Origin of the sequence: Okeania sp. KiyG1 (assembly GCF_014132355.1) — a bacterium.
Classification (GTDB): domain Bacteria; phylum Cyanobacteriota; class Cyanobacteriia; order Cyanobacteriales; family Microcoleaceae; genus Okeania.
The window spans coordinates 1-57,671 of the sequence record NZ_BLZO01000187.1; the positions used below are offsets into that span (position 1 = coordinate 1).

Genomic DNA, 57,671 nt, shown 5'->3' on the forward strand with positions numbered 1-57,671 from the left:
GAGATTAAATATTAAAGTAATTATAGAATTATCAACATATACTATATAACCGGAATAATATCAAATCCGGTTAAACAGCCATAGAATGGTTAACTCTTTAGGAGTCAGGAGTCAGGAGGAGAAAGAATTACAAACATGAGCATAGTTATGACGATTGAAGAATTTTTTTATGTCTAATTAAACGGATTTGATATAACACCAAATCTTCACAAGCAAAACTTTGTAAGGACCTTCCATGGAGCGTTTCTATTGTGGTCTACCCAAATGGAAACTGCTGTAAAATTAAGACAACGCAATATTCTTACTCCTTTCTTTTTCCTTCTTCCTTCTTCCCTCTTCCTTCTGCTATTACAAAACCACCCCCAATCAATGGAGGTGGCTCAAACACAATACACACTATTTACACAAACAAAATGGAGAGGGGTAATTCTCAAATTATCCCCCATCTCAAAAAACCTAGTAATCGAAATCGCCGCCGCCCATACCAGCGCCAGCAGGAGCACCTTCCTTAGGTTCAGGTTTGTCAACAACAATACACTCAGTTGTCAACACCATACCAGCAATAGAAGCAGCGTTTTGTAGAGCAGAACGAGTTACCTTAGCAGGATCAACAATACCAGCTTCAAATAAATCCATAAACTCGTTACTAGCAGCATTGTAACCAGTATTGAAATCCTTCTCTTTCACGCGCTCGCCAATTACAGCGCCGTTCTGACCAGCATTTTCAGCAATGCGCTTCAGTGGAGCTAACAAAGCACGACTAACAATTAAAGCACCAGTTAACTCTTCAGCTTGCAAATTCTCATTTGCCCAACTTTCTAGATCGGGAGCTAAATGAGCTAGAGTTGTACCACCACCAGGAACAATACCTTCTTCCACAGCAGCTTTAGTTGCGTTGATAGCATCTTCCAAGCGTAACTTGCGGTCCTTCATTTCTGTTTCAGTAGCAGCACCAACTTTGATTACAGCTACCCCACCAGCTAACTTAGCTAGACGCTCTTGTAACTTCTCCTTGTCGTAGGAAGAATCAGTTTCTTCCATTTGACGGCGAATTTGTTCGCAACGAGCTTTAACTTCTTTTTCGTTACCTTCAGCAACGATAGTAGTGTTGTCCTTAGTAATGTTGATGCGACGAGCTTTACCAAGCATATCTAGCTTGGCGCTTTCTAGTTTCAAACCAGCATCTTCAGTAATAACTTGACCACCAGTTAATACAGCAATATCTTCTAACATTGCTTTACGGCGATCGCCAAAACCAGGAGCTTTCACTGCAGCTACATTCAACACACCCCGCAAACGGTTAACAACCAGAGTAGCTAAAGCTTCTTTCTCAATATCTTCAGCCAAAATTAATAAAGGTTTGCCAGAACGAGCTACTTGTTCTAATACTGGTACTAAATCTTGTACTAGAGCAATTTTCTTATCAGTAATTAGAATCATCGGTTCTTCGAGTACAGCTTCCATCCGCTCCATATCTGTTGCGAAGTAGGGAGAGATGTAGCCTTTGTCGAAACGCATACCTTCAGTAATTTCTAGTTCGGTCTGCATTGACTTCCCTTCTTCTAGGGAAATTACGCCTTCTTTGCCCACTTTATCCATTGCTTGGGCAATCATATTACCCACTTCTTCGTCATTACCAGCAGAGATAGAACCTACTTGAGCGATCGCCTTAGAATCTTCAATTTGACGAGCGTGAGATGCAATTTTTTCTACCAAGAAACCTGCAGCTTTGTCAACACCACGCTTGATAGCAATAGGGTTAGCACCTGCAGCTACGTTTCGTAGACCTTCTTTTACCATTGCGTGAGCTAAAACGGTAGCTGTAGTAGTACCATCACCTGCTGCGTCATTGGTTTTAGAAGCTGCTTGACGAATTAGGGCAACTCCTGTATTTTCAATATGGTCTTCTAGTTCAATTTCTTTAGCGATGGTGACACCATCATTAACGATTTGAGGAGCGCCAAATTTTTTCTCTAGAACTACATTCCTACCTTTTGGACCGAGTGTTACTGCTACAGACTCGGCTAGAATATCCATACCTTTTTCGAGGGCGCGACGAGCATTTTCGTTGTAGATTATACGTTTAGCCATAGTTGTAATTTTTATTGATTAGTAATTGTGGATGCTTGTTTGTGATTTGTTGATAATTAGTTGTTTTAGCACTTTAGCAAACATCAAATGAGTCGATAAAGTTTGCTAGTGCTATAGCAAAGAACGAGTTGGTTAGGATATAGACTGCTGATGAACCTTAGACAGAGAAATGCTTTTGCTACTGTTCCCTGTTCCCTGTTCCCTGTTCCCTGCTATATGAAACAACTTGATAAATCTTAGTTAACAATTGCGAGAATATCTTTTTCTGCCAGTAGAACATACTCATCACCACCGAGTTTGATATCTGTTCCAGCGTATTTTGAGTACAGCACTTTGTCTCCGACTTTAACTTCCATTTCTGCACGGGAACCGTCGTCATTACGCTTACCAGGACCAGCAGCAGCAACTTCTCCTACTTGGGGTTTTTCTTTTGCATTGTCAGGTAGAAGAATACCACCTGCTGTTTTTTCTTCAGCTGCACTGACTTTGACAAATACGCGATCGCCTAAAGGCTTAACAGTAGAAACACTCAGTGTTACGGCTGCCATGGTTTTCCCTCCAGATATATTTTAACTATTGCTGAGAGGCTAGAATCTGAAGCTCAATTATTGGCTTCGTTTGATTTTTTAGCACTCTCACTATCTGAGTGCTAATTTAGCTGAATAAGAGTTGCCATTGCAACTGATGAAACTGTACGGGTTCCCGAACTGAGAGATTTGGTTTTTTTGTCAAAAGTTAAAATAAAATGGCCAAAATTTAGAGTAATCTCGATTGAATTAAGCTTTTTAAATTAGGACAGTAGAAGGACAGTAGAATAAAATTATCTGAGCAGATCGAGAATTTTACCGTCAAAGTCATTTATGATTTAGAATAGGATATTTTACCGAAATATTGTGGTTTAAAGCCTCCCCTTTTAAGGGGATAATAAATAAAAATTTTCCTGTTCGTCAATCCTCTTCTTTCAAGGAGAGGTAATTCTAAATTCTAAATTCTAAATTCTAAATTCTTGAACAAAAGACAATATCCCTAGAAGTTCGTTGAAAGGTGTGTCGAAAATTTTATGACAGATAATATATCATCTCAAAGAACCGATAAATCTGATGGGACTAACTTCCAGAGCGCCGAATCCCAGGAAAATCCTCGACAGGACGATATTGACCAAGATATTTGTCAGGAATCTCTTGGTGTTTGTATCCAATCTCTGGGACTAAATAAAATTCAGCGACATATTTTTATTTGTGCTGACCAAACAAAGCCTAAATGTTGCTCGACAGAGGCTGGTTTAGAGGCATGGAATTATCTCAAAAAACGGCTCCAAGAGTTAAAAATAGACCGAGTTAACCCTGATTTACCTGGCTGTATATTTCGTACTAAAGCTAACTGTTTACGAGTTTGTTGTCAAGGTCCAATCATGGTTGTTTATCCTGAAGGAGTATGGTACCATTCCGCAACTCCTCCTGTAATTGAAAGAATTATTCAAGAGCATATAATGGGGAATCGAGTTGTAGAGGAATATGTTTTTCTCACTCATCCTTTGCCGGAATCAATGATTATTTCATCAAATAGCCTTAGTTGATTCATTAACTGATACTCATAAATTGTGGACATTTACTTGACTGGGAAACTCAAAAGTTCAAAGTTAACAATTAGTAACTAATAGTTATCAATATAAATTCTGATAACATTAGTAACCAATACTGTCAAATTTTCATATATTATTAAAAGTAGTGGAAGTTATTTTTCACAATACAAAACTATTATCTAGTTATACTTATATATCTATATCTAACTAAATAGGGTTTGCGCTCATAGAGTCTTTTTGCTGGGGTAGGAGACAACCCACCCCTCGCCCCTCCCTCCCAGGAGGGGAGGGGAAGACAGGAGGAACGGGGAATGTAGAGGAGGTAGGAGCGGGCGTTTTGTCTCTCAATTTTTCTGCCATAATCGTCCCAAAATACTAGCTTTTTGCAGCTCTTGCCACCGAAAAGCTGGTACTTTTTTCAACTCTAAAATGCTAAAACCAATATCTGTCAATACTTTTAGAATTAATCAGCAAGCCCTAAATAGTGTAGAAGTATTGATTGAGTCTAAAATCTATAATCAAAAATAGACAGGGGCATGATTTCTTTAGACCCCTAGATGCAGTCCCAGTCCTTTGGGTAAGGATATATATTAATCTAAAATAAAGTAGCAAACTCGCCCTACTTCTTTAATCTTTTATGAAAGATGCGGTTTATACCCGTCTTTGAAGTTAATGTTTGCGGGAATTAAACAAAGTGAGTTCTTCATTATGAAGGAAATTAATACTACAGACCAAAGACGGTTAATGTTAGTTGATGATGACCCTAATTTAATTTTATTAGTCAAGGATTATTTAGAATTTCGTGGGTATCAGGTAACAACAGCAGAAAATGGCCGAGAAGCACTAGAAAAGCTGGAAAATGAAATTCCTGAGCTAATTATATGTGATGTGATGATGCCAGAAATGGATGGCTATACCCTTGTGCAACACATCAGAGAAAACCCAGCTACAGAATGGATTCCAGTTCTATTTCTATCTGCCAAGGGTCAAAGTCAAGACCGAGTCAAAGGTTTAAATACTGGAGCTGATGTCTACATTGTCAAACCATTTGAGCCAGAAGAACTTGTAGCTCAAGTAGAATCTTCCCTGAAGCAAGCTTCTCGTCTAATTAAACATCAAAATTCTGGCGTGCCTAGTAGTAATGGGCCAAAAATTAAGGTGCGCCGAAATGTAGAATTAACTCCCACAGAATTAAAGGTAGTCCAACTTGTAGCCCAGGGGATGGCAAATCGTGACATTGCAGAAATGATGGAAGTTAGTCAAAGAACCATTGAGAGTCATGTCAGTAATATGCTTGGCAAAACTGGTCTACACAATCGGACAGAATTAGCCCGTTGGGCTATAGAAAGTAAAAAGGCGTAGGTATAATTACTCAAGAATCCATCGGGGTGTAAATTTTTAATCTTTAATATAATTTGTATATTTGAGGGCTGTAATTTTGTACTGCCCCGGTTTTTCTATATTCCAAATTTTATATACATAGTTTTTATTAAGTCAATTGTTTTTGATTTGACTGAATTATTAGAAGATTGGATGAATCCAATCTTCAAAGTATGGCCTTAATGAAAAATTATTGTCTGATATTGAAGATATGGAAGGGGATCGATTAATTTAATAAGCAGAAAAAGTATTTTTTACAGAAAAAGACTAAAATAGATAGTATATAACTACTAAAATTATTAAAATTATGAGAAGAGAAAAATATTATCGATTTACGATATAAAGGTAATTTTTTGCAGTTTAAATCTGAAATATGTAAGTAACAATGTTAGTTTATCTAAATTAAAAATAATGTAAGCATTTCCTGCGGAATACTGCCCTTGCCAGTCATCAGCTATTAGCTAGCCTCATAAGGTCGGAACTGCGGACTTCAGCAATTAATTTTGAGGAATTTCAATAATTGATAATTGATAATTACCTCTTCCTTTTAGGGAGAGAATTGAATAAAAGGAAAATTCATTCATTGTTTCTCCTTTAAAGGAGAGGATTTTTACCTTAATTATTCGGTAAAAGCAACTTTTGAAATTGAGAAAGAATAAAAAGTTACTGCCAAAGTCCTCTTCCCAAACCTGAGAAGTAATTATCTTTTTTTGCGGGTTTAATACCCCACCGTCTAAACGGTGCTTAAAATTGCTTGGGGTTATAAGACACGAAGTGGCGTGTCGAAGACTATCTATAAGGTAAGCATTTCCTGCGGAATGCTGCCCTTGCCAGCCGTCAGCTAGGCTCATAAGGTCCTAACTGCAGACTTCAGCGCTTCCCTGCGGGATGTGCTTGCATTCAGCTATTGCTTTTAGTTTTAGATAAAAGCTTTACTAATTGAGGTAGGATTAAATCTTACTTATAAAAGCTGGCTTTAAATCCTATATTCATTTAAACCCCCTCCTTTTACTGAGAGCTGACAGCTAATAGCTGAATGCTTACTCCATAAGTAATTTTCCCTTCTGCCTTCTGCTTTCTTCAATAATTACTAATAGCTGAACGCTTACAAAATAATTGCATTGATGATAGGAATATTACTAAAGTAATAGATTTAGACTGAATTATCTAAAATCAATATTAAATTTAAGTTTCTATGAATAATCTTAAGAACCGTCTTTCTATATTTGTGGACGGGAATAATATGTTCTACGCTCAACAAAAAAATGGTTGGTTTTTTGACCCAAGAAGAGTATTAGAACATTTCAACAAACCAGAAGTCAGACTAATAAATGCTTTTTGGTACACAGGCTTAAAAGACCCACAAGATCAAAGAGGATTCCGAGATGCTTTGATTAGTTTGGGTTATACAGTACGCACTAAAATTCTTAAAGAATATTATGATGATGTTTCGGGTCGCTATTCTCAAAAAGCTAATTTAGATATTGAAATTGTAGTAGATATGTTTAATACAGTAGACCAATATGACCAAGTAGTTTTGTTTAGTGGAGATGGGGATTTTGAAAGAGCTATTGAGCTACTTCGTTCTAAAAATACTCATATAACAGTTGTATCAACAGAAGGAATGATTGCTAGAGAATTACGAAATGTCACAGACCAATATGTAGACTTAAATGATATTCGCGACCAAATAGAAAAGGCAGAATATTAATTAAGAAGGAAGAAGGAAGAAGGAAGAAGGAAGAAGTTAAGAAGGAAGAAGGAGGAAGGAGGAAGGAAGAAGAAAAAAAATCTCAATTTCTTTCAGAATGTACTAAGTTAGAAGGCAGGAAGTATCAAAGAAAAAATCTCTGCTTGAAGACTCACAGCGTATTTCATATTAGTGAGGTACACCAGTCGCGGGCAAGATGCCCGCACTTGCATTCACCTTACCATTTATATTTGTACCTAATGTATCTGCAATCTGCTGTAAATATCTTCCTAGAAAACTCAAAAAAATTAGACTAATTTAGGTTTAATTTAAAGTATATTCACTATCTTGTAAAACAAGTTCAACAATTAATAATTAATAATTAATAATTAACAATTACCTCTCCTTGAAAACGGGTAGGATTGACTCAAAGGAAAATTTTTTCTTGTTTTTCCTTTAAAGGAGAGGCTTTAAACCTTAAATTATTCGGTAAGATCGAAAAAAGCTCAAGACTAACTTCTGTAAACTATAAGGTAAAAATAATGACAAGTAATCAAGACCGAATTATTATTTTTGATACGACTCTCCGGGATGGGGAACAATCTCCTGGGGCGGCTCTCAATATAGATGAAAAATTGACTATTGCTCGGCAACTATCTCGCCTGGGAGTAGATGTGATTGAAGCGGGTTTTCCCTACTCTAGTCCTGGAGATTTTGAAGCAGTACAAAAAATTGCTGAGACAGTGGGTGTAGAAGGAGGCCCAACAATCTGTGGTTTGGCAAGAACGACCCGTGCAGATATTGAAGCAGCAGGTAAAGCTCTTAAACCCGCAGTTAATGCTCGTATTCATACTTTTATTGCTACTTCCGATATTCACTTAGCTTATAAACTGAAGAAAACTAGGGAAGAAGTATTGGCGATCGCTCCTGAAATGGTGGCCTATGCTAAAACCTTTGTAGATGATGTAGAATTTTCTCCCGAAGATGCAGGTCGCTCTGACCCAGAATTTCTCTATCAAGTATTGGAGGCGGCGATCGCTGCTGGAGCGACTACGGTGAATATTCCTGATACTGTTGGTTATACGACACCTGCTGAATTTGGAGCGCTCATCCGAGGTATTAAGGAAAATGTTCCTAATATTGACCAAGCTATTATTTCTGTTCACGGTCACAATGACTTGGGTTTAGCTGTCGCCAACTTCCTCGAAGCTGTGAAAAACGGCGCTCGTCAACTGGAATGCACTATTAATGGTATCGGTGAGCGAGCTGGTAATGCTGCTTTGGAAGAGTTAGTTATGGCATTGCACGTCCGGCGACAATATTTCAATCCTTTCCTTGGTCGCGCACCAGAGTCAGAAGCACCACTTACTAATATTGATACTCGCCATATTTATAAAACATCTCGTCTGGTTTCTAACTTGACAGGAATGTTTGTGCAACCAAACAAAGCTATTGTCGGCGCTAATGCTTTTGCTCATGAGTCAGGTATTCATCAAGATGGGGTACTGAAGAATAAGCTTACTTATGAAATCATGGATGCTGAGTCCATCGGATTGACAGATAATCAAATAGTCTTGGGTAAACTTTCTGGTCGTCATGCTTTCCAAACTCGTCTCAAAGAACTTGGGTTTGATATTTCTGATGAAGAGGTGAATAAAGCTTTCCTCAGATTTAAAAATTTGGCAGACAAAAAGAAAGAAATTACAGATTGGGATTTAGAATCTATTGTTAACAGTGAGATTCAACAACCACCAGAACTCTTCCGTTTAGAGTTGGTACAGGTTTCCTGTGGCGATCGCTCTCGTCCCACAGCTACAGTTAGTATCCGGACTCCTAATGGGGAGGAATTGACTGATGCTGCTATTGGTACTGGTCCTGTGGATGCTGTATACAGGGCAATTAACCGAGTGGTGAATGTGCCTAATGATTTAATTGAGTTTTCTGTGCAGTCGGTAACTGCTGGTATTGATGCTATTGGGGAGGTGACTATTCGTTTGCGCCATGAAGGACGGGTGTATTCTGGTCATGCTGCTAATACTGATATTATTGTGGCATCAGCTCAAGCTTATATAAATGCTTTAAATCGTTTGTATGCAGCTTTGCAAAGTGATGTGAAGAAAATACATCCGCAAAAGAGCGATCGAGCTGTGGAAGTAGTATAGCGCAAGTCAGAATTTAGAATTTAGAATTTAGAATTTAGAATTCAGGGGAGTATGGGGAGTGTGGGGAGATGGAGAGATTAACAAGGAACGAGTTGCTGTTTGACTTATGTTGATGATGAACCGTAAGACGCCAGAAATACTGTTCCCTGCTTTAACGAAGTCAAAAGTCAGAATTCAGAAGTCAAAAGTTAACCCACCCTCGCCCCTCCCCTCCCTGGAGGGGAAGTAGGGGATTTGAGCAACTCTCCAAAAACACGATCACCAGTCAAGGTGGGGTTGCGCGACCCATATTATTTTGATCAAGAAAGATTTGGCAATGGCGCTTAGATGGAACATTTAGTTGCGATCGAGAAAGTGTGGGAATGGTTATTTCAGTTATCAGTTATCAGTACCTCTGCAATAAGAAGGTTTGACATAAGGAACATTCTCTTTTCTCTTGGTCTCATATCATGTCCGGTAGCATCGGTATTGTATAGCAAAGGTAGGGAATAGGGAATAGGGAATAGGGAATAGACAGAAAAACTTCACAAAGAGCAAGAAAAAAACTTAAATTCCCTGTAGATATTTACGCTAACTTTTACACAAACGATTGCGTTCGGACATGATATCATGGATATGGCGAAAAGACCTCATTATTGTCCTGAATGTCAACAAACTTTTCCTGCGGAATACTGCGCTAACACCGATACTTTTAATACTCTGTACTATGGTAGACAAGTGCCTCCTGCGGAGGAGCTGCGCTAACAACCCGAACAAATGCCCATGGTTCTATAGGATCGCGTTGAGGGCAGTAGTTTAAGAGGAATTATACCAATTTTAAAAAAGAATGTTACGAATAGTAAGAGCGATAAAAATAATTTATAGTAGATTTATATTTGAGAGAAAAAGATAATTTAAGCCCTAAAAAATCGTATTAAAGCTATTCCCATACGACTCCTGACTCCTGACTTCCCTCCTCCTGGGAGGGGCTAGGGTGGGTTGGGAGGGGTTAGGGGTGGGTTAACTCCTAAGAAATACCCTAGATATTTGTAGCAAACATTTATCAATTTGGTATTAGCTGAGAGCGTGAAGATCGCCTCTAACACAGTCTGTAAAAAATGGCGTACCGATGATTGGGGTGGATATGAACGGGTTCTTCCCCTAGATGATTTTACTTATTTATGAAAATTTAATGAAGTTGGTAGGTTACTCTTGACACCTAGGATAAAGGTGAATTATGATGTAACCGTAATATTTACATAGAACTAGGTCAAGCCTTACCAACAAGTGAGGTATAGCCCTTTTTAAGGGGATGAAAAAATGGAATATTTCTTATTTCAAACCTCCTTATTGTAGAGGTACTGATAACTGATAACTGAAATGACCCAGGGTATTTCAATACCTCCTAAACAATTTTGCTCATAGAAGCAGGGAATTTTAACCCAGAGCTGATAAAAGCTGATAGCTAGTTAATCAATATCGGACCACGATCGCGCTCAAGAAAAGCCTACAGGCTTTAGGAGTGCCCTGTTTTGTGGCACGATTTATACTGAATTCAGTAGCTTTAAAAGTGTATTCTTTGGGAACAAGGTGAGCGTTGTTCAACAATGAATAATGAATAATGAATAATGAATAATTACCTCTCCTTGAAAGAAGAGGATTGACAAAGAGAAGAAAATTTTTCTTCTCTTGGTCGATTGGATATGGCGAGGAGACCCGTTCTTGCAGACCCGCTCCGCTGTTAGCGTTTGCGGTAGCATTCCGGAACGGAAAGCTTTGCGGTAGCAAACGCCATCCCACCCTACGGGAAGCTACGCTAACGACCGCTTATTATCCCCTTAAAAGGGGAGGCGCATACCCACAATTTTTCGGTAAATCAAGAGATGAAAGTTTAAGAATAATCTATTTCTGATACCTCATTCAAAACTCAAAATTTACCCTAGACTGAGTTTGAGTATTTATAAAGATCCTAACTTTTGCTTCGACTGCTATAACTTGAAAATATCAAAACTTTTTTAAATAAGAGGAATTAATTAATCATGGCTGAAATAAACGGTACTCCTGGTGACGATACTCTAAACGGTACTAACGATCAAGATACCATCACTGGTCGTGGCGGTGACGATACCATCGATGGTGGTGGCGGTCGCGATACCATCAATGGTAATGGCGGTGACGATATCATCGATGGTGGTGGTGGTCGCGATAGCATCAATGGTGGTGGCGGTGACGATAGCATTGATGGTGGGAACCGTGGCGATAGCATCAATGGTGGTGGCGGTGACGACACCATCGATGGTGGTAGCGGTCGCGATGCCATCAATGGTAATGGCGGTGACGATATCATCGATGGTGGTGGTGGTCGCGATAGCATCAATGGTGGTGGCGGTGACGATAGCATTGATGGTGGGAACCGTGGCGATACTATCAATGGTAATAGTGGTAACGATATCATTGATGGTAGTGGTGGTAATGATATAATTGATGGTAATGGCGGTGACGATACCATCGATGGTGGTAGGGGTAATGATATAATTGATGGTAGTGGCGGTGATGATAGCATTGATGGTAGTGGTGGTGACGATACCATAGATGGCAATGGCGGTAACGATATCATTGATGGTGGTGGCGGTGACGATAGCATTGATGGTAGTGGCGGTGACGATAGCATTGATGGTAGTGGCGGTGACGATACCATCAATGGTAATGGCGGTAACGACATCATTGATGGTGGTGACGGTGACGATAATATCACTGGTGGTCCTGGAAATGATTTTCTTGTAGGAACCGATCCTTCTTCGAGTGATGTAGATACCTTCTATGGTAACGGAGGTGCGGACACTTTCGTCGGGGGAGAAGGAGAGGTCTATTACATTGGGGATGGCAATGAAGACAAGGGTATTATTAAGGATTTTGGTAATGGAGATCAAATTCAGTTATTTGGATCTCCTGATGATTATACAATTACTTCTTCTTCGGGAGATACATCCATTTTCTTCAATGATGGCACTGCGGATGGCGACCTCGTATTTGAAATTGAAGGCGTTGAACTATCAGACTTGACGGACACGAATATATTTACCTATATTCCTCCCAATACCCTAGAATCTGACTACACCATTTTTAGTGGCAATGTTGGTGATACAGAGTACACTGTTGAATTTGCTGACTCCCAAGTTGTTTACAAAATTGACGATATTGCAACTGATGGGTCTCTCAACGACTTCCTGACCGAAGCAGTATTGGAGCTTGGCGGAACAGTTGCCAGGAATGGCACTATCAAGGCGAGTTCCCTCGAACATTTTGGTGGCAACCATAATCCATCTATCAGAGAAAACAAGTCTACTGATGATGTGATCATCAGGATTGCTGGCTCTGGGGTAGGCGGCCAGTTCAAAGCTGACTTCGACAATGATGCTGATGCCAATGCATTTCAGGAATTCGCACGGGATCTCCTGGGCAAAGACCCAGCTAAAACCAAAATCTTCGAGTTCAATGGCGATACCAATGGCGGGAAGAACAGGATCAGAATCTTCACCAATGACGAGATTGCCTCATTGAACCCAGATTTATCAGATGGTTTGCGCACTACCGACAGCCTTGATTTTACCTGGTCTGGTGCTGATACATCAGGAACACAGAAGCGCAATAACTTTGATGATTTCATCGGGGAAATGGGGGATTTATTTGATGGCGACCAGTTGACGAATGCTAATATCCATGTAATTCCTACCCTCAATGAAGCGGAACTTATGGGAACCGAGGTGGCAATTAGCAATGGCATCGGTGACAGAGAAACCTGGAGCTTTGGCAGCGAGCAGGAAGCACAAAACTTCCTAAATTTCTTTGACAGTACGGTTGACGCTTTCACTGGTCCTGTTGCTTAGTCTGTTTAGCAACTACTTCGACAGAATCGAAAAACCAAGGTTTTCGTCTGTAGACCAAAAACAGATTGAAACCTTGGACTATCGAACCTCTGTCCTAACTTTTGCTTCGACTGCTATAACTTGGAAACATCAAAACTTTTTTAAATAAGAGGAATTATATCATGTCCGGATAATTAGTTATAAAAAAACTTTCTCCTTCAACTCCAGTTCTTCTTCTTTCTTCCCTCTTTCCTCCTGACTCCTGTACGGGCGATTTCCTAACGGAATGCTCCGCAAACGCGAATCGCCCCTACGACTCCTGACTCCTCCGTAGTTATTTATTTATCACTGTTCAACCGGACATGATATTAATTAATCATGGCTGAACCTAACTTTTTATCTCCTACCACCAATCCCTTCGGACTGACGGATGTGGGGATAATGCTGCACCCACCTTTGTCGATATTGATGGGGATGGGGACTTCGATGCTTTTATCGGGGCAAGAAATGGCAATACCAAGTTTTTCCGTAATACTGGAGATGATAGTGCTCCCAGCTTTACTGAAGAATCTGACAACTTCGGACTGACAGATGTGGGGAAGAAAAAAGCAAGAAGCAAGAAATAAGAGGAGAAAAATGAGAAAGTTTTTTTATCACTAATTATCCGGACATGATATTAGACAGAATCGAAAAACCAAGGTTTCCCTCTGCAGACCAAAAACAGAGTGTAGAAAGTGTGGGAAGACAGAATTTTTTGATACTGAACCCGAGCGTATTTGATATCAATTATTTCTCCCTACTCCCCTACTCCCCTACTCCCCTACTCCCCTACTCCTAGAGCAGAAAGAGATGAATTTTCTTCTTTGTGGCGATCGCCACTACCATTGTTAGGATAATTTTGAAGATTCACAGACTGTTGCGGTACACCAATAGCAATACCTTCTCGGTCAAATGCTTGTTTAATTCTGAGGCGGAATTCACGTCCCACAGCAAACTGTTGTATTGGTGCAGTCTTAATCCAAATTTGAATTAAAATACCTGTGTGAGAGATATTATCAACTCCTAGAATTATTGCAGGTTCGAGAATTTTATCTTGCCATTCAGGTTCACTTCGCATTTGCTCTGACACTTCTTCCATCATATTTAGTGCTTTCCTAGCATCTGCACTGTAGGCAATTTCAACTCGAAAGTCTACCCGAGACCAATCTTTTGTCAAGTTTTGCACCACTTCAAAACTACCATTAGGAATAGTAATTAATCGCCCTTCTGCTCCCCTCAGTTGAGTCAAATAAAGATTTATATGTTCTACAAGACCTGTTACATTACCTATTTGAACTACATCTCCAACAGCATATTGATCGGTCCATAAAATCAAGCAACCGTTAATCATATTATCTACTTTAGCTTTGAAAACGTAAGTTAATGCTATGCCAAGAATTCCTATTCCGGCAAGGGAAATACCTATTGCTTGTATAGTAAATAAAATGGCAATTGAGTATATAACAACACTTGTCGCTTGTTTGAGTGCGCCTGAATAAGTATTAACTCGCATGATATATCTTTCAGGTACTAGGGAACCTTGTTGTGCTTGTGTTGCCCACTTATCTAACCAAAAGTCGATTAAGAAATAAGTAGCTTTATCTGTAATGCTGGCAATTACCCATATTAAAAAAAATTGTACATATTGTGTTAAGAGAAAAGAATATAAAGCCCTAGTTTGGGGGAACATAGCAACAATTAAACTTATTCCTCCCACCCAGATAAATACTTGTGCCCACATTAAAATTTGCTCTAGTAAAACAGCAATATTTTTTTGTTTGTTTAAAATAAACTGTCGTTTTAGAGAAACTTTTGGCAATGCTGACCAGATGTATTCTAACTGATTTAAAAATCCTAAAGGTGCATTTTCAACCATTGCTAGTAATATGCTGAGAGTTGTAATTTCTAGGTTTGAATTTAGCAAAAATTCTTTTTGAAATTAATCGATGATTCTGTTTCTTGAGTATTGGCTATATTGGCAGTAGGTTGAGTATTTTCTATCAATTTTTCTTCGGGATTGACTTGTAGAGATTCCTCTAATTGTTTGATTTGTTCTTTGAGCAATTCAATTTTAGCTTTCAAGGGTTTTTTTATCCACTTTAAAACTGAGCTAATAATTATCATGCTAGCAATAATCATAGAAACTTGAGCGATGATAATATATAGTTTTTTGTTGTAGTATTCTCTTTCTTTTAAAGCATTACTCAATTCTTGAAGAATGCGATTTTGCCAGATATTTGCTAGCTGCAATTCGTTATTAGCAAAGTTGGCAACTACGTCATATTTTGTAACTGTGAGTATGGTTTGTGTTGTTAATCCTGGTTGTTCTGGCGCATAAATAACTGTTAAATTATTCAGAGTTCCTACTTCAATTTTGGGAGTTTGAGGATGAAGATTTAGACTTTGATTTGTGCCTTGACTATTAATATTTTCTTGGCGAATAATATCAATATTTGGGGTAATCTTTTGGATTCTTGTCTGAAGTTCTTTTACCTTGGGAGTTAATGTCGGTTTGGCGAGCAATGATGGGTCAAAATCAGATGGTTTTTCTGGTAATTGATTATTAGATTTAGGAGTTGAACTTGGAGGTGATGGATTTGGTATTTTCTGCTCTTTCGACTGTAGTACTATCTTTAAAACTTGTTGAAGATTAATTTCTACAGTTTTTGCTCTTTGCTTGGCAGTAGAGATAGCACTTTGATTCTCTTCTGTATTAGTTGATAGTGCAGCTACAGTAATTAAAGGTCTGCCATTAAACCAGACTTTACTACACATTAAATTACCACATTGATATGGTCGATTAAACCAATCAAAAATTGGTCCTTGATTCTCTGTTTGTTGTATATTTGGCAGGAATGGTATTTGTGCCCAAGCTACAGATGACCAAGTAATTGTTATCCCAAAAGTTAATAGAGCAACCAGAATAAATTTTACCACCGAATGAATTTTGCTATGGTTTTTACTAGCGATCGCTCTCATATTATTCTGAAATTTTTTGATAAATTGATACTTGATTTTATTGTGCATAAATCAATCAAATTATAACAACCTTAAAAGCAATAATATCTGACAACTTTAAATTAAGTTAGCGGTCCAAAAATCAGGTCAATAGCTTCCCCATTTTCAGGGGGTAAAAAAAGAGAATATTCCAGATTTCAAGTCTCTAGCTGTTTGCGCAGCATGACCTAGGAAAGCAAGAGGTACTGATAACTAATAACTGTTAACTGGTAACTGAAATGACACTATATTCTACATTTTTCAGGAAAATTTCAAAGAGATCGAATATAGATAAAAATGCTTATAGTCCAGTATAATTAATTGCTTTTTTATCAATATATATATACAGCATCAGCCATTAGGATTACAATTATATTGATTTATTTTTGCAGAGTACAGGAGTATTTCTATGCCAGAAGCAGTAGGTCTCATAGAAACTATTGGTTTTCCCAGTATATTAGCTGCTGCAGATGCTATGGTCAAAGCTGCGCGAGTTACCTTAGTTTACTACGGTATAGCTGAAAGAGGCCACTTTGTCGTGGTGGTTCGGGGACCAACTTCTGAAGTTTATCCTTCAGTCCAAGCTGGCATTGAAGCAGCAGAAAAAGTCTATGGCGGTATAGTGGATGGTCACTATATTGTTCCTAATCCCCCTGAGAATGTAGAATCTGTATTACCACTAAGTTATACAGAAATTAGTGAACAATTTAGATGAATATTGTCCTAAACTTATTGATAGCTCAAATTAATATTATTTATAATTTGGCTGAATATATAGTTTAGTTATGACAGACATCTAAAATTTTTACAATTAATTGTAGAGAATTTAATTCTTAACTTAAATTTAGGAGAAATAGAATGGCGCAACAAGCTGTTGGAGCACTGGAGACTAAGGGTTTTCCTGGTATTTTAGCTGCTTCAGATGCAATGGTAAAAGCAGGTCGAGTCACTTTAGTGGGTTATATTAGGGTTGGTAGCGCTCGGTTTACTGTTCAAATTCGAGGTGATGTTTCGGAAGTAAAAACTGCTATGGATGCAGGAATTGCTGCAGTTGAAAAAGCTTATGGTGCTACTTTGGAATCTTGGGTAATTATTCCTCGCCCTCACGATAATATTGTGGCTGTTTTACCAATAGATTTTAATCCAGGTGTTGAAGAATTCCGCCAACGAGTAGAAGGAATAACTGTACCAAGATTGCCTAATAGGTAGATAAATTTTGATTAATTAAATATCTACATAATTCTATTTTAAGCCGTCCATAAGGCTATAGTATGACCAAGAGTTACAATTTTGGTTAGTATTAAAAATTATAGACAGTGGACGGTAATATGGAAGTATGATTTGAGTGGTTAGTTGGGATTAAATATTATACCAATTTGATAAATATTTGCTACAAATAACTAGGTTATTTCTTAGGAGTCAACCCACCCCCGCCCCTCTCAGGAGGGGAGCCAGGATGGGAAGTCAGGAGGATAGGAGTCGTATGAGAATAGCTTTGATACCATTTATTAGCTCATAATTTATCTTTTTCGTCCAATAAAAATATCCTGTAAAATATTTTAACTGCTCCTACTATTCGTAAAATTATTTTTCCAAATTGGTATTAGGTTTTAGGTATTCAATAATTAATAATTAATAGTTACCTGTATTTAAAAATAAAAGATTGGTGATTTTTTTGATTGATTTCTTCAAATAATTTAATATACTTGAAATTTTAATTATTAAATAATTACAAAAATCAATAACCAGAAAACACAAAACTATCACAATTAATTAGGAAACTATATATTCTGTCAAAAAAAATCCCAAAATTAGTGAAATTTTAATAGTGAAAATTCAAAAAGTAATAAGTGAACATTTTCATTCAAGATGCTATTGTTAAAATAAACACAAGAGAATCTATATAAAAGATATTGAACTTATCTATTGTTGACAATAAAAGGTAACATCGAATGAAATTTTGATTGAAAATACCCACAATGAGCAAAGACTATGACAGAAGGATAGTCTTTATTTATTGTAGCTAATTTCCTGATTAAATTTTGTGTAGGTAGGGCGAGCATATAGCAAAAAAACGAAAATACAGATATAAATTCTGAAACTCTTAGCACTGTTATATACTCCCTTATACCAAAATATTTTCTACACAATCGTGTCGAGGACTGCTATATATTGAATCTTATCTGAACCTATGGATACTTGGATTATACAATTACACCGCTCTACTAATGAAATTACTTTTTTGGCAATTAGTGCCTTAGCAGCAATAATTTTTTGCTTTTGGTTTATCCCTATTGCTACAGATACTATGGTAAATTCTGCAGCAGGTTTAGCGGAAAAATATTTAGGTAAAAATCAACGCACATTAGTAATTAATTCTAGTACAAATAATCCTGAATTATTTTTGATGTTGCTATCATTAAGTCTCGGTAGGCTAGGAGGTATAGCAACTCCTCTAGGTTCAAATTTTGCCAATATTTATCTCATGTTTATTGTTGCACCAATAATTGTTATAGGTAAATGGGTATTTGTAGGAAAAATATCTAATATCAAAAATTTTATTGAAATTCTTAATAAAGAAAAATGCTATTTTTATGGCATTTTTCCATGTCATTATTAATGTTTACCTTTGCGACTACAGCTTATTGGTTTATTACTGGTGAATCGGAATTTTCACCTTTACCAGAAGTCATAGATCCTCGAACTTTGCCCTGGATAATTGTTGGTGGTATAACTTGTTTAGCAGGTATACTTGTCTTTTTTCTTTATGAAAAACAGTTTAAGCAAAAAAGACCTGAATTATTTGACGATATTAATGCAGATGATTATGAAGCAAGTTGGTGGAAGTTTATTGTAGGCACCACTTTATTGATATTATTATGTTATATTTTAAATACATTATTTATAGCTTGGACTGAACTTTATGATGATTTACTGACTAAATTATTTGGTGGTTCAATTTTTGCAGGATTACATTATTTTTTGGGAAGTTTAATATCATCTCTACCAGAAACAATTGTAGCTGTGAAAAATTATGAGCGTTTAACTTCACCAGATTTAAACACAGCAATGGCATCAGCTAGTCAGTCAAATATGACTAATTTGGGAATAGGTTTTTTGGGTAGTGTTTTAGCAAGTTTACTATTGGCGATAGGTATTAATTATCAGTTGTAAAATTGTAAGCATTTCCTAGGTCATGCTGCGCAAACAGCTAGCTCGCAGTCAGCGCTTCCCTGCGGGATGCGCTCGTATTCAGAAATTAATAATGAAGAATTCCTTTGATGCAACGCTCCGCGAACGCTAATCTCTTACAGCGGTTTTCATTTCAGTAAACCACAGTAGGGGCGAATGCCATTTCCTAAGGTCATGCTCCGCAAACGCCCCTACATATGGCGTTTTTAAGGTTAATTTGCGTAAGTCCTGAAAGTAAGATTTTTACTTCTTCCTTCTTCCTTCTTCCTTCTTCCTTCTTCCTTCTTCCTTCTTCCTTCTTCCTTCTTCCTTCTGCAATTTGATATTAATTCCGCCCCTCCTTTCCATTCAAATTAACTTTTTTCCCATTGCTTCCATGCTGTAAAAACTGCATCAACATCGCTTCCATTCGTGGGGATAAATCAATTGGTAAATTCCCAGACCGCAAATGCAAATCCTGTTGCGGAAACGGAATCTCTATTTCATGCTCCCGCAATATTGCCTCAATCTTAAAGTACAACTCACTCCTAATAATTTCCTGTTTGCTCGGTTCCGCTGTCCATACCCGTAACTCGAAATTTAGAGAACTATCTCCAAACTCAATAAACAGCACCTGGGGTTCTGGTATCGATAATACATCGGGGTACACTGCTCCTGCTGCATCTAATAAAGCTTGACGTACTGCCTCTACATCAGATCCGTAAGCAACTCCCACTGGTAACCGCAACGCTGAAACTGGGTGGTCATGATCCCAATTTATTAGCTCCGCCTCCAAAAACCGGGAGTTAGGTAAAATAATAGACACATGGTCGAAAGTTTTAATCATTGTACTACGGGCACCAATGCGTTCAACTGTGCCTTGATATTCTCCAATTTCTACAAAGTCGCCCACTTGTATCGGTCGCTCAAACAATAATACCAAACCACTACCAAAATTTTTAGCAATATCCTGGAAACCTAAACCAATACCAACGCCAAACGCACTTGCTAACAAGGCAATAGAACTCAAGTCTAAACCCCATACTTGCAATAATACCATCACACCAATAGTGATTAAACTGTATTTGGTCATAGTGGCGATCGCTTCTTGAGCGCCTCGGTTAATTCCGGTTACTCGTAAAATGCGCGATCTTAAAATATTTGTTATTCCACCAACACTAATTATTAATGCCCAAACTAAACCTACTAAAATTAATAGATCGGGTACAGAATATGTTTGATTTCCCAAATGAATTACCGGAGAAGTAAAGGTGGAAATTAAGGTGTCAGTAAATTGATAACTGAACTGTCGAGTTAGGGGAAATTTATTAGTAATATACAGAATTGTTCCTACCCATAAAGCTATTCTCGTAACTAACAAACTTAAACTAATTAGTATAGATAAACTTTTGCTCTCTTCAGGATGAGCAATGCCATGATTTCCCAAAAAAAACAATAGAGCTTGATATAAATATTTTCGCCATACTAACTTTAATAGCCAGTTGATTGCTATGGCCACATTAATAATTAATCCGACTTTAATTAATGTGTTTCCCATAAATTTTAAAGAGCGTTCTTTTTGAGCGATTTTTACTGACTCCTCAATTTTTTCTACCCAAATTTCTGTTTGCTCTTTTAGATTACTTCCTGGAAAAACATCTTTTTGAGTAACAGTTAATAGATAGGCATTGTTTAACCAAATTGTTGGTAGTTTTTCTTCTGTTTTAACTTTTATATTTATATGGTTTGATGATGAAACTAGGGTTAATAATTTTTTTTCTATTAACTCAGCTCTTTTCTGGGCAGTATATTCTCCTGCACTGCTAACTTTGAGTATTGGTCGCCCATCTAAAACTACTGGGGCTGTAGAGTTTTTAATTTCTACTAATGCTGCTCCTGGAGTAAATATCATTAAGCTACTGAGGATAAGCACGATTGTGCTAAATATAATAAATTGAAATATTCCTGATTGACGAGATTTAAAATTATAGTTATAGTTATTTTCTACAATCACTCTTTTACCCACCCTTTAGTATTTTGATATACAATAATGTAAAATATCAATAAATTTTGAATGAATTGTAACACAATATAGGACAAGTTGATAGAAGTTTGGTTTTCCATCAAAATAATTAATTCCTACGCTGCTTTACTCATTGAATTGGATACATATATAGTGGAACAGGAGTATGGGGTATAGTTCCGGAAAAAAAGTAATATTTTTTTATTATTAATAATTGCTCAATGGTAAGTTTGGATCTATAAATTATTAGTTAATATAGCAGAAGAAAGAGAAGAAAGAGGGAAGAAGGAACAGGGAAAATGGAAGATGGGAGAGGGAAAATGGAAGATGGAAGATGGAAGATGGAAGATGGAAAAATCTTACCGAAAAATTAAGGTATAAAGCCTCTCTATTCATGGAGAAAAAAGCGGTCGTTTGCGGAGCATTCCGTAGGATGGGATGGCGTTTTGCTCCGCAACATATAAAGGGGAGCGGCTCTGATAAGAGCGGGTCTCCTCGCCATATCCATGAGACCAAGAGAAGAAAAAAATTCCTTTTAACCCAATCCTTTTCTTTTCAAGGAGAGGTAATTCTAAATTCGCGCATTCTAAATTCTTAATTCTTGAAGTTGTCTGAGTTTTAAGCTTTTCCTCTGTCTGCGCCTATTCTTTCGACTGCTATATCTTAAGAAGAAAGTGTAATTATCAGTTTTTTTTGATCTAATACAGGACTTACACAAATTGACTTTTAAAGCACTATCTATAGGGGGCCATTCGGAGCTTTGCGGAGCGCAAAGCTCCCCTAACGCACTAGCTATCTGTAGAGTCCCTGGGTAAGTCCTGGAATATAAAAATTTTGATAGTGTATTTTTTAGTTCAACAATTAATAATTAGAGTATTGAATAAAAGGAAAATTTTTGTTTGTTTCTGCTTGTAGGACAACATCCTATGGTGTAGTTAAGGAGAGATTTTTGAACTAAATAATTAAGTTCAATTAATATTAAAATATAGCTTTTAAATTCATGGCGATCGCCAATCAAATTACAGGGTAATTCATTTAAGTAGACTACAAAATTCTTTTAGGTCAGGCAGTAGGCAGTAGGGGGAAAGAATTGATAAATAGGGTTTGCTGAAAAAGTCTTATGGGTGAGGGTAGGAGACAGGAGACAGGAGTCAGAATTTACGGGGAGTTTAGAGGTGGAAGTCGGAAGAATAGTCCGTTAATTTTTCTGCCAAGTGTGAGCCTTTAATACTAACACGCATGAACCTTTTTGACCTAACTTATTGCACTTTTTCAATACCTAAAAAGGCACTTACTAATATCAGTCAATGCTTTCATATTTAATCAGCAAGCTCTAAATAAGAATTTGATAATTGATTTGATTTGTTATGCTCGCCAGATGTCTATTAGATAGCTATCTCTATCATTATTTACCGAAATATTGTGGTTTAAAGCTTCCCCTTTTCAGGAGATAATAAATAAAAATTTTCATGATTAGTCAATCCTCTCCTTGAAAAGAAGAGGTAATTCTAAATTCTAAATTCGCGCATTCTAAATTATTGAATTTTTCTTCCCTCTTCCTTCTTCCTTCTTCCTTTTATCTTGGTACTGAAACTTGTTTCAATATAGAATTAATTACACTATCAATTATTATTCCATCTAACTGTGCTTCAGGTTTCAAAATTAACCGATGACGTAATAGAGGTAATGCCACTGTTTTAATATCATCTGGAATTACATAATTTCTATTATTTAACCAAGCTTGTGTTTTACTGGTTTGTAACCATGCTACTGCCGCTCGTGGAGAAGCACCCAAAGCTACATCTGGATGTTTTCTGGTTTGCTGAACTAATTCTAATAAATAATCTAATATTTTTTCTTGAACGTTAATTGCTTCTATTTCTTGACGAGTTAAAATTATTTGTTCGACCGTTGCTACAGGTTTAATTTGATTTAATTGAATATTTTTGGCAGTCAAACCTTGTTGGACATTTAGCAACATTTGTTTTTCTGCTCCTTTGTCTGGATAATCAATAATAATCTTGAATAAAAATCTGTCTAATTGTGCTTCTGGTAATGGATATGTACCTTCAAATTCTAGGGAATTTTGAGTAGCAATTACCCAAAATAAATTTGGTAATGGCAAAGTTTTTCCATCTAATGTTACCTGTTGTTCTGCCATTGCTTCGAGTAAAGCTGCTTGTGTTTTTGGTGGAGTACGATTAATTTCATCTGCTAATAATATTTCTGTAAAAATCGGACCTTTTTTCAAAGTAAAATTGCGACTATTTAGGTCAAATACATTAGTCCCTAAGATATCTGATGGTAGAATATCTGGTGTTAGTTGAACTCGGCGAAATTCGGCTTGAATTAATCTAGCTAATACTTTGACTGTGAGAGTTTTTCCTGTGCCTGGAACTCCTTCTATTATTACATGACCTCCAGTTAACAAGGCTATTAATAATTGTTGAATAGGTATATTTTGACCGACAATTATTTGACTGAGAGTTTGAGATAGTTGAGTAAATCTTGAGTTAGTTTGTGTCATTTTAATTCAGTTATTAGTATATAAAGGAAGAAGGAAGAAGGAAGAGGGAAGAGGGAAGAAGTTTTATGGTTTATCTTCCGTTTTTATCTGATTTTATACCATTTGCCAAAAGTCATCTTACCGTAGAAGGAAGAGGGAAGAAGTTTTATGGTTTATCTTCCGTTTTTATCTGATTTTGTACCATTTGCCAAAAGTCATTTTACCGTAGAAGGAAGAAGGAAGAAGGAAGAAGGAAGAGGGAAGAGGGAAGAAGTTTTATGGTTTATCTTCCGTTTTTATCTGATATACCATTTGCCAAAAGTCATTTTACCGTAGAAGGAAGAAGGAAGAAGGAAGAAGGAAGAGGGAAGAAGTTTTATGGTTTATCTTCCGTTTTTATCTGATTTTATACCATTTGCCAAAAGTCATCTTACCGTAGAAGGAAGAAGGAAGAAGTTTTATGGTTTATCTTCTGTTTTTATCTGATTTTGTACCATTTGCCAAAAGTCATTTTATCGCAGAAGGAAGAAGGAAGAAGTTTTATGGTTTATCTTCCGTTTTTATCTGATTTTGTACCATTTGCCAAAAGTCATCTTATCGCAGAAGGAAGAGGGAAGAAGTTTTATGGTTTATCTTCCGTTTTTATCTGATTTTATACCATTTGCCAAAAGTCATTTTACCGTAGAAGGAAGAAGGAAGAAGGAAGAAGGAAGAAGGAAGAGGGAAGAGGGAAGAAGTTTTATGGTTTATCTTCCGTTTTTATCTGATTTTATACCATTTGCCAAAAGTCATTTTACCGTAGAAGGAAGAAGGAAGAAGGAAGAAGGAAGAGGGAAGAGGGAAGAAGTTTTATGGTTTATCTTCCGTTTTTATCTGATTTTATACTATTTGCCAAAAGTCATCTTACCGTAGAAGGAAGAAGGAAGAAGGAAGAAGGAAGAGGGAAGAGGGAAGAAGTTTTATGGTTTATCTTCCGTTTTTATCTGATTTTATACCATTTGCCAAAAGTCATCTTACCGTAGAAGGAAGAGGGAAGAAGTTTTATGGTTTATCTTCCGTTTTTATCTGATTTTATACCATTTGCCAAAAGTCATCTTACCGTAGAAGGAAGAGGGAAGAAGTTTTATGGTTTATCTTCCGTTTTTATCTGATTTTGTACCATTTGCCAAAAGTCATTTTATTACACAAAGAAGAAGGAAGAAGTTGTATTATTGATATTCCGTTGTTTCTGCTGCGGAGTGCTACGCAAACAGTTATTTCATAAGTCCTAAATATCAAGGCATTTACTATATAAATCAATTTTTGAGACCAAAATTTTAGTAAGCATTTCCTCCGGAATGCTTACAAATTTTACGGTCAAAAATTATTTTTTGCTTTGTTTTCAACTTGAAATATTTTCTCCCACTTATCTAACCAATTTAATAACTCTGATTCGGTAATTTTTCGCTTTTGAGATTGAATTTTTAGAACTTTTTCTAATTCTATTGATGGCTCTCCAGTTTGTTGTATCCAAGCATCTATCAAAGATTTATCTTCAACTATATTTTCTCCTAATCCTAATTTATTTTGCAATTGAATTTTTTGTTCTTTTCCTGTAGTTTCTAAAATAAATTCTCGACTTTCTGCTTTTTGTAATACTCCTGCTAAAGCTTGAATATAAGCTTGACTATTATCAACTATTGGTGCTGATAATTTTATCGGTTTGGCAAAACGACGATTTTGAGCAAAAATCAGGATAACTAAAATAATTAAACCCTGAATAAAAATTGGAAATAAGGGAGTTTCAACCAAATAATTCACTAAACTTTCTCCCAACTCTTCCTTAATTACTTCTTGGTCTTTATAACCATGAATATATTCATCTACTAAAATTCTTTGTTGACCTTGAGTAACAAGTTGAGCTAAAAATTCATAATTTCCAGGTATATCTTGATAAGCATTAGCAGCTAAATATTGAGTAGTAGCTAAGATAATTCTTCCTTTGCCAAACTGCTTTTGCCAAACTATAGCACCGTAGCGATCGCCTAATAAATTCTCTTCTTTTTGTTGCTCAAGTTTTATTGCTCGGCGACTTGTTTCTATTTCAACTTTTCCCACTTCCGTATCATGGGTAGTCGTAAAATCTGCCTTTGTCACCTCTTTTTTAATACCTAAAATTACTAAAATATTTCCGGATTTTACCCAACTTTCTATCCGAGCATTAATTAGTGGATTTTTTAATTTGCTATTAACCTGTAATAGAGTGACTGATGAGTTAATATATTGACTATTTTCTAAATCTATAAATGGTTTTTCCCAGCGTTGAATATCCGCGCCTTTTTCTAACATAAACTTGTACCAAGCACCATATCCATCTGGGGCACGACTATAAGTAGAACCGCTATTTAATTGATTATTTACTGGGGCAGAAAAAACAGTGATTATCATAATTGAAATTAGAGCGATCGCTCCAAATATCCAAAATTTATTAGTTTTTTTCATCTCTGATTTGTTGATAAGCTTCCTGGCATTCTGCAAATACAGCAGCAGAAACTTCTAAGTTACCAAATAATAATTGCTGATGAGTAATGAATAATTTTTGATATGGTTTAGGCTGAGATAACTGCTGAATTAATTCTAAATATTCTCCATCAGTGCGACTAGGTAGATCGGAAATAATACCCCGGTCATTTAATCCTTGTAACATTGCCATATATAAACAACGACAAGCTTCTCGATAATTGCCTATTTGTTGGTATTTTTGCGATTGATTTAACCAAGCTGTTACTGATAATTCTAATTGAGATTTTTCTCTAGTCTTTGTTGTTAAATTAATTTGATTACGAAGACTATAAATATAAGGATTTAACAGTCTAATTATCTGTATAGCTACCCAGCTCAACAGAAAAGCAAAAAGTAGCCACGCCATTGCTTTAGCAATAATTAATATTATGGGATTATCCAACCATGAAGGTAAATCTACCTCTGGTAATTTAGCTGTTGTTTGAGAAGTTTGAAGTTCCCACCATTCGCTAAATTTTTGTTGTAACTTTTGGAATTGCCAACCTAAACTATCTTTTTCAAATGAATTTTCAGACATACTTCAATTTAGTCTTGCTCTGGTAGAAAATTTGTAGAATTAGTATAAGCATTTCCTAGGTCATGCTGCACAAACAGCTAGCTCGCAGTCAGCATTTCCCTACGGGATGCTACGCTTGCCAGCAATTAGTAATGAATAATTACTTCTCAGGTTTGGCAAGGGGACCCATGGCAGTAACTTTTTATTCTTTCCTCAATTTCAAAGGTTGCTTTTACCTTCCAAAAAATTAGCTGATAGCTAATAGCTGACTGCTGTTTGCTTACGAATTAGTCATAGGAATTTCAATAATAAATTCAGCATATTTTCCCGCTTGAGTTTCCACTTTAATACTGCCATGATGTTGTCCAACAATTATTTGATGAACTAGAGATAAACCCAAACCTACTCCTTCTCCAGGAGATTTAGTAGTGAAAAAAGGGTTGAAAATTTTATCTTTAATTTTTGAGCTTATTCCTATACCATTGTCATTGATATGGATTGCTACTTTTTCTCCTAAATTATAGGTTTGTACAGATAAGGTAGGATTAAAATCTTGATGAGCAGCTTCCTGTTGTTCTAACTTAGTTTTGAGAGCATAGCAAGAATTATCAATTATGTTCATAAAAGCCTGAAACATATCAGAAAATGATAACTTAATTTTATTAATTGATTCATCGTAATTAGTCTTAATTGTCATCGGAACATTCTGTTTTTCCCACAGCTTCTTACAAGCTAACTGTAACGACTCATTTAGCATATTATGAATATCGCTAAATTGTAAGCTATTTTGGTCAATCTGTGCGTGTCTTATCATACCTTTAATAATTTTTTCTGCTCTTTTACCGTGTTGATAAATACTATCTGAATTTTGTTTAATATCATTAATAATTTCTTGAAATTCTTCAAGTTTTTCTGGTTCCATTTTATTACTTTCTAAAGCTAATTCTTCCATTAGTTCCTCAACTAAATCTGTAGAAAGTTGAGCAAAATTTTGAATAAAATTAAGAGGATTACAAAGTTCGTGAGCAATGCCTGAAGTTAAAGTACCTAAGTACGCAAGTTTTTCTTTAGCAATAATCTGTTTTTGAGCTGTTTGTAGCTGTCGCAATGTTTCTTTAAGCTTTGTTTCTGCTGCCTTTCTTTGTGTAATTTCTTCTAGCAGCAGTAGATTTTTATTCTTTAATTTTGCAGTTAATTGCCGCAGTTCTACATGTACTTTTACCCTTGCTAAAACCTCATCTATTATGATTGGCTTAGTAACATAATCTACAGCTCCTAACTCAAATCCTGTAATTTTATCCTCTATATCTGATAAAGCAGTCATAAATATTACAGGAATATCTCTAATTTCTGGGATTGCTTTTAAGCGCTTACAGATTTCAAAACCATCAACTATAGGCATCAAAACATCTAACAAAATAATATCTGGACTACTTTCTATTGCTTGTTTCAAACAATTTTCACCATCTACAGATACTAATACCTTAAAGTTATAGCTCTCCAGAACAGTAATTACTAACTTCAAATCGATTGGATTATCATCCACAATCAAAATAGTAGTATTTTTCTCCTTATTATCAATACCATTAGCGACTTTCTTCATTTAATTTATACCTATTCTAAATTCGATAAATTTTGCGATTAATTTTATCTTTTCTTTTGCGGGTTTAATACCCCACTGTTATTTCAGTTATCAGTTATCAGTTATCAGTTATCAGTTATCAGGCACGCCTCCTCCGGAGGAACTGCGCCCTTCAGTACCTCTGCCTAAAGTCAGAGGCTTGAAATATAGCGCTGCGCGCAGCTCATCTGGCAATAGGCAATAGGCAATAGGGGGAATAAATTGCTGATAATATAAGACTTTTAGCTATTGGACACCTCCTGCAATTTGTAAATATGCCAGCGCACATTGCTATATTGAAGTTGATTTTTTTTCATCCCCTTGAAAGGGGAGGCCAGGGTAAACGCATCTAAATTCTGGAAGCTTTTGTAGTTAAGGCTTATAGAGCAATAAGTATAAATACTTAAATAGCTGACATTCTTACCCTTTCAGGACTTCAAAATAAGATGCGTTTGCCCTAAAAGGGGAGGTTTGAGACCTGATTTTTTGGTCAACGAGGGTGCTTAAAATTGTTTGAGGTTTGTAGACACAAAGTGGCTTGTCGAAGACTATTAATAAACAATTTTCCCTTCTGCCTTCTTCAATAAATTATCAAACTATTAACTAATCTTTTGTAAAAATTACTAACAGCTTCAATAAACTCTTCTGTTGACTCATAAGGTAAAACATTTCGCCCTGATATTTCACAACCCTCTCCTTGAGGCAACAACTTTAAATAGCTATTAATTCTTTCCTCTGGCCTTTCAATTTGCTCAGTTTTACTAATAGTTGATGCTTGCTTTCCTACTAATACTAAAGTAGGTTGATTAATTCGAGCAATCTCTTGACTAAAATCCTGCCTCCAAAACCCTGCTAAAAAAGAAAAAACAGCATATTGACTTTGGAGATTTTTTGCTCCTTTTTCTAAAGTATCCAACCATTCTTTATCTACTTCTTCTTCATTAGCAAATAATTGTTTTTTAGAGAAAGAATCTAAAAATTTTCGACTGCGTGCATAGAGATAAAAAAGTTTACCAACAGGTGAATAAAAAAGATTCCATCTCAATTTTTGACTAATAGGTGAATCAGCCTTAGTCATCAATTCCAACTGAGGCGGACCCGATAATATTAACCCATCAATTAAACTTGACTCTTGCTGTAGTTTGACCAGAGATACAGCCACAGGAAACAAAGCACCTTGTACAACTAAAATTACTGGTTTTTGTACAACCGTCTCTAAAAAATATTGTAATTGTTCAGCCCAGTCCATAGGATAGTAGGCCACAGATGGCATATCACTTTCACCACACCCTAATAAATCTGGATTATAGATAGGATTTGGCAAACTTCGCTCCTGCCATAGACCGCAAAATCGATGCCAGAAATTTTTAGATAAACCTACTCCAATAGGATGCAGTAATAGTAAAGGTTTAGTAAAATCATCTCCTTCTTTGTGGGAATAAAATTCGTAAGCACAGCGGTATTTTTTCCAGGTATAAAATTCTTTCATATGTTCAGATTATGAAATATTTTTGTATATACTCATAACATAAATATATAATAATTCTGATAATTGTTGTGTAGAAAACATCTATAGAAATTAAAGAACAATAGCTCATCTGATTCTGGGTAAGAGTTTCAGACATTTTCTCTATTTATCTCTGTTCAGATTTGTTACAAATAGTTGAGAACTACCATATTATATCTGCTCAAAATATATCATTAATATTATTATTACTCCCCAGAGTAATGATATAAGTAGCTTACTCAAGGACTTTACCTGTAGAGTATTTTGCAACATACACTACAATTAATGTACCATAAAATCTTTTTTGGCGTAAGTCTTGTAATAGTAGAGTTGGAGTCAATACAATTAATAACTTCCTGAATTAAAAAATCTCTTTTTTGCATAACCTCAGTTTAGCTCAGAAATATACAACCTGTGACAATAATAGGCCATGGCAAAGTCAATTTTATGGGATCTGCTAATCAAGAGTAAGGCATTCTTATCGATCAAACTCTGTGCAACTTCAACTCGCTGCCTTTTGTTAGACATAACTGTGAAGCTGAGACGTTGTTGTAGTTAGAACTGAGGATAATTGTTAATTGTACCAAGTGTACAAAATTCGATCCCCTAAAATAGACAATTTGGTCGTCCTGTAGCCGTAATGGTAATACTAGGTGGAAACAAGCAACACTTAGCACCACTACCGACAATTTAACTCAACATTAATTTGTGCCAATTTACTTGTTAATTTTTTTTAGGAGATAGAGAATATGGCATTCGTAGAATTCGATCCAACAGTAAACACAGTCCAAGACCTAGTAAATGCAATCCTAGCTACTGGAGCTAACTTGACAGTCACACCTAGTTCTATAAATTTTGAAGGTGCGGTTGTACCAATCTCCCCTAGCGTTGGTGGCACCTCCCCAAATGGCATTGGTCAATCCTCATTTTATGATGGTACTCTGCCTTTAGGAATTGATCCAGGCATCTTGCTGACTTCTGGTGATGGCTCCCCACCCAACCAAAATACTGAAATTGGTTATAGTATTGAGCAATTGGGGAACTCCGATCCTGACCTTCAAGTTGTGGCCAACAGTGCTTTTTCTGGAGCTGGTGAGGTCCTGGATGCAAACATTCTAGAGTTTGAATTTGTAATCAACGACCCCAGCGTCAACTCTGTAACCTTTGATTTAATTTTTGGGTCTGATGAGTTTCCTGAGTTTTCCGACACCTCCTTTGTAGATGTAGCAGGAGTCTTTGTTAATGGAAACAATGTTGCATTGTTCAACAACAATCTTACTCAACCTTTAAGTGTTATCAGCAATAATCTCGCATTAGGCAACTTCATTGATAATGGCAGTAGTACTCTTCCCATCGAATATGATGGAGTTAGCTCTAAACTGACTGTTTTTGCCCCCGTCCAACAGGGAGAAAATACCATCAAGTTCGGCGTTGCTGATACTGGTGACCAAGTCTTAGATTCAGGTCTATTTATTGCTAACCTGAATACTAGCTCCTTAGATATAGGCGATCCAGACGGCGGTGGGAGTGGTATTTTGCTACAAATTCCTGGTACTGATGGCAATAATTTGCTAGTCAGTGATGACCAAGGAGCAGATATAGATGAGTTCTTTGATAGTGGTAATGGAGACGATAGGATCGAATCTGGTAATGGTAATGATGTCGTCGATCCTGGCACGGGCAATGATGTAGTTGATGCTGGTGATGGAGATGACTTCGTTGCTCCAAGCGCTGGTAACGATCGCGTCAGGGGAAATAATGGTGATGACACCTTGAATGGTGGTAGCGGTAAAGACACTGTTAGTGGTGGTAACGGTGAGGACGATCTAAGTGGAAATGGTGGTAATGATCGCCTGAATGGTGGAGCTGGTGACGACCTGATAGTAGGTAACTCTGGTAACGATATTTTGTTAGGAGGAGCAGGGGACGATACTCTACAAGGAGGTATTGGTCGCGATCGCCTGAATGGTGGATCAGGAAACGATGTACTCACAGGTGGTGCTAGTATTGACCGCTTTGTCTTCAATAGTAATGAAGCATTTCAACCACAGGATTTTGGTATAGACGAAATTACTGATTTTTCACAAGCACAAGGAGATATTATTCTTTTAGACCGCAATAGTTTTACTGCGATCAACAGTACTTCAGGAAAAGGTTTCAGCATACCAAGTGAGTTTGATGTAGTTACTAATGATGCAGATGCAGCAACCTCTGATGGAGTAATTGTCTACAACAGTAACAATGGTAACTTATTCTATAATCCTAATGGTAGTGCAGCTGGTTTCGGTAGTGGCGCTCAATTTGCAACTTTAACAGGTAGTCAATTGTTAGAAGCAGACGATTTCTATATCAGAAACGATAATGATGGTGATGATAACTTAAATGGTGGTAGCGGTCAAGACACTGCTAGTGGCGGTAACGGTGAGGAGGATCTAGGTGGAGCTGGTGGTAACGATCAACTACTTGGAGGAGCTGAGGGCGAGCTGATAGTAGGTAAGTCTGGTAACGATATTTTGTTAGGAGGAGCAGGGGACGATACTCTACAAGGAGGTATTGGTCGCGATCGCCTGAATGGTGGACCAGGAAACGATATACTCACCGGTGGAGCCAGTATTGACCGCTTTGTCTTCAATAGTAATGAAGCATTTCAACCAGAGGATTTTGGTATAGACGAAATTACTGATTTTTCCCAAACACCAGGAGACATAATTCTTCTAGACCGCGATAGTTTTACCGCGATCAACAGTGCTTCAGGAACAGGTTTCAGCATACCAAGTGAGTTTGATGTAGTTAATAGTGATGCTGCGGCAGCAACCTCTGATGGAGTAATTGTCTACAACAGTAACAATGGTAACTTATTCTATAATCCTAATGGTAGTGCAACTGGTTTCGGTAGTGGCGCTCAATTTGCAACTTTAGCAGGTAGTCCATTGTTAGAAGCAGACGATTTCTATATCAGAAATTAGCGATCGCTCTTTGGTAATAGTCAGACATTAAAGAGGGAGTAGGGAATAGGGAATAGGGAATAGGGAATAGGTAGGGACGTTGCATGCAACGTCCCTACTCTTTTGGTGGAGATGTCTATCTGCACTTTTGGTAAAAATCCCAAATCAAATCAATTCTTCCCCATCTCCCCATCTCCCCATCTCCCCACCTCCCTACCTCCCCTACTCCCTACTCCCTATTCAATGTTAAAATGCAAATTGAAACGATATTATTTATAAAGTATATTTATCGATCATTATAGGAGTTTCCTAATATGTCTGACTTTTCTTCCCTAGACCTAAATCAATCAATAGAACAACCTTCCATTATAGACACCCTCCGTCAACCAATATGGATAGCACTCCTCACCTCTGTGGGCATCCATGCTATATTAGGAATTAACCTACCAAAATTATCCCTATTCTCAGAAAAAGCCAAATTACCACCAACAGTAGGATTAGTAGAACTAACACCAGAACAACTCGAACTCCTACCTCAACCAGAAGAACCAGAAATTACATTCTCAACCATACCAACACCATCCGACTTATCCCCTATTTCACCACCATCTCCCAGTGAACTACCTGTTGTCCCCGAATCATCATCCTCAGAATTACCAACAATACCTGTAGACCCTTCAGATTACAAGTTACCAGAATTACCGCCAGAAGATTCTATCACCTCATCCTCTTCTACCCGCTCAAGATCCACTCCTTCCGTCTCTAGGTTGCCCAGAAACCCATCCCCAACGGAATTTTCCTACAATTATCCATCCATACCGCCCAGGTCCTCATTACCAACAACACCAATATCTCCACCCCCATTACCTAGTATAAATAGTCAACCAGCAGAGATATTTCGAGTTGACCCACAACAACAATCAAATCAAAATCAAATAGATGAATATCAAATCAGAAAAAATTTGAACTTGACAGATGAAGTCTATGACTCTGGTTTATCACGTCGTCCAACTCTAGAGATCGACCCTCAAGAGCAAACTTCTATAGTTGAAAACTCAACTGGAGGGTCATACTCAGCTAATTTAAAATTGCCTCCACGACGTTACCAAGATAAAGTTGAAAATCAAATTGCTATTGCTCCAAATCAAAATGATACCGACACTCTAACTCAAACAGAGAAAAAACCTATAGCAACAGCAACTCCAGCAACTCCTGTAACTCCTCCAACACCAGACCCCACAAAAAAAGGCAGACTGTCAGAAGCACCAATAGTTAGACAATTACGAGAAGGAAAGACTATTCAGGATATAGCAGAAGAAATCAAACAACAAAAGGTAGCAGTTATCACTCCCGCACCAACTGAAACTAACAACTCTCAACCAGAAGTTGAAGTTGAAGTTCAGGAAACTCCTTCTGTTGCTCCTACTCCTAAACCATCTCCCACACCAGAAACACCAAAAGAGTTTAAAGGTTCATTATTAGAACAATTTGAACAAAAAAAGCAACAAACAGTTACTGCAACTACTCCCGTCCCTCAACCATCTCCAACACCTGAAGAAAATGTTGCTGCTGCTACTGTGGAAGAAACAAAACCACCAACACCAGTAATAACACCCCCTGTTGAACCATCCCCATCAGTACAGCAGGAACCTGAACCATCTCCACCAGTACAGCAGCAAGGAGAATTTAAAGGTTCACTGTTAGCAAAACTACAGCAACAAAAACAAGAATATGCTGCTGTCAATGAAGAATCAGAATCAAGGGATATTGCTTTAGGTGCTGTGGGTACTTATCTGCAGTGGGCAATAGAATTGGGATTAGAAGAAGATAATTTGACTGAACCTACAACTATTGCTGATACTTATCCAGAAGCAGCTTGCGACCAAAAGTTAGAAGGTAAAGCTACTGTGGGAGTATTAGTTAGTCCAGATGGCGGTATTACTAATGGACCAAAGTTATTGCTAGAAAGTGGTCATTCAGTGTTAGATGAAGCAGCTATAGGTGCAGTCAATAATCAATCTTTTTCCAGTAGCGATCGCTCAAAACTTTATCAGTATGAATTTAATTTTGATAGTTCTAACTGTAGTCCAGCAAATTCAAAAGCAGCAGAAAACACATCTGTTGGAGAAACATTACCAACTGAGGATGGCCAAGAGGAGGAAGGTATACCTATTGAGGTTATGCCACCGGAAGCTGAAACAGCACCAACAGAATAGAATTGTTCCTTCTGCCTTCTGCTTTCTGCCTTGGTTCATACAATGCGTAGGGGCGAATGGCCATTAGCCCCTACATCTTTAACATTGAATAATTTCTTCATTTATGGGCCAGGGTGAAAAAAAGTCAGGTATAGTAAATATTGAGTTAGCTAGAGCGTCGAGAAGCCTCACACCATAATTGAAAATTTGGTGTGAGATGAATCGACGGTAAATTCATGGGACTCGATGTCCCATGAATTTACAAATTTTATGTTATGATAGACTCAAGTTAGTTTGAGTTAACAACCGCCAGCGATCAACCATGAAAATCAAATAAGATCAAATAAGATATGGGGTGATATCCCATCCATCCTAGTAATCCGTTGGGAATGTCAAATCTGATGGCGGCCCTAGGTGATCAGCTTTTTGATTGGCCAAAAGGGCGGCGGGGCATCCCGTCCTTAAAGCTCGTGGAGTCCGACGGGATACCGGGACTGCGAAACGAGAAGCCCACACTATATCTTTAGCTTAGTGTGGGAGTATGTCACTCAGGACATAGATTTAACAAGCTATCAGCTATTAGCTAAAATCGGCGGGTTTAAGTCCCCCACGCTTATTTGAAAAAGCGCGTGGTGTGCGTTGATGGAGGATTCAAACCCCCATCATACGCCTTGAGAGCTGATGGCTGACCGCTGACCGCTGACTGCTATTTTAAACGAGCACGGAGGGATTCGAACCCCCGACACCCAGAACCGGAATCTGGTGCTCTATCCACTGAGCTACGCGCCCTCATACTGATACGGCGTTGCTGATTCTAGGTATGATGCAAGCCCCCCTAGCCCCCCAATTTTGGGGGGGAATAAAACTCTAAAAGTCCCCCAAACTTGGGGGATTTAGGGGGCTTGACCAGAAGCGAACAATCGCGCATTCATACTTCAATTTAGCAACGCCACTGATACTAACATTAGCATCTTAACTCTCAAATTGGCAATAGGAAAAGCTATTATTTTTCTATTTATCTCTATTTTTATTCTTCTAGACTCGGTCTGATAGACTGTACGTTTTGTACCCGTAATATTTTGGTCGAGAATCTAATCTCACATGAAGCCAAGCTACCCCACCACCCGCCGTACTTACCCAAAGTGGGCGGTCTGAAATCTGTTGTTGTACAGTTTGTCCCACAATTTGCCACAAAGCCTGTTTTTGAGCATCTGACGCACCGCGAATGAAGGCCGCAAGATGAGAATAAGCTGAAAAAGCAGTTCCTTCCCTGGAGGAATTTGAATCCCTGGGAGATGGAACTACAAGTATTGCGTCTTTACCTAAATTTTCAAATACAACTATTCCGTTGTTAACATCATCGGTTGTGAAATAATCACGAAATGTCGTTTTATCTGGGTTACTTGCTAACCCTGGAGAGTTCAGCAACACGAATTCAAATTGGCGTTTTGCAGTATCTTTTGTAATAGGTGGTGTTTCCCATCGATAGGCAGAAAAAGCAGACTCAGATAAAAGTGAGATAAAGAAGGAACGAAAGTTTGACTCATACTGCCATAAATTTAAAACCTCACCATAAGGTATTGGTTGCCCATTTTGAGTCACTTTGTATTTATAAATACGACCATCATTCAAAATTTCATAGGTTGCATCAAACATTTTTATCGAAGGTATCAAAATTTGGTTTTTGAGTTTTTTCTTCTTATTTAGGGCTTGCTGATTAATTATAACAGTATTGACAGATATTGGTTTTAGCGTTTTAGAGTTGAAAAAAATACCAGCTTTTCGGTGGCAAGAGCTGCATAAAGCTAGTATTTTGGGACGATTATGGCACAAAAATTGAGAGACAAAACTTAGCTCCTACCTCCTCTACATTCCCATTTCTCCTGTCTTCCCATCCCCTCCTGGGAGGGGCTAGGGGTGGGTTGGGAGGGGAGGGGCTAGGGGTGGGTTGTCTCCTGTCTCCTGTCTCCTACCCCAGCAAAAAGACTTTCCATACGCAAACCCTATATTAGATGTATTTTCTAGACTAATATATAAAACTGTGATTTTATATATTTACTCTAACAAGAATATGGAAACAGCCGATCGTAATTTGTTGGAAAAACTAGCATCTCTATCAGACAATTTTCCTAAATTGGGTATTCGTCTCTCCCTGGCAGCTAAAGAACTACAAAATGCAGGTACTCCCCCTTCAGAAAGTTTACTAGAAGAATTGATGGCCTATGGTAGAGATTTTGCTACTCTTAAAGAGCAGGGACTAGAGTTGGCAAAAACATCTCAAGTTTCTGCTGGGGCAATATCTTCCTTCACAGACTTAGAAAACTTAATCAAAGCATTAGCTTCAACCACAGAATCATCAACCAGTCAACCAGTTTTAGATATTCTTAATCAAATCTTGGCGATCGCTCATCAAGAACAACCAGAATTTCCTCCTTTACAACCAGTTAAAGCAAAAGCTAAAGAACTACATGAATTAATTTCTAATACAAAATCCGATCAATTACCAGATGATGCTCAAGCTTTAATTGCAGAGACACATCCACTTTCAGCAGTATTAAAACTTGTCAAACAGGGTAAAAATTTAGATGATGAGCAGTGGTTGGAATTAGAGGAAAAAGTTAATGCTAGCTTTGACAAAAAACTAATGTTAGCTATATCTAGAGGAAAACTAACAATTCCCAATCATTCTTTACCCACAACATCTAGAATTAAACTTCCAGCACTAGAAGAACTAGATCAAAATATTGCCACTCAAACTAATACGCAAAAATCAACTGTTCCAAGTTTACCACCTTTAATAGTAGTACCTTCTGGTGGTGCAGAAGCTAATCAAACAGCTATTGACGATCCAGATGTGATGATTTTAGAAGACCCAACACCTGGAAAGACACAACCTGTAGACGAAATCATTATTGTTCCTGGTGTGGAAATCTCTAAAAATTCTCCCACTGTTGAAAGACCAAATACGATGTTGGGAGAAACTACTAATCAAAGTTCGGCAGTATCTGTAGGGTTGAAAGTTTTAGTTCATATACAAAATATTGGCGATCGCATTTTTGCTGGTCAAGAATATGCAGGTACTCGCGGTCAAGGTTTTCGTGTAGAAGCTTTTCAAATAAATATAGAACCCCCTATTCCTGGATTAAACCTCGAATACATGGCTCATGTTTCTGAAATAGGCGATACTCCTTGGTTAGAAGCAGGAAAATTAGCTGGAGAACGCGGTAAATCAAGAAGAATAGAAGGATTTGCGGTTCGTCTTACAGGTATTCAAGCTGCCAATTATGATGTATTCTATACAGCTCACGTTCAGAATATGGGAGATTTACCAGTTTATTCCAATGGTGCATATTGTGGTACTCGCAACCAAGCTCTCAGAGTGGAAGGGATAAAGGTTTGGATAGAGTCTAAGAGTTAGACGTTGGAATTAGGATATGATTTTCGTTCTTAGGGAGCAGGTACGGACATTACAGCGCTTTCTGTTGTTATGAGGTACACCCGCGCGGGCAAAATGCCCGCACTATAATATTTTCACGATTTATCCTGTACATCATTTGCCCGAAATCTGCTTTCAACAATGAATAATGAATAATGAATAATGAATAATGAATAATTACCTCTCCTTGAAAAGAAGAGGATTGACTAATAATGAAAATTTTTCTTTATTATCCCCTTAAAAGGGGAGGCTTTAAACCACAATTTTTCGGTAATTATTTTATCCTACTGGACTGTGGACCGACACAGTTAAAACTGTGCAATAGATTTTTATTTCTAGGTGTCTTTATCTCCCCCACTCCCCTACTCCCCTACTCCCCCACTCCCCCACTCCCCCACTCCCTAATGCACCATTTAAGGTGTGTCAGTCCACTACTCTATGTTCCCTGAAACCTAGAATTTTGTACCCGATCAATTTGATAATTGCTATAGATTTATAGGATGACAAAAAAAGCAAAAAAAGTAGATATTAGCAGTAAACGTATAATTGGAATTGCCCCTAGTCGTTGGGTAGAATGGGTAATTTCAGTTATCAGTTATCAGTTATCAGTTATCAGTTTTTTATTACCTTAAAATAGTCAGCTTCAGACCCAATTTTTCGGTGACATAAATTACTAATGTTACTGTCAAAGAAATAATTTATTCAGACTTCCAATGGGTAAGTCATTTCAGTTATCAGTTATCAGTTATCAGTTATCAGTACCTCTAGCTGTTTGCGCAGCATGACCTAGGAAAGCATTGGAATTGACATCAGGAATATTATCTTTTTTTATCCCCTGACAAGGGGAAGTTTTAGACCACAATTTTTCGGTAAATAAGGGGATGTTTTGCTCAGTGTTTATAGTCAAGAACATGGAGATTTTCTGGTTCTGAATGAAATGCAGTTAAGGTATGATACAAAAATGCCACGTCGGATGCGTGCTTATGCTGCATTAGCAGAATAAAAGTACCAAAAACCTGTTTATCCTGTATTAATTAATATTCTGCAACCAAGCCAAAATACAGAAATAGTCAATTGTTACGAGTCAGAATTTCTTGATGTGAGGGCGTATCAAAACTATCGAATTATTCATCTGTGGGAAGTAGAAGCGCAAGCAGTTTTTCAACTTTTACCTTTGAAGGACTTGGTTGGTATGCTTTCGAGAGCTAAAGTAAACAATTCTTAGCTGTCTAAGTAGAAAGCGATCGCTCTATTCACTGCTCAAAATGTAGTTCCCAATAATTATTTTCAATTCAACAGGAGCTTCAAGAGCGATGTTGCATCCGCAACGCTCCGCGAACGCCGCCCCCATATCTGGACGAACCACCCACCACCAAACTAATTTTTCCAAATAGCTTGGGGGTTCATCATTCGGACACCACTCAATAAAACCATCATTGACACCAACCATATTAGGACAAAAGTCATTCGCTATAGCAACGCGATCGTCAAGCTTCTCAAATTGTACAATATCTTGCCAAGCAACCTCATTAGGAATTGAGTTGAAAATTGTTTGTACGTCTAAAGTCAAAATTATATCCTCTTACTATTCCAAAGTAACCAAAACACACAATAATAATACTTCTGTCCATTTAACCACAGCACCATAAGTATCGCCAGTATGACCGCCCAAACAATGGTTAAAGCAAGTATCTGTCAATAGAGCGATCGCTACTTCATTCATCAACCTCAAATAAAGAGCGAGGTAAACCTGACTGACGAATAATAGCTTGCAAAGTTCCAACCCTTAATTCCTTGTAGTTAGGAACCGGAATAGTAACAGTTGAATCATCAGTTCGCAACTGCATCATAATATGGCTACCACGCACTCTCACTTCTACAAAACCGCCTTCCTCCAAAATTTTACAAACTTCTTTTGCTGACAAAACCCTTAATATCAAATCCGGTAGCATCGGTATAAATTAGATGGGGAGATGGGGAGATGGGGAGATGGGGGGATGGGGGATGGTTGAAGATGGAACATTTTTTTATACCGAATTAAACGGATTTGATATAACTTACCCAACTTTGACCTCCACACGCTCCACAAGAACTTCGTTATTGAAGCGACGCTCAATCTCTGAAGCATCAGCAGTCTCAAAAAAAAGTTCCAACGCTTCAATCAAATTAGACCGCGCTTCTTCTATCGTATCGCCTTGACTGGCAATATCCAGTTCCGGACACAAAGATACATATCCATCATCCTCTCGCTCAATAATAACTGTTAGTTGTTTGGTTTGTGTCATTTTCTTGTCTTTAAAAAGCCTTTGATTTTTCTCTCTCTAGTTTAATAGTTTTTTTTCAGGCTGTGATAACTTTACTTAGGGACTCATAGCGATCGCCCTGTAGGGGTAGGGGGCGAACGGCCGTTCGCTTACATCCAAAAGTGAGGGCGAATGCCATTTGCTAACGCAAAGCTCCGCTAACGCCCCTACATATGGCCTTTTAAAGGTTAATTTGCGTAAGTCCTGATTTAATTATTATACCACTTTTGTTAGAGAATTCTACATTATTTCTTTCAATTCTAACTGAACTTGTTCATATTCCACATACATTTTATCTAGTAGCTGCAATGCTCCTTCAGTCATTTTTGCTCGACCTAAGATTTCCATTTCTCTGCAAATTTCAGCTAAATTGTATGCTCCGATGCTACCACAACTTCCATTTAAGGTATGAGCTTGTAATGTCATTTTTACTACATCTTTTTCCTGAATCGCAGTTGCAATATTTGCTAATTGTTTAGAGCTTTCCTCTAAAAAAATATTACCCATATTCTCAATAAAATCATTTGCATTTTCCCCAAACAGTTCTCGCAATCTGTCTAAAGCATCTCGGTCAATTGCAGGCTTAGCTGATTCTGAATTAGTTTTGCTAGAAATTTCACTCTCAAAATCTTGATGTTTAACTCCCTCCGACAGTTGCTCAGAATCTCCATTTGCATCTGATATTTTGGAAGATGATTTAATTAATTGTTCATCCAAATCTTGAGATGATATTAGCTCTGCTTCTGCAAAAGTTTGAACTGGTAATAGTTGCTCTATGGATTCACACTTAAGTAATCCTTGAATCAACTCTTCCACTCGAATTGGCTTACTAATGTAATCATCCATACCAGCTTCTAGACACATTTCGCGATCGCCTTGCATGGCATTCGCTGTCATCGCAATAATCCGAGGTCGTTTGGTAGCATCCCTTTCCGTAACTATCCGTTTTGTGGCTGTTAAACCATCCATTTCTGGCATATGGACATCCATGAAAATCACATCATAGGGCTGACGATCTATAGCCTCAATCACTTCTATACCATTGCTTACCACATCAGCATAATATCCCATCTTTTCCAGCAATTGTACTGCCAACTGTTGATTCACTATATTATCTTCTGCCAACAGTATTCTCAAAGGCAAACGAGCAGCCATTTCTGGATCGATTTCCAACTTTTGGGGAGGACGAGATTGCTTGACTTTAATTGGCTGTCCACCGAAAACTTTGAGCAAAGTATTGCAAAGTTCAGATTGCTTAATAGGTTTATTCAAGAGAGCAGCAAATTCACTTTCAAATTCGTCTAAATTATCTTCGAGGTATGCGATCGAAGTTAACATCACTAAAGGCAAATCGCTATATCGAGGATATGTATGAATTTCTTGGGCTAAAGTGACACCATCCATTTCAGGCATTTGCATATCCAGAATAGCCAGATCGAATTCTTTTTGGTTATCTAATTCCTGAAGTGCTTCCTTTCCTGAAGCTACTACCCTGGGATATATTCCCCAAGATTCCATTTGGAATTTGAGAATTTTACGATTGGTGGCATTATCGTCAACAACCAGAACCTTCTTATCCTTGAGTAGAGATTCTGTATTGAACAAACGTTGATTAGTATCCGAGTCAAGGACTTCAGCTTTGATGGTAAAGTAGAAGGTTGAACCCTCTCCCACTTGACTCTCAACCCACATTCGACCTCCCATCACTTCACTGAGACGTTTAGAGATAGCTAAACCTAAGCCAGTGCCACCATATTGACGTGAGGTAGATGAGTCCACCTGACTGAATGACTTGAATAATCGATCCTTTTTATCTTCAGGAATCCCGATTCCTGTGTCTTTGACAGCAAAACAAATTTCTGTCTGGGTATCATCAAGAGATTTAGAAGTGATGGAAACTACAACTTCCCCCTCATGGGTAAACTTAATAGCATTTCCCAATAAATTTACTAAAATTTGTCGTACTCTGGTAACATCCCCAAGTATAGTATAAGGGGTCTGCACATCAATCATGTAAGCCAATTCTAAATTTTTATCTGCTGCTTTCGGAGCCAATAGATCCAAAGCATCTTCTACACAAATATGAATCTCAAATGGCTGCTTCTCTAACTCTAGGTTGCCAGATTCAACTTTGGAAAAGTCTAGAATATCGTTGATAATTGTTAGCAGTGAGTTACCACAGTTGCGAATGGTTTCGACAAAATTGCGTTGCTTTTCCTCTAGAGGGGTATCCAATAACAATCCCGTCATACCAATCACCCCATTCATTGGTGTCCGAATTTCATGGCTCATTGTGGCTAAAAATTCCCCTTTCGCTTTCATGGCAACCAGAGCTTGGTCTCGGGTTTGTTTTAATTCTTCTGCTACTTCCTGACGTTCTATTTCTCCACTCACCCACTGAGACATCAGTTTCAATAGCTCTTGATTGACTCCTGAAAACGGTTTTGACTGAGAGCTAAGACTAGAGAAACTCAGAGTTCCATAGACTTCGCCATTACAAATTACCCGGATTCCCATGTATGACTTTAATCCAAATGTAGTGTGGCAGAGATGATTCTTCCATTTAGAGGTATTCGCTGATTCAATACAAACTACATCTTTGCTTTGCATGGTTTCTTCGCAGTAGACTTGTTTTAGTTCAAAAACTGCTCCTTTAATCGTAGCTTTACTAGGAAGTTGGGCTGCTATAACTTCATAGCGATCGCCTTGTATATGGGAGAGAATCCCAATTTCCATATTGAAATATTTTCGCCCCATAGCTAGTAATCCTTGTAACCGTTGCTCAAAACTGCGGCCACGAGCTGAAGTAATTTTGTATAGAGCTTGGATAGTTTCTTTACTTTCCTGAAGTTCTTGAACTCTTTGAGCCATTTGAATCGCGATTGTCAAATGCCCTGCAATTTCGTCCATGAGTTCTAAGTCATTATCTTGCCAAGTTCGAGGAGCACGACACTGATGAACTATTAATAAACCCCAAAGTTTAGTGGCGGTAGCTGCAACTTTACCATTATGATGTTTGAGATTAGCATCTTGAGCTCGAGCGGAAAAAATTGGCAAAACTATACTGGCTTTAACTTCAAGCTGCTCCAATAGTTGGCGACGACATTCTGTTAAGTTCGCAGTTTGAATATCATTCATACTCCAATGATAACCATTATGATAACGATTTATTTCACTACTTTGGAAACATTCATCTTGAATACCTTGATGTAAACTAGATACCCATTCTTCCCCCACAGATTCAGCTACGACTGTACCATTCATGTCCGCAGAAAATTGGTAAACCACGACGCGATCGCTATCCAACAAGGAGCGAACTTCTGTCACTGTTGTTTCTAGAATTGTTTGTAAATTTAAGGAAGACCTAATCTGATTAGTAATCTTTGCCACGAGTTGTTCTCGCTTAAATTGTATATTTAGTTTGCGAGATTTTTCTCGTTGTTGTTCTAACTCATTCTCTTTGACTTTTTGAATTGTTTCTTTACTTTCCTGAAGTTCTTGAACTTGTTGAGCCATTTGAATCGCCACTGTCAAATGTTCGGCAATTCTGTCAATTAATTCTAAGTCAGTTTGTCGCCAGCTTCGAGGAGCGTAACACTGATGAACTATTAATAAACCCCACAGTTGATTGGCTGGATATGTGTTGTTTTCAAGCTTTGAGTTAATGTATTGAATTTGAAGGCTAAAAATTGGTACAACTAGATTAGCTTTTACTTCAAACCGCTCTAGCAGTTGGCGATGACATTCGGTTAAATTTGCTGTTTTAATATCGTTGACGCTCCAACGATAACCATTATCATAACGAGTGACTTCTCCATTTTGGAAACAGGTGTCGTGAATCTCTTGATGTAAAGTAGGTGTCCATTCTTTACCCACAGATTCAGCCACAACTGTACCATTCATATCCGCAGAAAATTTATAAACAACGACGCGATCGCCATCCAACAAGGTGCGAACTTCTGTCACTGTTGTTTCTAGAATTGTTTGTAAATCTAAGGAAGACCGAATCTGATTAGCAATCTTGGCTAAGAGTTGTTCTCGCTTAAATTGTATATTTAGTTCGCGAGATTTTTCTCGTTGTTGTTCTAGCTCACGCTCTTTGACTTGTTGAACTGTTTCTTTACTTTCCTGAAGTTCTTGAACTTGTTCAGCCATTTGAATCGCGATCGTGAAATGTTCGGCAATTCTGTCAATTAATTCTAGGTCACTGTCTTGCCAGTTTCGAGGAGCTTGACACTGATGAACTATTAATAAACCCCAAAGTTCACCAGAAAGATCGGGTTCTGCATTTTTTTCCAGCTTTGAGTTAATGTATTGCCTATGAAAGCAAATAATTGGTACAACTAGATTAGCTTTTACTTCAAACCGCTCTAGCAGTTGGCGATGACATTCGGTTAAATTTGCTGTTTGAATATCGTTGACACTCCAACGATGACCATTATCATAACGAGTGACTTCTCCATTTTGGAAACAGGTGTCGTGAATCTCTTGATGTAAAGTAGGTGTCCATTCTTTACCCACAGATTCAGCCACAACTGTACCACTCTTGTCAGCAGCAAATTGATAAACAACCACGCGATCGCCATGTAACAAGGTGCGAACTTCTGTCACTGTTGTTTCTAAAATTGTTTGTAAATCTAAGGAAGACCGAATTTGATCGATAATCTTGGCTAAGAGTTGTTCTCGCTTAACTTGTATATCGAGTTTGCTAGCTTTTTCTCGTTGTTGTTCTAACTCACGCTCTTTGACTTGTTCAATTGTTTCTTTGCTTTCTTGAAGTTCTCGAACTTGTTGAGCCATTTGAATCGTGACTGTCAAATTTTCGGCAATTCTGTCAATTAATTTGAAGTCACTGTCTTGCCAGTTTCGGGGAGCGCGACACTGATGAACTATTAATAAACCCCAAAGTTGATTAGCTGGATATATGTTGTTTTCAAGCTTTGAGTTAATGTATTTACTTTGAACGCTAAAAATTGGTACAACTAGATTGGCTTTTACTTCAAACCGCTCTAGTAGTTGGCGATGACATTCGGTTAAATTTGCTGTTTGAATATCGTTTACACTCCAACGATGACCATTATGATAACGAATTACTTCACCACTTTGAAAACAGGTATCTTGAATTTCTTGATGTAAACTAGCTGTCCATTCTTTCCCCACAGATTCAGCTACAACTGTACCACTCTTGTCCGCAGAAAATTGATAAACAATGACGCGATCGCCATCTAACAAGGAGCGAACTTCTGTCACTGTTGTTTCTAGAATTGTTTGTAAATCTAAGGAAGACCGAATTTGATTAATAATTTTTGCCAGAAGTTGTTCCCGTTTAACTTCAATGTCAAGTTGACGAGTTGTTTCTTGCTGTTTTTCTAGTTCTCTATCTTGAATGCGTTTAATTGTATTAATAAATCTGTAAGCAGTTATTAATACTGTAGAAATTACGAATGCTGCAATCAAAATAGTAATTAGAAACCATTTATTTTGTATTAAAATAGAAAGATATGGTAAAGTCATTTCAGTTATCAGTTATCAGTTATCAGTTATCAGTTATCAGTACCTCTGCCTGTTTGCGTAGCATTCCGCAGGAAAGTCAGAGGCTTGAAATATTGAACCTTATTTTCTCTTAGTCGATTGGATATGGCGAGGAAACCTCGCCATCCCACCCTACGGGAAGCTCCGCTAACGACCGCTTTTTCATCCCCTTGAAAGGGCAGGAGACCTTATTTTTTGGTCAATAATAAATTTCCCATGCTATCAATAATATATTAAAGTAACAGGACTTACGCAAATTTACCTTGAAAGCACCATTTGTAGGGGCGTTTGCGGAGCATGACCTTAGGAAATGGCATTCGCCCTCCCCATAAGTAGAGTCTCTGCGTAAGTCCTGAGTAAGTACAACACAAAAATTATAAAAGTTTGATAGAAAAGGGTTTTAGACAAAGGTAGTGGATTGTTTCACCTAAAATAGTGCATTAGCTTTTTCGTCACCCCATCCCCCCAAATTCCCCTCCCAGGAGGGGTTAGGGGTGGGTTCCCCTCCCAGGAGGGGTTAGGGGTGGGTTCCCCTCCCAGGAGGGGTTAGGGGTGGGTTCCCCTCCCAGGAGGGGTTAGGGGTGGGTTCCCATCACCCCATTTTCTAATGCAACATTTAAGATGAAACAGTCCAGTAGTCCTGTATAGTAATGGTGAAACCCTCAGTTTGCCATTACCCAAAATATTACAATGCACCACTTGGACAAAATGGACATATTATAGCCATCGGTGTTAAGAGTAGACTGCTGCTCAAGCTATACTACAAAAAAAACTGGCGTTGCTTATTCTGGGTATGATGCAAGCCCCCCTAGCCCCCCAAAGTTGGGGGGAATAAAACTCTAAAGTCCCCCTTTATCCCCCTCCCGTCCCCCGCAGGATCGGGGGAAGCCAGATGTTGCTGCGCTTTTTGTTGAACGGGGATGTGCGGGGGCGAAGGCGAGAACCAAACAATCGCGCATTCATACTTCAATTCAGCAACGCACAAAAACTTTTTGTTCGCCTATTATCAAAACATGATATAATTGATAACCGATCGCTATTCCAAAGTAACCAAAACACACAATAATAATGCTTCCGTCCATTCAACCACAGCACCATAAGTATCGCCAGTATGACCGCCCAAACAACGGTTAAACCAAGCACCTGTCAACAGAGCGATCGCTATTCCTCCTATTGCCATCCCAGAAGCTACTAACCAACTTTCAGGGTTTAATAAAATTTGGATTCCACTCAGACTCAGTAATAAAAGTAGACTTTGGATAAAATCCCAAATAGAATATTTTGCCTCCTTGTGAAATGCTCCTTTTCCAGTAGGTTTGAGATAGGGGTAACGAGCGATCGCTACTAACTGACCCCATCTCCCCCAACCTGCGACTCCCATTAATATTAAAAAGCGGTCACTATCTAAATCTGTTAAAGCAGTAATTTTCAGCAACAATAGAGCGATCGCTGCCATTGCTCCAAAAGCTCCTGTAGCACTATCACTCATTACTTCCAATCTTCGTTTTTGGTCTGGCACTGCCAACCCATCAGCAGTATCCATCACCCCATCCAAGTGTAAACCACCAGTTAAAACAATTCCAGATATAATCGCTACAGCAGACCTAGTGAGAATAGGCATTCCTAAAATTTGTAACCCAAGATCTATTAGCCCAAGGATACCACCCACTATTAATCCTATCAAAGGAGCAAAACGAGCAATACCATTAAAATCCAAGTTCCAAGTATGGGGAATTGGTAAACAGGTATAAAATGCAATTCCAGCACAGAGCTTTATTAGAGTTTTCCTAGTTACTTGGAGCAACATTTTTTACCACCCAAAATTTTCTGAGCTTGGCTTTTTCTTGTTAACTATACTATCAAAAAAAATAATATTTGCTGCATTTATTTAAAATCAGATTAACTAACAATAGAAGAGTAGACAAAACTAATTTTGTATGGTAGAAAGTTAATATACAGTATATTCATGTATAGACTTAAAAGATTTCAAGGATACATAGTTAAATATACATAGTATGAAATGTATAAAAATTCAAACTATAGATGAAAATTCTGAAACTCTTGCCCTAGATGAGCTGTTGTTAGCACCAACCGCCAGAAGCCCCGTTCTATATCCTTCCGGATTAGCGACGGGGTGAATGGTGGGCAAAATGCTGGTAAAATGAATGATGTAGTTGACTACTCCCCGCAGCTGTTGCCGAGGGGATTCTAAGTTGATACTACGCAACACCGATAAATCCTTGTTGCTTCGTTTCTCATGATTCTGACCAAAGGTATATTCTTTGGGGACAATTTTATTGTGCCCCTACACAGTCCGCTTAATTCTAAACCTAGCTTTCTGCTTACTTTTGTCTAAACATTTGTATATTCAGACCATAGCACAGGACAACTAAAGTTGTCTATTCTAAACGACTTACTTGTTTTCATCCCCCGGTTAAAACACGGGAGCTTTCAATGTCGCTTTTCGGTAAAACTTTCACCGAACATAGGTAGAGCGAGAAATTAATATCTACTCCTTCTGTGGTGGGGCAGCACGGGGAAGTAAAACCAAAGTTTCTCCTGCACAGACGCTTCGCGAACGTGAAATGTCCGACGGGTTGCCGGGAGTCAACGAGAAGCCCGCGCTATAGCTCCCAAGAGTTTAGCCACGGGAGCTGTCACATAAATCGTTTCCTTTTCCATGAAATTTTGTGCATATTTCAAGCTGGATTTCCATATTATTGGTTCATACTCCAAGAAACTATGCCAGAATTGGAACAAGAATAGCACTATCTAAATAACTCAGAACAAAAAAATGTTCTGATAAATTTCTATCAAATTCAGAGGCTTTTGCTATATGAGTTCTAATAATTTTGACCAGAGAGTATCTGCTCCTTGCATAATTGACAGTGGCATAGTTGTCAATAAACGTGATATGCAAAGACTATTGATCGATTTAGGTAGAGTCCGCTATATCCATACTCAAGATGGCCAAATTCAGAGTCTGGGTGAAGGATACATACTAGAAGTATTTGCGGATTGTCAACGGTCAACTTTAGTTGCTAATCATTCAATATACTTAAATGTACTTAGTTTTGATTACTTAGAGCTTGGACAATCGTCAAAAAAAGAAACACACTTTGATTTAATTACCGAAGGACGTCAGTTAAGACTAATTCCTCTGTCAAACCCTCTCACAGAACAAGCTCACAAAAATATCAATGCTGCAGCTTTTGACGCAGTAATGGATCAAGTTTTATCGTCTAATTGGGATATGCAGTTTGATGATGATGATTGCCCCTTTTAAGGAGAAAGGATAAAAATAAGGGTAAAAACAGAAGCTGGAATTTTACCTAAATATACTTTTTTCAAATTTTTTAGTGGTAAATGGCAAAGCTTATGTTATAATTAAACTTTATATTAGGTTAAATTCCCGCAGATTTTAAGCCTGTAGACGAAGATAAGTTACAGTCTATGAGGCATTAGTTTTTAGTGTTTGCGCATCATTGCGTCAGCAAAGCAGCAAAGCTTATCCCCAAAGCTAAAAGCTAGGTTTGGGTAAGTTTGGATAAGTTCAGCAGAACGAAATTAGGTAGAACAAATAAATTGTTCTTAGTTTAGAGAAAACAGTTAGAATTTTTTAATTGCCAATACCTAAACTATTATGTCCCAAAACTTCTCCTTTCATTCTCAGGCTTTTTGTAGCAACACAAAAGCTCGTGCAGGTGTTTTTTTGACTCTCATGGTGGTGTAGATACACCTAAATTTATGCCTGTGGGGACTTTAGCAACTGTTAAAACTCTCACACCTGCTCAGTTAGAGAAAGCTGGTGCGCAGATGGTCTTGGCAAATACTTATCATCTTCACTTACAGCCAGGAGAAAATATTGTAGCTGGTGCTGGTGGACTACATAAATTTATGGCCTGGAATGGGCCAATATTAACTGATTCTGGGGGCTTTCAAGTATTTAGTTTAGGAGAAATCAGAACTATTAGCGAAACAGGCGTTCAATTTCGCTCGCCTCGTGATGGTAGTATTATTGATATAACTCCAGAGCGTTCGATCCAAATTCAGAATGAATTAGGAGCTGATGTGATTATGGCTTTTGATGAATGCCCCCCTTACCCAGCGAGTAGGGAAGAGGTGGAGTTGGCGACAAATCGTACTTATCGATGGTTGAAGCGTTGTGTTGAAGCTCATCAGCGTCAGGATCAGGCTCTATTTGGTATTGTTCAAGGTGGTGTTTATCCTGATCTGCGTTCTGTAGCAGCAAGGCAGTTGGTAGATTTGGATTTGCCAGGTTATGCTATTGGTGGAGTAAGTGTGGGAGAACCGGGCGAGCTAATAGATGATATAGTTAAAGTAACAGCTCCTTTATTGCCAGAAGATAAACCTCGTTATTTGATGGGGGTTGGGACTTACCGAGAAATGGTAAGAGCGATCGCTTCTGGTATAGATTTATTTGATTGTGTAATTCCGACTCGTTTAGGACGACATGGGGTGGCTTTGGTTAGAGGGGAGAGGTGGAACTTGAAAAATGCTAAGTTTCGAGAAGACTATACCCCTCTTGATGAATCTTGCCCTTGTTATTGTTGTCAAAATTTTAGTCGAGCTTATCTAGCTCATTTGGTCAGAGCGAAGGAGTCTTTGGGTTATACTCTATTATCTCTTCATAATGTCACAGAATTAATTCGCTTTACCCAGCGTATTCGAGATGCTATTTTGGGCGATCGCTTTGTTACGGAGTTTGCAGGTTGGCTTTGAAAAACAATTAATAATTAATAATTAATAATTAATAATTAATAATTATTAGGTTTGCTGAAAAAGTCTGATACTCAGGGGAGGGGAAAGGTATTAGAATTTTGAGACGAAAAGACCTACAAATCTTGCACTTTTTCAGAATAAAAAAAACCTGGAAACCCTTAGTAGTTCTCAATAATAGAGAAAAATAGGATGTGGAAGCGCGATCGCGTAACGTACCCAAACCATCAAAAATAAAAGATGTCTAATATTGATATTTTAACATATTTTTTGTATAATCTACTGGTTTTAGGGCGTTGCTGATTCTGGGTATGATGCAAGCCCCCCTAACCCCCCAATTTTGGGGGGAATAAAACTCTAAAAGTCCCCCAATTTTGGGGTATTTAGGAGGCTTGACCAGAACTAAACAATCGCGCATTCATACTTCAATTCAGCAACGCCGGTTTTAGTTTTCCTGCGGAATGCTACGCAAACATCCCGACGTTCCGTTACTGGAGAACTTAAGTCCTCACATTAATTATAAAATTAAATGAAAACTGTTGTAATTACTGGAATTTCAGGCACTTTGGGTAGTGCGATGGGTAAAGCTTATAAGTCACGGGGATGGCGGGTTGTTGGTGTGACTCGTCAACCCAGTTTAGAGGGAGATTATTTTGATGAGTTATGTGTTTCTCCCCAGGAAACTATTGAGGATGCCAGAAAACTATTTGAGTATGACCCGGATGTGGTGATTTTGAATGCTGGTCAAATTGAGACGGAAGTAGGAGAGGGTGGAATTCCCATAGTTGAGCTGGTGGAGTCGATGAATCGGGTGAACTATACTTGGCCTGCAGTGGTTGGTGCTGAGGCAGCCAAGTTACCCCGGAGTAGACCTTTGGATGTGATTGCTATTGGGTCAATTGCTGATGGGAGTCCTTCTTGTTTCGGACCTGTTTATCATTCTGGCAAAATTGCCTTACATTATTACTGGTCTGGTGTCGGGCCAATTGTTTATCATTCCAGTAAAAATATGATTCGCTTGCGGTTGTATCGCCCTGGTGCTATTTCTGGTAAGTTTGCTTGGGCACCAGTGAATCGTTTGAATGATAAGGCTTATAAGATTCGGGCTAATCGAGTTAATTCTGCTCCCTCTGGGGATAAGGTTGCTGAGAAAATTGTTAATTGGATTGAGAATAGTAAGGAATGGGTGGGAACTTATGATGAGCCTTTGGGATTTAAGATTTTTAAGTATTTGTTTGCTTTATTCCCCAACTTTTTCTACAGATTACAATTGTATGGTTGGCCGAAAGGGAGTAAGTTTGTTTGATTTTAAGATAGTCAGGAGTTACGCAAATTCACCTTGAAAACACCAGATGTAGGGGCGAATGGCATTCGCCCTCAATATGACCGTTAAAACAACTTGCTTCTGGAGATATTCTATCTTTACAAGTTTATAAATTCACTGGAAATCAAACTGGAAAAAAGGCTTACATACAAGCAAATTTACATGGTGCAGAAATAAGTGGTAATGCTGTTATTCATCGCTTAATAGAATTTTTAATGACTTTGAATAATAGTCAACTAACAGGATAAATATTGTTGATTCCTGTGTGTAATCCTGAAGGAGTCAATATGCGATCGCATCAATTTTCTTCGGGTAGATACAATAGTTATGATGGTAAGGATTGGAATCGAATTTTTTGGGATTATGAAAAGGAAGATGTAGATATAGAAGCTTTTGCTAAAACTCAAATTAATTTAACAAAAACTGAGATTAAAAATAACTATCGTCAGCAAATTTTAGATAGTTTTCATCAGCAGTCAGAAAAAATAAATTCACCAAGTAGCGTACCTTTCTATAAACAATATAGATATCAACTTCAATTATTATGTTTAGATGCTGATTATTTAATAGATTTACGTATCAAAGAAATTTATGAGTCATTGAAACGTGGAGATAACCCACTAGAGTAATACAACCTACTAGCGCGTCCAGACTAAAATGATAGGCAAAAAAAATAATCTCGATAATATTTAGTTCGAGACTATTTTTCGCAGTTGCCTTACACACAAAATTAAGTTGGACGTGCTACTAGATTCGGAACTACTATTGATAGTGGTTGATTAATTGATAATAAATCACTGGAATATTTCTACTATATTTGCTAATTACTGATTAAGATAACTAAAATTTATCCAGCCAAATAGCCAAATTTTCCAAACTGTTGAAGTCTAAAGAATCTTCCCCTAAACTTTCCAAATTTTCAACAGATAACCCTCCTATTGTATTGCTTATTACCTCCGGTATTTCTCCAAAACGTTTTTTAAGTTGACGCATTATTAATCGTGACTCTCCTTCTTGCTCGCCTTGTTCTTTCCCATCAGTTATTCGCCCTTTTTCATCCTGCAACATAATCGCCCGGCGCTGGACTATTTCTAACTCTTCCACTGTCATTTTTGCTTGATTAGCAATATTTAAAGCCAATTATATTTCCGAAACTTCTCCCAAAATCTCCGAAATATTATCCAAAGTAGTAGCCTCTTTGAGAAAATAAATCCACTTATCACTTAAACTATTTAATTCTGACAAAGTTTTCTTAAATTTAGGCAATTATATAAAAATTAATTGCAATTCTGTATCAGGATATTTAAACTTTTTAGTCTTCTCCTGAAACACAAAATGATTGATAACATTTTCACTCTTTTCAAATTTTATAAAGTCGATAATCGTTACAGCTATCGCTGGCTTAAGAATCAGATAATTATCTCCTATTCCTAACTGGTTTGTATCAGCTTTTCCCAGATTATAAATTACCCGTTTACTGAAAACACTCACTCTGGCAATTTGCATTTCAATCACCACAATAGAGCCATCAAATAAAACTGCTTTGATATCTAAATAACTATCTTTTAAAGTCATCACTTTACCGGGATTATAAGGGTTAATAATTGTCAAAGATTCAAGAATTTTTTCTCCCCCATAAATTATGGCATTGAGAAAGTTAATTAGGGTTTGCTGAAAAAGTCTGATGGTGATGATAGGCAACAGCTCCGAAAAGCAACAAGCAACAGTTTAGACTATCTGCTACGGCAAAATTTTCGGCATTGTCAGGGGAAAAATATTAGTATTTTGAGAAAAATTGAGCCAAAAACCTTGTATTTTTTCAGCAATATTTAACCCTGGAAATCTTTACAGGTATTGATTACAATTTTATTCAGCAAGCCCTAATTAATATGTCTTTACTTTGTTCATAGCCGAATATTTTTTAAAGGCATAATCGACCTTGGGGCTGATCAATATCATTCTAGTTTTTCTCCTATTTTATGCAGATTTTATAGATAATATTGAACTATTCAAAAAACGTTGATTTAAGTTTTTTTGCGAATAATTAAGGTTTAAAACCTCTCATTTAAAGGATAAAAAATAAAAAAAATCCTTTTAGTCAATTTACTTCTGACTTATAACTTCTGACTTCTGACTTGCTAATACGCATTTTAAATGCGTATTAACTTATTTCCCACCCTACTGATAAAATCAATCTCCCAAACAAATACCTATACTCCGAGCAGTTTTAACTAAAGTATCATTAGGATCTACCGCTCTGTACTTAGAAATCGCATCTGCAATTGGCACAGCGATCGCCTGTCGATTTTGCCAAGTTACTATGTGGTCGTATTTTTCTTCAGCAATGAGGTCAACTGCTGCTACCCCAAAAGCTGAAGCAATTAAGCGGTCGGTTGGGGAAGGAATACCACCACGTTGAATATGACCTAAGACGGTGACGCGAGTTTCTGCATTACTACAAGCAGAGATTTTATCAGCTAGATATTGCCCAATACCACCAAATCTAGATTGACCCAAAAAATCATTAGTTGTGACAGGTTCTCCTGTTTCAGTACGCACTGCTTCTGCGACAATTACCAAAGAATAATTTTTGCCTAAATCTTGGCGTTTGCGAATGTAGTCACATATTCGTTCTATTTTGTAAGGAATTTCGGGAATCAATATTACATCTGCACCACCTGCAATACCAGCATTGAGGGCAATATGTCCCGCATCTCGCCCCATTACTTCCAGAATCATAACTCGACTATGACTGGCAGCAGTAAAATGTAAGCGGTCTAGTGCTTCTGTAGCAATTTTGACAGCAGTATTGAAACCGATAGAAAGTTCAGTACAGTTGACATCATTATCAATGGTTTTGGGAATACCGACTAGATTCAAATTTCCTTGTTGAGCAAGTTTATGGAGAATAGCTAGACTGCCATCACCCCCAATACCAATTAAAGCATCAAGTTCTAATAAACGATACCCTTCAATAATTTCCTCAGAGCGATCGCTCACAGTTCCATCTGGCATCGAAAATGCAAATGGATCGCCCTTATTAGTAGTTCCTAAAATTGTACCACCTGCTGTTAGTAAGGGGTCAATTTTTTCAATTTCAAGTTTGATTGCTTTTGGCGGACGTTTCATCAATCCTAGGGTAGCTTGCTGAATGCCAAAAACTTCCCAATTATAAGTTCCAATTGCACGATATACCACCGCCCGAATTGCTGGATTTAAGCCTGCACAATCTCCCCCACTGGTAAGAATGCCAATACGTTTGTGTTCTACCATAATTATGATTTCCTCTACAATAGAGAACATAAATTTGTAACAATTTCAACTCTGAAGTTGAAGCTGTAGATCGGATTTTAGCAGTCAATTGTCAGTATTTATATTTATATCATGTCCGGATAATTATTTACGATATATATTAGACATTTCCAATAATCAAAAATTCAATCAATTCTTATCCATAAATTATCAATTATTTCTCCCTGTTATCTGTTCCCTGTTCCCTCTTTTGGAGGAGATGTCTATTGAATATAAATTGAAGGGTGAAATATGACTGATACTATGTCCGGATGATTGAGTTTAACGAAGTCAGAAGTCAGAAGTTAACCCACCCTAACCCCTCCCAGGAGGGGAAGTAGAGGATTTGAGCAACTATCCAAAAATATTTCGCCTTAAAAGGCGGGGTTTTAGACCCAATTATTTTGATAAAAAAATGCTCTATTGAAGTGTTCTTGAAGGAATATCCCAAATTTGTGGTCTGTTTCCAGTTTTCTCACTTAAATTTACCGAATAATTAAGGTTTAAAGCCTCTACTCGCCGTGGAGAAACAAGCGGTCGTTTTGCTACGCAACATATAAAGCGGAGCTTCCCCGTTGGGTGGGATAGATGGGTTTCCTAACCATATCCAATCGACCAAGAGAGAAAAAATTTTCATGATTAGTCAATCCCATCCGCTTTTAAGGAGAGGTAATTATTAATTATTAATTATTAATTATTAATTGTTTAACGTGCCCATTGTTGGAGGATATAATGATAAAAATTCTCTGTATCGACTCGTTCCATTGCCATAATTTTCCGCCCACCAGTTTCTACTTTTATGCGGCCTTGACTCAGACCTTTTGTAATAACAGTAGTTTCCCATTCTTTCAGTTGATAAAATTCTGGATGTGCTAAATAAGTAGTTGCTAAAACATCCCAAAAATAATAATCCTGAGAAATTGCCAAAGCATAACATTGTCCGGCAAAATCAGAGATAGGATATTTTCTTTGCTTACCTAATTTTCGAGAAAATTCAGAAGTTAGAGGTACATTATTAGTAATATCTAACGAACAAAGTACTATTGGAATTTTAGTTTGCCAAACCCTTTCAATAGCAAATGGGTCCCAATAAGCATTCCATTCTGCAGACATATCTTGCCCTGGTTCCATATCTTTACTTACATTTCCCGGTACATTTAAAGCACCACCCATCCAAACAATTTCTTGAATTTTTGACTCAATTTCTGGAGCAATATCTAAAGCTACAGCAACAGTTGTTAAAGGACCAGTTACCATTAATGTTACAGGTTCTGGTGCAGATTTTAAAACTCGTACCATGAAATTTTGACCAGGTTCTGAAACTAAAACAGTATCAATAGTTTCCTTCTCATTTAAAATTGGAAAATGGTCTACAGCAAAAGAATCTCTTCTAAATAAAACTGGAAAAGGATTAACACCACGCACCGTACTTTCTGCTACTGGAACATCAGAACATCCCATTAAATCTAAAATTTTTCGAGTAGCATTAATTGCCGGTTCAATATAACAATCAGCAGGAGTGACAATTACTCCTAAAGGTTGAACATTTTCCATGGTCATTAATAAAACAGTGGAGAGAAAATCATCTACAGCACCATCATGATCCATCAGTACAAGTTTTTTGGACATCAACATTCAAGATTAGGTTTCAAGTAGAATTATATGGGATATTCAGACAAGTTTAGGTATGCTCATTAAGATTTTATCTAAATCAATGAGATAAACTATTAATAGAAAACGTCATTAAACTTGAGTAAATAATTGAATTGAATTATGTATACAGAATCATCAGTCAGTAATAATAATGCAAACAACAATATTGTAGCAGTAGAAAGAGTAAATAAATTACTGCTTCAGTCAATTGATACTTTAGAAGAAATTCTCAAAAATCAACAACTTCCGGCACAAGAACGAGCAACAGTAGCTCTAAAAATTCTAGAAATGACAGGTCTTTTATCTCAAACAAACCCTCGAACTCCAAGTACATTAATATCTGATGCTCAACAACAAATAAATCAATTAAATACAGATAATTTAACCAGAAAACAGTATCCGTACCAACCGAAAATAGCACAAGTAAAACCTGTATTTTTACCTGGTTTTCATATAGAAATTCCCAATTTTTTATCTGCCGAAGAAAATCAAAAAGCTATAGAAATTGCCATTCAAAACCGCGACCAATATATTGAATCAACCACTACCACAAAAGCTGATAAATATCGGCAGTCTTATG

Annotated in this window: 40 protein-coding genes, 1 tRNA gene and 3 pseudogenes (1 of these 44 running past the window's edge); 21 read left to right on the top strand and 23 right to left on the bottom strand. The window is 37.6% G+C overall.

Going from position 1 to position 57,671, the window contains the following annotated elements; translation table 11 throughout:
• Positions 1-456: 456 nt before the first annotated feature.
• Both groL and groES read right to left on the bottom strand, forming a co-directional pair.
• Positions 457-2,091 carry a chaperonin GroEL gene (gene groL, locus SAGCYANO_RS41135; RefSeq protein ID WP_202225291.1) on the bottom strand — a complete coding sequence of 545 codons (1,635 nt, stop codon included), beginning with the start codon at positions 2,089-2,091 and terminating at the stop codon, positions 457-459.
• Between the two features lie 236 nt (positions 2,092-2,327).
• A complete protein-coding gene (gene groES / locus SAGCYANO_RS41140; RefSeq protein WP_124147414.1) occupies positions 2,328-2,639 on the bottom strand; it encodes a co-chaperone GroES in 312 nt (103 codons plus the stop codon).
• A 512-nt stretch (positions 2,640-3,151) separates the two neighbouring features.
• Between groES and SAGCYANO_RS41145 the strand changes: the two genes are divergently transcribed.
• Together SAGCYANO_RS41145 and SAGCYANO_RS41150 are read left to right on the top strand one after the other, a co-directional pair.
• Entirely contained in the window at positions 3,152-3,667 is a 516-nt protein-coding gene (locus SAGCYANO_RS41145) for a ferredoxin (RefSeq protein WP_237397190.1), read from the top strand.
• A gap of 714 nt (positions 3,668-4,381) precedes the next feature.
• Entirely contained in the window at positions 4,382-5,035 is a 654-nt protein-coding gene (locus SAGCYANO_RS41150; protein ID WP_202225292.1) for a response regulator transcription factor, read from the top strand.
• 515 nt (positions 5,036-5,550) lie between these two features.
• Here SAGCYANO_RS41150 and SAGCYANO_RS41155 read toward each other — a convergent pair.
• Positions 5,551-5,904, bottom strand: coding sequence for a hypothetical protein (locus SAGCYANO_RS41155; protein WP_202225293.1), 354 nt, complete (start codon positions 5,902-5,904; stop codon positions 5,551-5,553).
• A gap of 344 nt (positions 5,905-6,248) precedes the next feature.
• On the opposite strand from SAGCYANO_RS41155, the gene SAGCYANO_RS41160 reads away from it, so the two are divergent.
• The 4 genes from SAGCYANO_RS41160 to SAGCYANO_RS41175 all read left to right on the top strand — a co-directional run bounded on the left by SAGCYANO_RS41160 (position 6,249) and on the right by SAGCYANO_RS41175 (position 12,771).
• Complete coding sequence (locus SAGCYANO_RS41160) at positions 6,249-6,764, top strand: NYN domain-containing protein (protein WP_202225294.1); 516 nt, start codon at positions 6,249-6,251, stop codon at positions 6,762-6,764.
• A gap of 521 nt (positions 6,765-7,285) precedes the next feature.
• The gene (locus SAGCYANO_RS41165) at positions 7,286-8,905 is read left to right on the top strand and encodes a 2-isopropylmalate synthase (RefSeq protein ID WP_202225295.1); all 1,620 of its coding nucleotides are present in this window, start codon (positions 7,286-7,288) and stop codon (positions 8,903-8,905) included.
• A gap of 327 nt (positions 8,906-9,232) precedes the next feature.
• The gene (locus SAGCYANO_RS41170; protein WP_202225296.1) at positions 9,233-9,397 is read left to right on the top strand and encodes a hypothetical protein; all 165 of its coding nucleotides are present in this window, start codon (positions 9,233-9,235) and stop codon (positions 9,395-9,397) included.
• A gap of 1,526 nt (positions 9,398-10,923) precedes the next feature.
• Positions 10,924-12,771 carry a calcium-binding protein gene (locus SAGCYANO_RS41175; protein ID WP_202225297.1) on the top strand — a complete coding sequence of 616 codons (1,848 nt, stop codon included), beginning with the start codon at positions 10,924-10,926 and terminating at the stop codon, positions 12,769-12,771.
• Positions 12,772-13,570: 799 nt separating this feature from the next.
• On the opposite strand, the gene SAGCYANO_RS41180 is transcribed toward SAGCYANO_RS41175, so the two are convergent.
• Entirely contained in the window at positions 13,571-14,713 is a 1,143-nt protein-coding gene (locus SAGCYANO_RS41180; protein WP_202225298.1) for a mechanosensitive ion channel family protein, read from the bottom strand.
• Entirely contained in the window at positions 14,707-15,816 is a 1,110-nt protein-coding gene (locus SAGCYANO_RS41185; RefSeq protein ID WP_202225299.1) for a hypothetical protein, read from the bottom strand. The genes SAGCYANO_RS41180 and SAGCYANO_RS41185 overlap by 7 nt, the downstream gene beginning before the upstream one ends.
• Before the next feature lie 379 nt (positions 15,817-16,195).
• On the opposite strand from SAGCYANO_RS41185, the gene SAGCYANO_RS41190 reads away from it, so the two are divergent.
• The 4 genes from SAGCYANO_RS41190 to SAGCYANO_RS46895 all read left to right on the top strand — a co-directional run bounded on the left by SAGCYANO_RS41190 (position 16,196) and on the right by SAGCYANO_RS46895 (position 18,960).
• A complete protein-coding gene (locus tag SAGCYANO_RS41190; RefSeq protein WP_202225300.1) occupies positions 16,196-16,501 on the top strand; it encodes a BMC domain-containing protein in 306 nt (101 codons plus the stop codon).
• A gap of 143 nt (positions 16,502-16,644) precedes the next feature.
• Complete coding sequence (locus SAGCYANO_RS41195; protein ID WP_124143537.1) at positions 16,645-16,995, top strand: carbon dioxide-concentrating mechanism protein CcmK; 351 nt, start codon at positions 16,645-16,647, stop codon at positions 16,993-16,995.
• 982 nt (positions 16,996-17,977) lie between these two features.
• Positions 17,978-18,406 (top strand): hypothetical protein, encoded by a 429-nt coding sequence (locus SAGCYANO_RS46890; RefSeq protein WP_237397191.1) that lies wholly within the window; start codon positions 17,978-17,980, stop codon positions 18,404-18,406.
• Positions 18,370-18,960 (top strand): hypothetical protein, encoded by a 591-nt coding sequence (locus tag SAGCYANO_RS46895; RefSeq protein ID WP_237397192.1) that lies wholly within the window; start codon positions 18,370-18,372, stop codon positions 18,958-18,960. The genes SAGCYANO_RS46890 and SAGCYANO_RS46895 overlap by 37 nt, the downstream gene beginning before the upstream one ends.
• 343 nt (positions 18,961-19,303) lie before the next feature.
• Here SAGCYANO_RS46895 and SAGCYANO_RS41205 read toward each other — a convergent pair whose 3' ends face one another.
• A complete protein-coding gene (locus SAGCYANO_RS41205; RefSeq protein WP_202225301.1) occupies positions 19,304-20,971 on the bottom strand; it encodes a mechanosensitive ion channel family protein in 1,668 nt (555 codons plus the stop codon).
• A gap of 1,585 nt (positions 20,972-22,556) precedes the next feature.
• Positions 22,557-23,507, bottom strand: coding sequence for a MoxR family ATPase (locus SAGCYANO_RS41210; protein ID WP_202225302.1), 951 nt, complete (start codon positions 23,505-23,507; stop codon positions 22,557-22,559).
• Positions 23,508-23,654: 147 nt separating this feature from the next.
• Here SAGCYANO_RS41210 and SAGCYANO_RS41215 point away from each other — a divergent pair, with 147 nt between their 5' ends.
• Positions 23,655-23,822: a hypothetical protein gene (locus SAGCYANO_RS41215; protein WP_202225303.1), complete on the top strand. Its 168-nt coding sequence runs from the start codon at positions 23,655-23,657 to the stop codon at positions 23,820-23,822.
• Between the two features lie 288 nt (positions 23,823-24,110).
• Positions 24,111-24,398 (top strand): hypothetical protein, encoded by a 288-nt coding sequence (locus SAGCYANO_RS41220; RefSeq protein ID WP_202225304.1) that lies wholly within the window; start codon positions 24,111-24,113, stop codon positions 24,396-24,398.
• Between the two features lie 444 nt (positions 24,399-24,842).
• On the opposite strand, the gene SAGCYANO_RS41225 is transcribed toward SAGCYANO_RS41220, so the two are convergent.
• The 4 genes from SAGCYANO_RS41225 to SAGCYANO_RS41240 form a co-directional block, all read right to left on the bottom strand.
• Complete coding sequence (locus tag SAGCYANO_RS41225; RefSeq protein WP_202225305.1) at positions 24,843-25,967, bottom strand: DUF4350 domain-containing protein; 1,125 nt, start codon at positions 25,965-25,967, stop codon at positions 24,843-24,845.
• On the bottom strand, positions 25,954-26,565 hold the full coding sequence (locus SAGCYANO_RS41230) for a DUF4129 domain-containing protein (protein ID WP_202225306.1): 612 nt from the start codon (positions 26,563-26,565) through the stop codon (positions 25,954-25,956). Before SAGCYANO_RS41230 ends, SAGCYANO_RS41225 begins: the two co-directional genes overlap by 14 nt.
• A 259-nt stretch (positions 26,566-26,824) precedes the next feature.
• On the bottom strand, positions 26,825-28,147 hold the full coding sequence (locus SAGCYANO_RS41235) for a hybrid sensor histidine kinase/response regulator (RefSeq protein WP_202225307.1): 1,323 nt from the start codon (positions 28,145-28,147) through the stop codon (positions 26,825-26,827).
• A gap of 598 nt (positions 28,148-28,745) precedes the next feature.
• A complete protein-coding gene (locus tag SAGCYANO_RS41240; protein ID WP_202225308.1) occupies positions 28,746-29,654 on the bottom strand; it encodes an alpha/beta fold hydrolase in 909 nt (302 codons plus the stop codon).
• Positions 29,655-30,421: 767 nt separating this feature from the next.
• On the opposite strand from SAGCYANO_RS41240, the gene SAGCYANO_RS41245 reads away from it, so the two are divergent.
• A complete protein-coding gene (locus tag SAGCYANO_RS41245) occupies positions 30,422-32,638 on the top strand; it encodes a choice-of-anchor L domain-containing protein (RefSeq protein WP_202225309.1) in 2,217 nt (738 codons plus the stop codon).
• 293 nt (positions 32,639-32,931) lie between these two features.
• Positions 32,932-34,833, top strand: coding sequence for an energy transducer TonB (locus SAGCYANO_RS41250; RefSeq protein ID WP_202225310.1), 1,902 nt, complete (start codon positions 32,932-32,934; stop codon positions 34,831-34,833).
• 695 nt (positions 34,834-35,528) lie between these two features.
• Here the strand turns inward: SAGCYANO_RS41250 and SAGCYANO_RS41255 are convergent.
• A tRNA-Arg gene (locus SAGCYANO_RS41255) sits at positions 35,529-35,601 on the bottom strand.
• 246 nt (positions 35,602-35,847) lie between these two features.
• Positions 35,848-36,468, bottom strand: coding sequence for a DUF6940 family protein (locus SAGCYANO_RS41260; protein ID WP_202225311.1), 621 nt, complete (start codon positions 36,466-36,468; stop codon positions 35,848-35,850).
• Between the two features lie 415 nt (positions 36,469-36,883).
• Here SAGCYANO_RS41260 and SAGCYANO_RS41265 point away from each other — a divergent pair, with 415 nt between their 5' ends.
• Complete coding sequence (locus SAGCYANO_RS41265; protein ID WP_202225312.1) at positions 36,884-38,230, top strand: hydrogenase; 1,347 nt, start codon at positions 36,884-36,886, stop codon at positions 38,228-38,230.
• Between the two features lie 518 nt (positions 38,231-38,748).
• Positions 38,749-38,880 (top strand): hypothetical protein, encoded by a 132-nt coding sequence (locus SAGCYANO_RS48680; RefSeq protein WP_255502894.1) that lies wholly within the window; start codon positions 38,749-38,751, stop codon positions 38,878-38,880.
• A 617-nt stretch (positions 38,881-39,497) separates the two neighbouring features.
• Here the strand turns inward: SAGCYANO_RS48680 and SAGCYANO_RS41270 are convergent.
• The 6 genes and pseudogenes from SAGCYANO_RS41270 to cobS form a co-directional block, all read right to left on the bottom strand.
• Positions 39,498-39,818 (bottom strand): hypothetical protein, encoded by a 321-nt coding sequence (locus tag SAGCYANO_RS41270; protein ID WP_237397193.1) that lies wholly within the window; start codon positions 39,816-39,818, stop codon positions 39,498-39,500.
• A gap of 15 nt (positions 39,819-39,833) precedes the next feature.
• Positions 39,834-39,959: pseudogene (locus tag SAGCYANO_RS41275) on the bottom strand (adenosylcobinamide-GDP ribazoletransferase); the annotation flags it as partial.
• 4 nt (positions 39,960-39,963) lie between these two features.
• Positions 39,964-40,173 (bottom strand): type II toxin-antitoxin system HicA family toxin, encoded by a 210-nt coding sequence (locus SAGCYANO_RS41280; RefSeq protein WP_237397194.1) that lies wholly within the window; start codon positions 40,171-40,173, stop codon positions 39,964-39,966.
• A 132-nt stretch (positions 40,174-40,305) separates the two neighbouring features.
• Complete coding sequence (locus tag SAGCYANO_RS41285) at positions 40,306-40,533, bottom strand: type II toxin-antitoxin system HicB family antitoxin (protein ID WP_202225314.1); 228 nt, start codon at positions 40,531-40,533, stop codon at positions 40,306-40,308.
• Positions 40,534-40,791: 258 nt separating this feature from the next.
• Entirely contained in the window at positions 40,792-46,065 is a 5,274-nt protein-coding gene (locus SAGCYANO_RS41290; protein WP_202225315.1) for a GAF domain-containing protein, read from the bottom strand.
• Between the two features lie 1,054 nt (positions 46,066-47,119).
• The gene (gene cobS, locus SAGCYANO_RS41295) at positions 47,120-47,890 is read right to left on the bottom strand and encodes an adenosylcobinamide-GDP ribazoletransferase (protein ID WP_202225316.1); all 771 of its coding nucleotides are present in this window, start codon (positions 47,888-47,890) and stop codon (positions 47,120-47,122) included.
• A gap of 1,029 nt (positions 47,891-48,919) precedes the next feature.
• Here cobS and SAGCYANO_RS41300 point away from each other — a divergent pair.
• From SAGCYANO_RS41300 to SAGCYANO_RS41315, 4 genes and pseudogenes are all read left to right on the top strand, one after another.
• Positions 48,920-49,369, top strand: coding sequence for a hypothetical protein (locus SAGCYANO_RS41300; protein WP_202225317.1), 450 nt, complete (start codon positions 48,920-48,922; stop codon positions 49,367-49,369).
• A 357-nt stretch (positions 49,370-49,726) separates the two neighbouring features.
• Positions 49,727-50,826: pseudogene (gene tgt / locus SAGCYANO_RS41305) on the top strand (tRNA guanosine(34) transglycosylase Tgt).
• Between the two features lie 526 nt (positions 50,827-51,352).
• Positions 51,353-52,129, top strand: coding sequence for an NAD-dependent epimerase/dehydratase family protein (locus tag SAGCYANO_RS41310; RefSeq protein ID WP_202225318.1), 777 nt, complete (start codon positions 51,353-51,355; stop codon positions 52,127-52,129).
• Positions 52,130-52,236: 107 nt separating this feature from the next.
• Positions 52,237-52,722 (top strand): annotated as a pseudogene (locus tag SAGCYANO_RS41315) (succinylglutamate desuccinylase/aspartoacylase family protein); the annotation flags it as partial.
• 265 nt (positions 52,723-52,987) lie between these two features.
• Here the strand turns inward: SAGCYANO_RS41315 and SAGCYANO_RS49795 are convergent.
• From SAGCYANO_RS49795 to SAGCYANO_RS41330, 4 genes are all read right to left on the bottom strand, one after another.
• On the bottom strand, positions 52,988-53,287 hold the full coding sequence (locus SAGCYANO_RS49795; protein WP_307786312.1) for a DUF4351 domain-containing protein: 300 nt from the start codon (positions 53,285-53,287) through the stop codon (positions 52,988-52,990).
• A 126-nt stretch (positions 53,288-53,413) separates the two neighbouring features.
• Complete coding sequence (locus tag SAGCYANO_RS49800; RefSeq protein WP_307786313.1) at positions 53,414-53,848, bottom strand: Rpn family recombination-promoting nuclease/putative transposase; 435 nt, start codon at positions 53,846-53,848, stop codon at positions 53,414-53,416.
• A 489-nt stretch (positions 53,849-54,337) separates the two neighbouring features.
• Positions 54,338-55,420 (bottom strand): ATP-dependent 6-phosphofructokinase, encoded by a 1,083-nt coding sequence (locus SAGCYANO_RS41325; RefSeq protein WP_202225319.1) that lies wholly within the window; start codon positions 55,418-55,420, stop codon positions 54,338-54,340.
• 723 nt (positions 55,421-56,143) lie between these two features.
• Positions 56,144-57,067, bottom strand: coding sequence for a nucleoside hydrolase (locus SAGCYANO_RS41330; protein WP_202225320.1), 924 nt, complete (start codon positions 57,065-57,067; stop codon positions 56,144-56,146).
• A 144-nt stretch (positions 57,068-57,211) separates the two neighbouring features.
• On the opposite strand from SAGCYANO_RS41330, the gene SAGCYANO_RS41335 reads away from it, so the two are divergent.
• A protein-coding gene (locus SAGCYANO_RS41335; RefSeq protein WP_202225321.1) for a 2OG-Fe(II) oxygenase crosses the window boundary here: on the top strand, positions 57,212-57,671 show its 5' portion. It continues 452 nt past the right edge of the window; 460 of the gene's 912 nt are visible here — the first part of the coding sequence; the start codon lies at positions 57,212-57,214; its stop codon lies off the right edge, out of view.

Excerpts from the sequence above, each read along its gene's own strand:
- SAGCYANO_RS41220 (WP_202225304.1), top strand. The coding sequence starts at position 24,111 with ATGGTTTATCTTCCGTTTTTATCTGATTTTATACCATTTGCCAAAAGT.
- SAGCYANO_RS41215 (WP_202225303.1), top strand. The coding sequence starts at position 23,655 with ATGGTTTATCTTCCGTTTTTATCTGATTTTGTACCATTTGCCAAAAGT.
- cobS (WP_202225316.1), bottom strand. The coding sequence starts at position 47,890 with ATGTTGCTCCAAGTAACTAGGAAAACTCTAATAAAGCTCTGTGCTGGA.
- SAGCYANO_RS41145 (WP_237397190.1), top strand. The coding sequence starts at position 3,152 with ATGACAGATAATATATCATCTCAAAGAACCGATAAATCTGATGGGACT.
- SAGCYANO_RS46895 (WP_237397192.1), top strand. The coding sequence starts at position 18,370 with ATGCTATTTTTATGGCATTTTTCCATGTCATTATTAATGTTTACCTTT.
- SAGCYANO_RS41210 (WP_202225302.1), bottom strand. The coding sequence starts at position 23,507 with ATGACACAAACTAACTCAAGATTTACTCAACTATCTCAAACTCTCAGT.
- SAGCYANO_RS41155 (WP_202225293.1), bottom strand. The coding sequence starts at position 5,904 with ATGAGCCTAGCTGACGGCTGGCAAGGGCAGCATTCCGCAGGAAATGCT.
- SAGCYANO_RS41310 (WP_202225318.1), top strand. The coding sequence starts at position 51,353 with ATGAAAACTGTTGTAATTACTGGAATTTCAGGCACTTTGGGTAGTGCG.
- SAGCYANO_RS41235 (WP_202225307.1), bottom strand. The coding sequence starts at position 28,147 with ATGAAGAAAGTCGCTAATGGTATTGATAATAAGGAGAAAAATACTACT.
- SAGCYANO_RS41300 (WP_202225317.1), top strand. The coding sequence starts at position 48,920 with ATGAGTTCTAATAATTTTGACCAGAGAGTATCTGCTCCTTGCATAATT.
- SAGCYANO_RS41165 (WP_202225295.1), top strand. The coding sequence starts at position 7,286 with ATGACAAGTAATCAAGACCGAATTATTATTTTTGATACGACTCTCCGG.
- SAGCYANO_RS41290 (WP_202225315.1), bottom strand. The coding sequence starts at position 46,065 with ATGACTTTACCATATCTTTCTATTTTAATACAAAATAAATGGTTTCTA.
- SAGCYANO_RS41265 (WP_202225312.1), top strand. The coding sequence starts at position 36,884 with ATGGAAACAGCCGATCGTAATTTGTTGGAAAAACTAGCATCTCTATCA.
- SAGCYANO_RS41190 (WP_202225300.1), top strand. The coding sequence starts at position 16,196 with ATGCCAGAAGCAGTAGGTCTCATAGAAACTATTGGTTTTCCCAGTATA.
- SAGCYANO_RS41250 (WP_202225310.1), top strand. The coding sequence starts at position 32,932 with ATGTCTGACTTTTCTTCCCTAGACCTAAATCAATCAATAGAACAACCT.
- SAGCYANO_RS41285 (WP_202225314.1), bottom strand. The coding sequence starts at position 40,533 with ATGACACAAACCAAACAACTAACAGTTATTATTGAGCGAGAGGATGAT.
- SAGCYANO_RS41245 (WP_202225309.1), top strand. The coding sequence starts at position 30,422 with ATGGCATTCGTAGAATTCGATCCAACAGTAAACACAGTCCAAGACCTA.
- SAGCYANO_RS41330 (WP_202225320.1), bottom strand. The coding sequence starts at position 57,067 with ATGTCCAAAAAACTTGTACTGATGGATCATGATGGTGCTGTAGATGAT.
- SAGCYANO_RS41260 (WP_202225311.1), bottom strand. The coding sequence starts at position 36,468 with ATGTTTGATGCAACCTATGAAATTTTGAATGATGGTCGTATTTATAAA.
- SAGCYANO_RS41230 (WP_202225306.1), bottom strand. The coding sequence starts at position 26,565 with ATGTCTGAAAATTCATTTGAAAAAGATAGTTTAGGTTGGCAATTCCAA.
- SAGCYANO_RS46890 (WP_237397191.1), top strand. The coding sequence starts at position 17,978 with ATGGATACTTGGATTATACAATTACACCGCTCTACTAATGAAATTACT.
- SAGCYANO_RS41185 (WP_202225299.1), bottom strand. The coding sequence starts at position 15,816 with ATGCACAATAAAATCAAGTATCAATTTATCAAAAAATTTCAGAATAAT.
- SAGCYANO_RS41195 (WP_124143537.1), top strand. The coding sequence starts at position 16,645 with ATGGCGCAACAAGCTGTTGGAGCACTGGAGACTAAGGGTTTTCCTGGT.
- SAGCYANO_RS41240 (WP_202225308.1), bottom strand. The coding sequence starts at position 29,654 with ATGAAAGAATTTTATACCTGGAAAAAATACCGCTGTGCTTACGAATTT.
- groL (WP_202225291.1), bottom strand. The coding sequence starts at position 2,091 with ATGGCTAAACGTATAATCTACAACGAAAATGCTCGTCGCGCCCTCGAA.
- SAGCYANO_RS41175 (WP_202225297.1), top strand. The coding sequence starts at position 10,924 with ATGGCTGAAATAAACGGTACTCCTGGTGACGATACTCTAAACGGTACT.
- SAGCYANO_RS48680 (WP_255502894.1), top strand. The coding sequence starts at position 38,749 with ATGACAAAAAAAGCAAAAAAAGTAGATATTAGCAGTAAACGTATAATT.
- SAGCYANO_RS41170 (WP_202225296.1), top strand. The coding sequence starts at position 9,233 with ATGGAACATTTAGTTGCGATCGAGAAAGTGTGGGAATGGTTATTTCAG.
- groES (WP_124147414.1), bottom strand. The coding sequence starts at position 2,639 with ATGGCAGCCGTAACACTGAGTGTTTCTACTGTTAAGCCTTTAGGCGAT.
- SAGCYANO_RS41150 (WP_202225292.1), top strand. The coding sequence starts at position 4,382 with ATGAAGGAAATTAATACTACAGACCAAAGACGGTTAATGTTAGTTGAT.
- SAGCYANO_RS41325 (WP_202225319.1), bottom strand. The coding sequence starts at position 55,420 with ATGGTAGAACACAAACGTATTGGCATTCTTACCAGTGGGGGAGATTGT.
- SAGCYANO_RS41225 (WP_202225305.1), bottom strand. The coding sequence starts at position 25,967 with ATGAAAAAAACTAATAAATTTTGGATATTTGGAGCGATCGCTCTAATT.
- SAGCYANO_RS41160 (WP_202225294.1), top strand. The coding sequence starts at position 6,249 with ATGAATAATCTTAAGAACCGTCTTTCTATATTTGTGGACGGGAATAAT.